Raw genomic sequence first — 57,671 nt, forward strand, 5'->3', positions numbered from 1 at the left:
ACCACAATGATGCATTACCTAAAAACATAAAGAACATATTTCCAAATGCATATATTAATAATCCATTTGCATCCTTTACAAAGATAAAAATATATGCAATTCCAATCAGTTTGAAAACAAAATTTCTTCCGACAGTTTTTCCTACTTCCTCCATACCATAGAAAAACCAAGTAATATCAACCATTCCAGCTAAAAGTCCAAAAATCAGCATAAAGAATACCGCACTATTCTTTTGATTAGCTGCAAATACGATATACACTGCTATAACAATTGTAGAAGTAAGAAACTCTAATAGTTTTGTTTCCCAAAATATCTTTGTTCTTTTATCTATGTCATCCCTGTAATATGAAAGCTCTCTCTGTCCAAATGTTCCCAAGCCTAATGATGCAAACATTTTAAAATAAGTCAATATTGACTCTGAGTAACTATAAATACCAATATTGTCTGCGCCTAAAACTCTGGATATATAAGGGGTAGTTATCAATGGAGCTATTATTATTAAAACTTGATAACAAAGGCTGTATACAAAATTTTTCTTTAAATTCTTCATTACTGTTTCTAATTACATATAAAAATGCTCGATCCAAGCATCTATATCATGTTTCTTCTTTAAATCTGTAGTATCTGTAAATGGAAGATTCATGAACTTATCAATGTCCTCCAACTTATCATCTAATATATAAATATTGTTTTCGTTGTAAAACTCTTCGTTTTTCACAGCGCCATTTGTTGTGAGTAACTTCTTTTGGAAGAATAAAGCTTCTAACGCTCTAAGTGTACAACCAATCTGCCCACTCTGATTTATCTCCAAAATGGCTTTACTTTTACTAATTCTCTTTCTTATTTCACCATATGGTATGTTTGGCTTGTTCTCACCTATAACATCAAATCGGTAAGTGATATTATTAGCTTCAAGTACTTTCGCCAGTTTATCAAGCTGTTCCTTTCTGCCTTTATCATGGCCTACAAAGTATACATCATATTCCACATTTGATTCAGCTAACTCTTTTGAGTCATAGTAATACTGGATATTTTGATTCATGCCATATTTCTTACAATCATCTGAATCAAAAGACCAAATTTCTGTTTTTTTATCATCAATAAGTTGTGGCAAGCTTTTCTCATTAACCGGATTCCAATACCAGTATATTATTCTAATATCTTGCTTTTGAGCACGAATCCATTTAGGAATTGTTCTAGTAAGTTCACTGGCATGAACAATTACAGTATCATAATTTACTACAGTGTTTTTCCAGGCTCCATACCACATGCTTGCTCCTGGCAAAATACCATTCAACCAAAGCCTTCTGGCAGCTCTGCCAAACTTGCTTGTAACTGGAGCAAATAAAATATCTGCATGTAAACCAGAATCAATCCATGCATTAAACATTGGATCTGCTTCTTTTACTGTCTCTGTAAGCACTATTATTTTATTTTTATCTATTAGTTTATCTTGCATTAGCTTATCCTTGATTTATTTGCCTTTTTTCTTCTTTGCTGTAATGCTATATATCCTGCTGCACCAACTGGCGCCATCAGAATCATCATTAATCTACTTGGAACATTTTTAAACATTGTTCCATCTTTTATTAATATACAGCAGGAAATATACCCTATATAACCTCTTATTAGTGGCTGTAAAAACTTGCCGTGAATAATGTGCTGTCTATAGTCTTCCCTGAACCCCCTAGGGTTATTAAACATACAGTTGTAAACATCAGCTGTGTATCCGTCTGTCTGGTATTCCTTTATCATTAAAGGCTCTGCTAACATTATTAATGGCTTGTCTGGCAACTGAATGGTCTTGTAATCTTCACCAACAAGCTTTTCCCCTGGGTAAACTGGTGCATCTAACGTTGCCTTCATGTATCTATTATTAAATACATTTACCAGATCGCCACCAATTTTATATTTGTATTTAAACTCTTGGTATGTAGCTGTATGAATATCAGCAGGAAATTCCGATGAAATTAAAGTACCATCTTCATACATACTTTTGGCGAAAATACCAACACAATCTTCGTTTCCATATTCTCCCCAGCAGCGTAATATCTTTTCAACTGCATCATCTACTAGCCAATCATCTGAATCCACACCAAAAATAAGTTCTGTATCGCATATGCGATATGCTGTATCTCTAGCTGTGTGGATACCACCATTATTCTTGTAATAATATCTTACCTCAAATGGTGATTGGTTCATCCATCCCTGCACTAACTCTTTAGTGCCGTCAGTAGAACCATCATCTATTACCTGCCAAACGAAGTCATGATTGGTCTGCTTTAATAAAGACTCATATACTCTTGGCAATAGCTTTTCTCTGTTGTATGTAGGTGTATAAACTGTTAATAAAGGCATTTTATTTTCCTGTGCTAATTATTTTTTCCTTTTATTAAATCTCTGAACGATGCAAAATTTTCTGAGCCGAATGTGTTTCGCATAGAACCAACCAAATATCTGCGTATTCTTCCTTTGAGTGAGCTATTATTGGTTGAGCTTGCGCGCCAGCTGCAATCAAAATGATGAATCACATAGCTCTTTTTAGACGGCTTATTCCATAGTCTTGAAAAATTGTTTGGGCAAAAATATATCTGTGGGTATATCTTTAAATCCCCTACCAATTGTTCCTTGCCATTTGAAATCATTCCCATTTCCTTTAGCTTATTAGAAATGAGCGTAACATTTGTGGTCATATTTAGGCTGCCATCATCATTAATAAATGGCATATGGTTGTATGTTTCTATCAGCTCGCCTAGCAGTGGATGATTCTTTTCAAAGCCGAGCACTGCTGTAACAATGCAATCCTTTACTTCAAATCCTGTAAAGGCTTTGTTGGCAAGAAATTCATCGATGGGTTTTAGAGCTTCAATATCTGTATCAAAGTAAACGCCACCCATCTGCTGTAAAGCATAAAGCCTTGCATAATCAGAAACAAAAGCCCACTTTCCGGCTTCATATGCTTCTTTTGTGTACTGGCATATGTTTACATCGAAATTATCCTCGTTCCACTCTATTATTTCATAGTCAGGCAAGTACTTCTTCCAACTTTCAATACAAGCCTTAACTAATCCACTTTTTTCATTTCTACCAAACCAACAATAATGTATTATTTTAGGAATCATAATCTTTCTTTACTTTCTGGTGTAACATTCCTGCAAGAAATAATGAAAAAATCCATATTTGTGAACTATCACTTATACTTTGAATTGGCTCAAACCAAAAGAACACATTCAAAGAAATAAATGCACCAATAATTAAATATTTCACACTTCCTATTTTCTTACTAAAGCATATTACAATGTCTTTTAAAACTAGTAGATTATGGAATACTAATATAATAAATACTCCTAATCCAAATTCTCTACCGTATTCAAGCCACATATTATGTGTTGTTGTTATATCTGGATCTATAGTAGTTATAAACCCACCATTTGGATTAGCAATTAGTAATTGCAAGCCTTGTAATGCGACCTGGAATCGAATGTTGTGAAGTATTCCACCATCTCTATTTAAAAATAAATCTTCATTAGAAGAGAGTATTATTTTGCATATGATAAGCAATAAAACTGCTACACATACAACTCCTGCTCCTATTAATATGCGTTTTTTTGTAATAGCTTTTATATAATCGTTTCTATTCTCAACAATATAAATTATAGTCAGCAGTATAAATGTAAGGATAAAGTCTAGAATAACCATTCTTCCTCTAACTAATAAAGAATTTATTATTGAAAGAGCTACCATGACGGATACAATAATGAACTTACGCAAATTACACTTATCCTTTTGCTCCCTATTTTTTACTAAAAAATAAAAGAATACTCCCAAAAACATAAGATAATTGGACATATATGCTGTTCTTGCCATGAAGATGTTAAAGATACCTGTCCAACCAGAAGCCAATTCACCATTAGCAAGCTCTCGATATGCAAACAACATATCTATTGCAGCCTGTAAATACATGCCACAACTTAACATCATCACTCCAGTGACTATTTTTTTATCTGTTAAATCATCTTTCCCTAACCAAAATGAACCTAACATATATGCTACTATTGGTGCCAAGAATTTGTATACTTCACCTTCTAGCTGATACTGTGCATCATGTGCTGCTATAAGAATCATTGCCATAACTAATAACATGACCTGATTATCAATTACAACTCTTTTTTGTTTAATTATATTGAAAATGACAAATACTCCGCCAAACAGACAAAACATCCACAACTTCAACACCGGATATGAAAATGCATATACAAACAGCAATATCGCACTAATTATAAACATCCAGTCAATCTTACGATTTATAGCATTCATGCTCTCTTTTATCTCCAATATACTATGTATCATTATTTCACTTTCTATCTAACTGCGTTATTCTTAAGCTTCAATTCTTGGTATGTTATCTCGTGATAATAACTAGTTTTCTAATATTCTCTCTCCAAACATATCATAATGATCTGGATATAAATTATCATAATAATCTTTCAACTTTAATAAATCTTCTTCAGAGAATTCACTGTTCTTTCTATAGATTATTACATTCACTCCATCTTCGATTTCTCGACTGTAAATCTTTTCAAAATGTTGACCTAAATATGATTCTTGATTCATAACGTTGTCATTCAGATATGATACAACCTCTTGTCCATCCGGAAGATGTAACTGCACTGGATCCGTAGCAACTATATATTTAGCTGTAAGAAATCCTGAAGGAAAACCATCTCTTAAATCTACATCGCAAGTTCCTTGCATCATTGGTATTGCATTTCCTGAGTTTGGCATGTCTATTTTTCTTAATATATCACTATTCAATATTGAGCCCGACGCTGTCACATAAATGCTATCTTCTGTTCCAATCGTTAATTCATTTAATACACTTTTTATTACTTGTAAATCATATAGATCATTTCTAGTAAGCGGTATATATCTTATTGCAAAAGTCTTTCCACACAAGTTATCTGGCAACACAGGTATATATGCAAAACAAAAGTTTAGCACGAATAATAAAGCTCCAATACTGCCTAATAGTTTAAAGCATTTATCTTTTATGGCCTCATTTTTCCATATATAAATTACATTATATATTATGATTACTGTCCCAACGAAAAACATTGGATTTAACATCATCCTATGATGTGTATCCATTATCTGTGTTTGCCAAAATATTATTGTCTCAGATAATCCTAAAATAATAATACTAATAATATTAACTCTATATTGGCGATTTATGAAACAAAGTAGAATAGCTATGAGCAAAGTAAAGAAAGCTGCTCCGCCAAAAGAAGTTATTAATGCATCTATCTTACTCTTTAATTCCCAGTTGTATGCACTATACATATCTCCATAATCGGTTAGAAGAGCATTAAGAATAAAGTCTTTAAATAATATCAACAATAACCCTATGCTTATTCCTCCAATCATTACAAAATCCAATATGATACTTTTAAGATAAAAAAATCCATTCTTTACTAATATACATATGGCTTTTGTAAGTAAGGCGACAACATAGCCTATAATAAAGTATACTATGTATCTTCTGCATATCCAACTAACCACCATCATTAAGGCGATTGCTATATTTCTGGTTATTTGTATCCGCTTAAAATCATAATCCCAAAACAACCATATCAATGAAAGAATTGGAATATAACAAGCAATATCAATATATCCCCTCAGCATTGTGTAATAATTTGTAGGCATAAGAGCTGCTACAAGAATTCCTATCAAGAATGCATAGAAAGGTGAAACTTTATTTATTGATTCAAAAATCTTTACGCTCACCAATCCCGATAAAATAATTACCGGAACCAGAAAAAATATTGCACATACAACTACATACTTTCTAAATGTATATCCAACTATTTGTAATGGTAGTGATATTATTGTTGGCAAAAAGATATTATAGTCATCTTCATTAATGGATAACATTAAGCTTTGAAAGGTCTCTTTAAATGAATAGTTGAACATTTCATTCATTCTATTAATTGATTTAGACCAATATCCGCCTAAATCCCAATAATAAACGTAACTATCCTGTTTAATCCATATAGCTACAAAGAGTACTGAACACACTATAATGACTAGAACTAGTAATACCCTTTTTATATTAAAATTTCCAAGTAAATTACTAATCTTTTTAATTCCACCATCTACGCATAGAGCCCAAGCACACACTCCATAAAAGAAAAACATGTACAATAAACAGAATAATATATGCATTACAATACTCCAATCAAATCATTATCTTTCAAATAGTTTTCTCCAACCTTTACAAATAACGAAGCTTTTATTTCTGTACTATTAGCCCATGTATCCACAGGAATTCCTACAACAAACTCATCATCCTGTACTCTTACTTCATATGTATATGTTTTCGTTCCATCAGTTAACTGTAGAAAACACATATCCCCCGGTGTTAATAAATCTATCTTTCCAGAAACCATATAGTATGAAAGACTATTTTCAGTTATTACAACGTCACCAATTTCCCAATCAGCTATATCTTTTTCTTCCCAGTTATCCGGATTAGTTGCTACCGAATACGCATCACTATTTCCATCAGAATACACCCATGAAATATCTATATCTTCATCATAGTGTTTTCTAATGAAATCTCTTTTTTCAAATAGATAGCGCTCGTCAATTATATAGACATGGTCATTTTTAACCAATGCCTCATATGGACTCTTATCGCTTCCAAATTCAGCCGATTTTTCATAAACATCAGGAAACAATGACATACATCCTGTATCCAAGACACAATTATCAAGAACGCCAAACTCTGGGCACTGGAAAATGCCATATGCATCAAGTATAGGTGTTGTGTAATTTATAAGAAAAAGGTCTGCATTATCGCTCGGATCGATAGTGTCCAAAAAGGTCGTAAATGCAGTAGAATCACTAAGATTCACATCAATCTTTTCTGACGATAGCAAATGCCTATCTGATAATGACAATACAAATGCACCAGCTATAAAACCAATTGTCATGGCCTTTTTTCTTTTATATTGGTTCTCGTTATAACCACATGCAAAATAGTATAGTCCTATCGATAATGCTACTACCCATGGTATTATTCCCACTCTATCTGGATATCTATTATTAAATACCAAATAATATGTTTCCATTAGCATTAGTAATGTAGTAAACGCTATTTCCCATCTTTTACTGATGTTTATAACAAACGCCAGTAACAATACTAATACAGCAGTCCAAAACAAAACATGGGTCATGCAATATTTGACTGAATTTTTTGCAGCTTCTTTTAGATTGTGTAATGAAACTTCAGGTTTTTGTTCGTATTTTGTCATTCGCTCTAGTGCATCCACACTAAACACGTTCTTATCCGAAAAATGCCACCCTAAGGCAAATACCATATCATCAGAATCAAATCCTATGTCATCCCAATCAACTGAATCCCATATCTCTTCTGGCAGTGTGCCATAGTCGACCGCTCCATTTAATAATTTGAATCGATAGTTTGCTTCACTCCATCCTTCCGAACTATAAGCTACTTGATTGACACCCCAAGGAATCATGACTGCTAAGGCTATTATCAAAAGATATTTAATCTTTTTTATTTCTATTTTTCTATTAAGTATATCCTCTACAAAAATTACAACTACAAAAGCCAATACCATTGCAGCCACCTTGAAGCGCAACAGGCCGCCCCATGTAATAAGAATAGTAGCTATAATTAGTTCTGCTTTGTTAGGATTATCCAAATCATGAATTGCATCTATAAATGTAACAACACCTGCTGCAAGTGCTATCATTGCAATCTTTGAAAAATTAATCTGTTCATAAAGATACGAGTATATACATAAGAGAAAAATAGCATTAAGTAAGAAAGCAAAGGACTTGTTCGATATTTTATAAATAGTAATTTTTGCTATTGATGCCAATGAAATAAATGATATTAGAATATAAGCTACTACCATCCAATTACATATAGGCAGGAATTTGAAGAGTAAACACATGATTGCCCCATATATAACATTGCTAAACATTACAAAGGGACTATACTCTCCAAATACACCGCTGAAATACGTAAGCTGATAAAAATCATCTATAGTTTCGTATTGAAAAAGATTCATTGAATACAGCCACAGCAGAAAAAGCATATGCATCACTACATATGCTCCAAACCATATCTTGCTGTTATCTCTTATCTTTTCTATTATCATTCTTTTATATCCTATTTGCTGTTAGAACTGGAAGTAAATAAATTCCTGTCCAGTAATATCCATTGAAAATATAATCATTATCATGCAGCTCCAGTAAAGCGCATATCTGATAATAAAGTTTTTGCTTGAAATCCACTCTACTAAAAGTGTTTTGTTTTGCTTGTCTCCTCTAGCTCGCATTACACTTGATATAAATAATATCAGTGTTCCAAGCATAAGCATTGCCATATTTCTAATATCTAGCCCTAGTGCCCACAAATCCACTTTTATATTTACAAGGTTTGCAAGGTAGAAAGAATTCTTAAATACAGTAAATGCATCGCTAATACTATTAGCTCTAAAGAATACCCATGCTATATCTACAAATATAAAAGTCACTATAATCTTGCAAACATAAAGTACTTTGTTTTTAGGATTTATGCTCAGCACTTCAAGAAGCTTGTCTGTATGTGACTTTAACAAATCCTCGATGATTTGATAAATACCATGAAGCACTCCCCAGAAAATATATGTAAATGCAGCACCATGCCACAATCCACTTACAAAAAAAGTAACCATGATGTTGAAATACTTTCTAAGCTGCCCCTTGCGATTTCCACCAAGTGGAATATAAAGGTAATCCCTGAGCCAAGTGCTAAGTGATATATGCCATCTACGCCAGAAATCCTTTATAGATGTGGCAAAATATGGAAGATGGAAATTCTCCATCAAATCATATCCAAGCACACGTGCAGCGCCAATTGCTATTGTAGAGTAGCTCATGAAATCACAATATATCTGCAAAGCAAATAAAACGCTAGCTAATACAAGCTGATAACCAAAATAGCCAGATACATTATTATACACTGTATCTACTAGAATTGCACATCTGTCAGCTATTACAAGCTTTAGGAAATAACCCCAAAGCATTGTCAGAAGTCCGCTTCGTACATTGTCGTAGTTGAACTCACCCGGTGTAGCAAGCTGCTTTAGCAAGTTCTTTGATCGCTCAATTGGTCCTGCCACAAGTTGTGGAAAGAATGATACGAACAATGCATATCTGAATGGGTTCTTTTCTGCATATATCTCATCACGATACACATCCATGGTGTAGCTAAGGGCCTGGAAAATATAGAATGATATACCAACCGGAAGAACTACATCCACGGCGGGTACATTCATTGTAATACCGAGCTTTGCAAAGATTCTTTCCCATGTATCAATAGCAAAGTTTATATACTTGAAATAGAAAAGCATTCCTATGTTTAATATAAAGCTTGCTGCCACTATCCAGTTTTTCTGGCGTAGAATTACTGCATCTGACTTGCCAGAATTTTTTACATGCTCCATAAGGATACCGCTAAGATAAGTAACCAAAGTAGAAGCCATAAGAAGCAATATGTACTTTGGATTCCAGCACATGTAATAAAAATAGCTACAAATCAGCAGCCAATAATTTCTAACCTTTTTAGGAAAAAGAAAATATAATAATACTGCTATAGGAAAAAACAATATAAATTGTGTTGAATTAAAAAGCATTATAATCCCCTTTTTTAATATACATACTCGGAAAAACCATTATTTTTGTCATATGTCACATTTTTTATGCATACAACTTTTTGGTTCGTATTATCAATTACCATAATACTGATTCCATACTCATCTGAAACACTCCAGCTCGAATCACTTTGCCCTGGCATTGATACTAAAAGACGCTCATCATCGTCTTTAATTTCTATCTCATCTACTTCAGTTCCAGCTGTATTACAGTAGTATACTTTTCCCGCATTATCGGTAAGTCCTAAATCATTTGCTTGAGTTATTTTAAACGGTGTACCATCAATAAATGATTTTTCAAATTCACTAATGCAGTTCATATTGTCATAAAGAAGAATTGTATAATCTCTATCGCCGGCGAACTTGAAAATATCTGCAGTCATGTTTTCCATCTGAATACTATCATCAATAGCAAACATCTGGCGTGGTGTATATGTGTCTGCATCTTCGAATACATCATGGTAGTTTGTTTTTATATATTCACTAAACTTTAACGCACCGTCATTGTTTAAGTGTATTTCGTCTGCAAAATCTTCAGCAGTAAATATATGCTGTCCCCAGTCAAATGTCACATTATCGTATTTTTCAACGTATCTGTTATAAAAGACCTTTACTGCTTCAATGTATTCATCTGACATTGCACTATTATCTGGAAGTGGTGGCTTTACAATGTGTACTGCAATACCATTTTCCTGACAAAGTGCTATGGTCTTATCGAAATATGATTCATAAAGTTCATCTGCTGCAAATTGAGTGTATGGTCTTGCCTGAGATGTAACAAAAACTTCATTTCCTAGTGTAGTGTATCTGCCTCTATGTAGCTCGATTTTATCCATAGCCGCGACATTTGTTTCATAGCCTCTAACATTTTGTATATCATCGCTCTCTTTATCTTGAGTTAAAAAATTATTAAGGCTAACTATATACTTGCTAGGAAAATATACTTCAGTAGCTATTAAATCCGCATAAGCTCCATTGTGATAAAACATTCCAGTCTCATCATTTATAGCATTTGTTAACAGTTCCATATTATCTATAAAACTAAATCTATGAGCCGGAACTATTTTATCCCAATAGGCTTCTGTGTATCTGAAATGAGAATCATGATAGCTGAGAAAAACGTCTGTAGGAGCATCATTATGAGCCAAATAGTCTTTCAACACATAATAGCCCTCTACTGTGGAAGATCCTCCCACAGAAAGATTTATCATGGAATCTGATATTACCTCTGGCATGTAAGCGCTGTTACATGAACTATCACCTATAACCACAACTTTATAATATTTATCCTGCTTTGTTTCAGTAAACTGTTTATTCCAAAAAGTGTATGCAAAATCCTCATTGGAATAATACATCTTTCCATAACACAAAAATAATGACAATCCCCATATTGGTGCAGACACAAGTCCGCATTTTATTATTAATTCTAATACCTTGTTTTTCACTTTTATGCCTCTTATAAAATCTTGCTAAATCCATTTTCTGTGAAAAGGCTTTGTCTTTCACATACTATTTTATTATTCTCATTGTCTATAACCACAAATGATATTCCCTTTTCCTCTAGAGGATAAACCACTGTCATTTCCTCTCCTACTGCGATTTGTAGTCCTCCGTCAGGATTAGGCAGTATCGAGATTTCATTTAAGTAATCGTTGTTGTCGGCTGATAATGTATACACTGCATATTTAGTATCTCCCACATTATTGTATTTTACGTCTTTATTATCATAACCCGCATACAAGTAGTAATACTCACCAAGATTATCTGTTGTATCTAAATATACGATTGTATAAGACTTGTTATTGATCCACTTGGATAGTTCCGCCAAATAGTTTTCTCCTGAAACATCCCTATCAAGTGCAAGCATCCTATCTGAAGAAGGGCTACCATTCTCCCGAAACAGGTCTGGATATAATTCTTTTAATTCACGGCTGAATCTGAACGCACCATGGTTATTCATATGATATTCATCCTTAAAAAATTCATTCTCATATGTGGTGTGAAACCAATAGAAATCAGCATTATCATAATCTGACAGCAATGTATCATAGTATCCATAAAGATCTTGTTCGTAATCATCTACAAATCCAGCATCTGTTGAAAGTGGGAGCTTTACCATATGCACTTTTATATCATTTTTATCACATAGATCCACAATCATCTTGTAATACTGCTCTTGCAATGGACTAACATAAAAAGTTGAATAACCCATTATTCCATCAGGATGATATTCTTCATTTGTTATCATGCAATATCTGCCATACCTAGCATCCACATCTTCATAAGCGGATAAATTAGCTTCGCGTCTATCGCCATCTATGGCATGCAACATTGAATAACTATAAATAGTAGGCGACCAAAATGTATAATTTAGTACATCCATCCAGTAATTGGCTGATGCAATTTCAGATATATCGTACTCTGCTACATATTCTATCATTCTATATATTTCAAGGTTCTCACCAAGAGTGTACTTATGAACATAGTTACTAACATCCCAGGTAAAATAATCCTCAGCAAGATGGTAATCCATATAGCTGATAAAAACATCTGTGGGGGCATCATTATGTTCCAAATAATCTTTTAAGGTGTAGTAACCATCTATTGTCCCAGAGCCCGCTAGAGCAAGATTCAAAGTACTTTCTGACAGAACCTCTGGAATATAAGCAGCATTGGCAGTAGAATCCCCTAGAATTAACACATCATAGTACTTATCTTGAGTAGTATTAGTTACATCTTTATTCCAAATTGCTCCTACGTAATCACTACCTGCTATATGCAACAAATGGGTGCTGCAATAAAATGCAGCACCCCATAATGGCGCAGTAACACATATGCTTTTAACTAAGAGTTTAATATAACTTTTCAATCAATATCTCCCATACTAATTGTTATACTCAAAGATAGTGTATGTACCATCATCATATACCAATTCACCTTTGTCGCCACTATACTCTTCAAATTCATCTAAATATGATACTTCATCATCTACATACAAAACAAAGTATCTTCCTGTAGGTACAGTATTATGCGACGACTTCTGTAACCATCTTGCCATACCATCATGCTCATCTGTAACAGTCCACATTTCAATATCTCCATTTGTAAGCTCGGTGATTATTGGACCATGCCAAAATGTAGCGCATCCCTGTGTATAGCCTTCTTCCTCGAGGAAGCTAATTACCTCTTCAATTCCAGGATTAGCGCGCATTGGTGTTTCTATGTTCGCTTTTACAATACCTACAGAAGAAAGCACTGCCATGATTAATAGTACCGTTGGAGCAGCTTTACGCTCAAAATCCTTTAATTTATCATCAGTTTTGATTTCCAGGAATATTGCCGCTACACCAAATTGGACTGTTGTAAGCCAATATTGTTCTTCTCCATATATATAAGTGAATACCAGCCCAATTGTCACAAGCATCGAAAAGAAGATTCCTGCATAGAGCTGATCCATCTCTGACATATTTTTAAAATTCATAGCAAGGCGTATAACACTTATTACAAGGACAAAACATATAAGAAGACCTACGCCTGTACAAATTCCGTTTATAGAAAATAGCTCTTTTGTGGCATTGTCTGTATATCCAAAACTATCGATAAACCATTTAAATGTTTTTGTAACAGAATTAGTGCCACTCCCCCAAGTCATAGAATTATAACTGCTGTATTGATATTTGTTTTCAAAAAAAACATGGTTACCAACATATCCAACAAAGTTGAAGGCAGTAGCTATAATCGAGCCCCTTGCAAAAACTAGCTTGACCTTTTTATCTGTTAATGCATTCTTTAGGCCGTTATCACGAAGATAAAAATATAATACAGCAAAAGCATATACAGTTAATGGAGCGTAAAAAATTAATGTATTTCTAATACCATTTAATCCAGTAATAATGGCGATAGCCAATAGCAGCATGCACAATAGCGCATTTTTAATATTATAAATACTATTACCATCAGCACTTTTCTTAGCCAATACTATAAGTATTACCAAAGAAACTATCATGAAAATAGAATGAGGTACGTAATATGCGCCCCATGTTATATCCATAAAGTACCAAAAACCAAATGGCCAGAGAAGCATGGCGCAAATCCAAACGCCAATCTTCTCCCAGCCTAAAACTTTGCACAATAGCAACCACGCTGCTATATATAAGGCTAGCATTATTGCTGTACCAATTGCTCTAGCTACAATCCAATTGTCAGGTGAAAGTAACAGTCCTATCCTGAAGAACCATTGTGTTTCAGCAACACGTATTTCTGTAGAATAAATCCAGCTATGGGTAATAATTGAATGTTCTTTATTCAATAGGTCGGATAAAATCATTTCCGATGCCATATCGGAATCTAACATATATCTTCCACTAGTAAGAATGAAGACTACATCATGTATGTAACCTGCGATAAGCCACACCCAAGGTAAATATTTCTTTAAAATACTTCCTTTATTCATTTTTATAACTCCTTCATCAATAAAGATTTACTATTATTGAATCGACCCCATAATACTTAGACGCGCACTGATTACAGTTGCCATATTTAGCATCCTCTGTAAGTGTTTCTCTAGGTATCTCATCCAAGCTGACGTAGTATGAATACTGACACCAGTCTACATTCTCCTTATTAATTACTATTTCAGCGCCATCTTCGGCGCTCTCCACCTCCTGTAAAATCTCATCCCAAAATACCCAGCTTTCCTTTATAAGGTCTGCATGAGCCAATATATCTACCTGAATAACTCCTGCGTATCTACCACCCGCCATAATGTATGCGGTAGATAACAATACTACAATAACTGATACTCCAGCAGCTACCATAGTATTTATTTGAACACCAATAATTTGCTTTATCCAAGAACCAAAGGCGTAAATAGCAATTGCCATACCAATGAATACCATGTAATCCTCTACATAGTACACACGTGGTGTGAATTCTGCATCTATGGTTTTGTTTGAGCCATAGACATATAGTAAAAGGCCACTAAAAGCAGCGACTATGGTGCATGCTGCACCAAATATAATCACAAGTAAGTTGTGCTTTCTGTTACTTCCTATGAATAATCCCAGCAATAAAACTAGTAGCATTATAGCTACAACCCATGGTTTTGTTTGAATGGTCGTTTTAAGCCTTGTAAGAATTCTATATCCAGTAACAATAACTGCATTAAATAGACTGGCGTCTGAGCTTTCTTCATTACTCATTCTAGTGTAATTACCAGGTGCAATAACCATAAGCACACCTGAAAGAATATACATACCTAGTGGTAAAAGCTTTTTGCCGATTCTATCACCGTTGTGCAAATATACTATGAATGTATACACCACATAGAAAGCGCCTACCGCCACGCAATACATCATACTGGTACACGCTATCATTCCAAGAACTATCATAGCTATATAGCGCTTCTTTGTTCTATCTGAATTATATCTAAGCATTGCAGCACAGCTAATAAGGCACATCATCATCATTCCAGAATAACCAGGTGTACCTGACCACCAGTTATATACATCACTGTAGTAATAGCTAGTAGTAACTAATAGCGCAACCAAAAATGTAATGATATCTAACGCAACTTGGCTATTTATCTGAAATATATACTTAAACAATGTTCTAACAGCCCATAGTATTCCAGTCATGATTATTGTATTTACGATAATCATACAAATTCCGAAGCTATGTCCCACATTATCAAATAAGTACAGTGGATTAAATAGAACCTGTATCGCTATGGCAAATATACCTGAGTTTCCAAAGGAATTCATATAATTCCACCCGATACGATGAAACATTTCAACCACTCTATTGCTTGACCACCATTCTACCGCCCATGCAAAATCATCATTTGCAGGCATAGAATAAAAAATAGAATATATGAAACTTGCAAAAATAAGTATATAGCCTACGGTTAGAGGTATACGATACCAATATTTTTTAATTAATGTACTCACTAGGCTTTATCCTCATTGTAATTAATCACATTCTTTATAACGTACTGTGGTGAATTGTTTATGCTGATAAATATACGTCCAACATATTCTCCAATCAAACCAAGTGTTATCAGAATAAGTCCACCTAGTATTAAATTAACTGATATAAGTGAGCTCCAACCTAACATTCTATCCGGATTCATAAACTTACTAATAATTGCATATATAGCATATATAAAACCTAAGATAGCTATAATTGAGCCACCATATGTTGCTAATCGAAGTGGCAAAATAGAAAACGAAGTAAATCCATTCATCCACAAGCCTAAAAGCTTTTTAAATGTATATCCTGAATGGCCTTCTTTTCTTTCACGATGATTAACCTTTACATTGCATATATTTCTAGTGCATCTTAAAACTAGGCCTATAAGATAAGGATATGCCCCCTTATAATTTAGCATCTCATTCACTACATATCTTTTAGCTGCAAAATAGCTCGATATGTATAGCTCTTTAGGTTTATTAAGCATTATCTCGGTCATCTTTTTGTTAAGATGACTGCCCCAGTTTCTAAAACCAGAGTGTTGCTTATGTTCATACTGAGCATATACAACATCGTAACCTTCATCTATTTTTTCTAATAGCTTGTCTACTTCATCAGCTGGTGTCTGTCCATCATCATCAAGACAAACAACAATATCTCCTGAAATAAAATGAAATCCTGCCATCAATGCTGCGTGTTGTCCAAAATTCTTCGAATGATTAATGCCAATAATATTTTGATTTTTAGCACACAAATCTCTAATCACATCAAACGTATTGTCTGGACTACAATCGTTCACTAAAACTATCTCATAAGTGTATTTAGAAAGTGTGTCCATTTTTGATTGTACTTCTGCTACCACTTTCTCGATTGTCTTTGCAGAATTGTAACATGGTATTACAAAAGAAACCTTCATAACCCTATTAGTCCTTTTCTATTTATTATCATTATGCTTTACATAAACATAATGCATTTTATCAATTTTATATCCTAATTCCAGATGTACCTTTAAAGAATTAGGATTGTTTGAAGAAACTCTGGCTGTCATAGTCTTCTTTCCAGATTCTTTTGCCACCAATAAAGGATAGTAGATTGTAGAAATTCCAAATCCTCTACCATCCTCGTTGTCAAATAGACCAGCCAGAAACGAGTCAGCTTTCTTCTCGTTTACATCCTTTACTCCAAAAAATCCAATTGGCTTATCTTCGAGATTTACCAAATAGCACTTTGATTTACCACTCTCTACTTCTGTGGTAAACCAATTTGCGAATCTTTGTCCCGAAAGTTCTGTTGACATGAGAGGGTCTAGTGCTACTTTATCAGTGTTGAAAATACCCTTTCGTATTTCAGAATCCACAAGCTGAACCTCCTCTGAGGAAGCTTCGGAATATGAAGTATAGTCAATATATCTGGTATAAGTATCTGGGCACTTAAGATTCTTTAGCTTTAAGCTAAGATCAAATGCAGTTTCTGCAAATACAAACCCATTTTCCTGTAGTATGTATGCCACATCCATTCTTTCTATTGGAGCTTTAATTACCTGATATTCATAATCAGAAATAGCTTCTATGTTTTCCTTTATAAGATTCAAATCATCACTTGAATCTATTACCATAGATACGCTACGCTTGCCTAAGTTTTTTATTTCCCATGGCATATCTATTATTTGCATCACTTATACCCCTATCTATTCTCTATTTATAAAAATCAATAACCGTCTTAATTACTTTTGCTTGATCCTCGTCTGTAAGACCATAGTAGAGAGGAAGACGTACCAAGCGCTCGCTCTCCTTTGTTGTGTAAACATCCTCACCTGCAAAGCGACCGTACTTCTTTCCAGCTGGTGCTGAGTGAAGTGGGATGTAATGGAATACCATAAGGATGTCGTTTTCCTTAGCATAGCTAATAAGAGCTGTACGCTCCTCCAAATCCTTACACTTAATGTAGAACATGTGGGCATTATGCTCGCATCCTTCTGGAACTGTAGGAAGCTCTACCTTGCCTGCATCTGCAAGCTCCTTGAAAGCATCATAGTACTTGTTCCAAGAATTCATTCTATCATCAAAGATTTCCTGAGCCTTTTCAAGCTGTCCATAGAGGTATGCAGCGTTAAGCTCTGATGGGAGGTATGAAGAACCAGCCTCTACCCATGTGTATTTATCAATCTGTCCACGGAAGAATTTTGCACGGTTTGTACCCTTTTCACGAATGATTTCAGCCATTTCTGTATCGGCTTCGTCGTTAATAAGAAGGGCACCGCCCTCTCCCATAGAATAGTTCTTTGTTTCATGGAATGAGTATGCACCAAAGTCACCGATTGTACCAAGTGCCTTGCCATGGTATGTACTCATAACGCCCTGAGCAGCATCCTCAACAACCTTGAGGTTGTGACGCTTTGCAATATCCATAATTGTATCCATCTCGCAAGCTACACCTGCGTAATGAACTGGAACGATTGCAACTGTCTTATCTGTGATAGCAGCTTCAATCTTTGTTTCGTCGATGTTCATTGTATCTGGGCGAATATCTACAAATACAACTGTTGCTCCACGAAGAACGAAAGCATCTGCTGTAGAAACGAATGTGAATGAAGGCATGATAACTTCATCACCTGGCTTAATATCGCACAAAAGTGCTGCCATTTCTGTAGCATGTGTACAAGAAGTTGTAAGAAGGACCTTTGCAGCTCCTGTCTTTTCTTCAAACCAAGCATTGCACTTTTTAGTGTATTCGCCATCACCACAAATCTTGTGCTTTGCGATGGCGTCCTTTATATATTTTTCCTCTGTTCCCACACAGGGTGGTACGTTAAATGGAATCATTTTCTAGTCCTCCTAATTGGTAAACTGATAAATAGTTATATCCCCAATCTGATCTACAACATTGCACTCTACGTTTGGATACTGAGACTGCATATATTGAACTAATACCTCTGATACATTACTACCGCAGAAATATACATCTCCCGATACAAATTCCTGAGCATAAAGTTTTTCAAACCCACTAGCTTTAATCTGTTTCCAATACATTGGTGTATTGTACACCCATCCACCCCAAAATACTAGGTTTTTAGGGACACTATCTTTGTATACTGTAAATGGACCAGCAGGAAGCGCTAAATCCAAGTCGTATATAAACATCTCGTCTGGATGTTCAATCGCATACTGTTCCAATACATCACTTTTTTCAATATCGGCTGTACGATAAATATCATGTGCTACTGTATATGTATACTTGATAATGTTGGTATCTGGCTTTATTACCGCTCCTATTATTGGAACTATAGCCATACAAGCAACTACTGATAGCAATAGCTTCTTTGAATCATGTGTAGATAGCACCCTAAGTGACATAACAACTGATGGCACCATAAAAATAAACACCAACGCCTGATATGCGCGCATTGGAAATCTGCCTTCTATCAAGAAATATACAGACACTACTGCAAACATAGCAAATAAGCCATCTATCGTAAGTAACAGTCTCTTTTCAAGCCTTTTAATTAAAACTGAAACATTAACTATAAGAAGAACTATTACCCATATTGCTATCTGAATATTTACAACCATACTAGATAACATGAGATTGTGTGCTCTATCGTAATAACCTCTCAAAGATAAATCATTACCATCATACGCACTTACCAAAACTTCAAAGTTTTCAGTGGTAAGTCTTTCATCCATAAAGAACCAATTACTTACTGCATTATATAGTGGTTCATCCCAGCCTACAGATTCATATACTCCATTCACGTCATCTTCATAGGCTAAATGAGGGTAATCTATCCATGTACCTGCTTGAGCATAATACTCATTAAACTCTGCTATGCCGGTAACCTTTTCATAAATTGCATTAGATACAAAAGCAAGAATAAACGCAGCCAATACAATTAATGCTTTTTTTATAACTACGCTTCTACGGTTTGAAAAGAGTTCGAAAAACATGATACATAGTATTGCGCCTAATCCTACTATTCCAAACTGTTTACGTATACCATATGCAACAAGCAACATGATAACCGACACGATAAAGTGTACTTCTTTGATCTCATCATATTCTAAACTTGCGATAAAGCTACAAGCTGCCGCACCTGCAACCAATCCTGCGGTTGCTGTGTATTGAAGAGCTGTGGAAAAATGCAAAAATACAAATAAAAACATAAGTATAAATGCAACTACACCAATTACCTTACTTTTTTTAGCAGTTACATTGATTAAGGAATTGCACACTATCCATAAGCTAATCGCTATCATCGCAAGTTGAACAATAGTATACCAAGCAAATCCCGAATAAATCTTGTAAAGAAGCGCTATAATTCCATAATAATAGAAACTTCCGAAAATGGTTCCCGCTTCTGGCTCTCCAGTGAAGTATCCTGCAACCAAATACATTAAGGTCTTATCATCATTATTTTGAAAACAAACAGGACAAACAATCCACAACACAGCTAGACAAATAACTGTAATTAATAGTGAAGGAATCCAAAACTTTTTCTTTTCCATTTTATTCCTCTTCCTGAACTAAAAATATAGGTCGCTTCTTAGTCTCTAAATATGTCTTTGCTAAATACTGTCCTTGTATTCCAAGGCATAATAGCTGGATTCCAGATACTAACAAAATAATACAAACCATTGATGGCCATCCACTTGTTGGATCTCCAAATATCAAAGTACGAACTATAATAACTAGAATAAATAAAAAGGCTGTCAGGCACATAATAGTTCCAAAAATAGAAGCCATTGTCAGTGGTGCTGTACTAAAGGCAACTATTCCATCGATTGCATATACAAACAACTTCCAGAAGGACCATTTTGTTTCTCCTGCAACTCGCTCTACATTTTCAAATTCAAGCCATTTACGTTTGAAGCCTACCCATCCAAAAATGCCTTTACTAAAACGGTTATACTCGCCCATAGAAAGAATCGCATTCACAACGCGTCTTGTCATCATTTGATAATCTCTGGCACCATCCACAATATCAGCGCTGCTTATTTTATTCATAATCTTGTAGAATTTTCTTGCAAACCATGAACGAATAGGTGGCTCGCCTTTTCTATCAACACGGCGAGTTCCAACACATTCATACTCACCACTTTCTATATATGAAAGCATCTGTGGAAGCATTGCTGGTGGATCTTGAAGGTCGGCATCCATGATAACAACGTAATCGCCTTTTGCCTTTTCTAAGCCTGCATATATACCTGCTTCCTTTCCAAAATTACGTGAAAAAGAAACATAATGTACTCGCTCATCGTCCTTTCGGAGATTCTTAATAATTTCCAAAGTATTATCTCTTGAGCCATCATCTACAAATACAAATTCTAAATCTACAGATTCAATTTGATTTTCCATTTCATGAATTGTTTTGTAAAAAATAGGTGCTGATTCCTCTTCGTTATAACAAGGAACCACAATTGAAAGTAATTTTTTCAATGTTTTTTCCCCTTATCTTGGATAATTTACTGTGATTGAATTCTTCTTGTAATATACATTTGGTAGTATCTGTTGTGAATCGTATAATGAGTCCAATTCAACTGCATATACTTCTCCAGGTTCCATGCCAGAATACAAGAAATATTTATTCCATGAAACATTATAATCTCGATCTACTGTCACATCAGAGTCTGAACTATTCTCTATTTCTAGCAAAATACCATTCCATAGATCATAGCTAGCTGCTATATCTGCATGTTTTGCATAAACTTCATATGTAACTGTTGTAGCATATCTGCCTGTTACAACTAGAGCTGCTATGCCAAGAACAGCTACTGCACATGTAGCTATATATGCAACCTTAGATAAATCAACCTTAATAATATATGCTATCCACTGTCCCAACATTACACAGCCAATACATAATCCAATTTCAATGAAATAATCTAAAACGTACTGCATACGTACATCAAGATATGTTCGAGTCATTCCTCGTCCGTATACATAAGGAAGAATACAACCAATCCAAACACATACTGCAACAATTCCGTATAAGATAATGTTTCCTGGGCGTTTTCTTTGTTTGTTGTTAACAGCAAAACCAAGAAGAACAAGCATTACTGCAATAATTAGAGTTACAGGTCTTTCTTTTATGATGGCCATTCCAAAGAACTGAACATCTGCGACTGTCTGTCTTAATGCTGTTCCTACAGAAACCCCCTCAGTATACTGACTCTGTCTAGCATAATTGCCAGGAGCCATGATAGTGATAAGCCCCATTGCAATATAAAGTAAAAGAGGTAATACCTTTTTGAATAATGAACCTACAAATTTATCAAATCCCTTGTTGAATAAAACTATATACACAAAGAATGCTCCAAGAGGAATATCGAATGCAGATGTATTCGCTACAATTACACCAGTAACAATCATCCAAACATAGGCACTCTTTTCACCTGTTTCTGCGAATCGTAATGTAAGATATATATTTAAAAACAACAATGCCATTACACCAGCATAGGAAATCATACCGACATACCAGTTGTAAGTTTCTACATAATAGTAATTCTCTATTAACATGAAAATAATTAAGAATGTAATTATTTCTGAAGCGAAACGAGCATAGTCAGCATCCTTAAGTACATAAAAGACAAGCTTTTTTAACCCCATGTAAATCAAGAATATGCAAATAATAAATGCAATTATCATATAGATGCCATACCAATGGCCTAGATGAACATGCAAATTAAGTGGATTAATAAGATATTCAGCTACAAAGCTACAGATTGTTCCACCTCTTTTGGTCCAAAAGAAAACAACTGCTGCAATAAATTCACTAACTACATTTCCGTATGCATCTCTGCCAAGTGCCATTGCAAAATCATCGCTAGCAGGGACAGAGTAATATATTGAATAAAAAACAGGGATAAATAGAATGAAATATAAAACCCCAATTATTATCTTAGATTTGTTATTTTTAAGCACGTTCATCTGTGTGTTCTCCAACTTTATATCTTTTAAACTTTTTGAAATTAATATATAATCACATAAGTATTTAAAATTATATCACAAAGTTTTTTTCAATACAAAAATTAAGGAGATTACAATGATTTTCAAGTTTGAAGAACGAATGCTCAAATGGATGAACGAACATATTTTGGCACTAGCATTTGCAGCCGCTGTAATTCTCAGTATCGCTATTAGATATTTCTTACGTAACTTTTATACCACCGATGCTGATTTATGTTTAATACCTTGGTACAACGCTATTAAGGATAATGGTGGACTTCTAGGACTTGGAAAACCAGTCGAGGGTCTTAATTACAGCTTCACTTACCAGTTATTAATAGCATTAATGACTTATCTACCAATCGAACCACTATATGCATACAAAATACTAAGCTGCATTTTTGATTATTTATTGGCTGGAGCTGTTGCTTATTTAGTATATGATATCGTAGATAATAATAAACTCGAAAAGACTTTATTATCATTTATTATGGTAAGCTGCTCACCTGTAGTCCTTATGGACTCTGCTGCATGGGCGCAATGCGATTCCATTTATACATTTTGGGTTGTACTTTCTATAATTTTCCTTAGAAAAGAAAAATACATTCCTGCATTTATATATTATGGAGTAGGCTTTGCTTTCAAATTCCAGTCCGTATTTGCACTGCCATTTTTCCTTTTCTATTATTTTTATAAACGCAAATTTAGTGTTCTTCACTTTGGTTTGATTCCTGTAACAATGACAGTACTTGCACTTCCATCTTTGGTCCAGGGGCGTACAATTAGTGAAATGATACATATATATACCGACAATACAAGCCTACATACATCCATTTCTAATGGTTTCCCAACATTCTGGAGATTATTAAACGATGGTACCGGAGCTGAAGGTTACACTTTCCTTAAATATGCTGCAATGGCTCTTACAGTTGTAATCCTTGGTTCATTTATGTATATGTGGATACGAAATAATATAAACCTTAACAACGTTAATATTATCCTCATCGCCTTTATTCTCACATATTCAACCATCACATTCTTACCTGCAATGCATGAGCGATATGGTTTCATTTTTGAGATATTGGCTATCGTAATTGTATTTATAGAAATCAAAACAATTCCGTTGTTAATCGGTATTACTTGCTTGTCGTTAACAACTTATGGTGTATATCTTTTCAACAACACTGTGAACGAATGGTTCTTAGCTGTAATCAATTTTGTTTTCTATGTTTCATACATGATTATTCTTAACAAAACTCTTATCAAACATAGTTCATCCAATTAATAAGAAATGGCTGCCGATATAGAATCGACAGCCATTCTTTATTTATTCCTCTTTAATATATCCAATATCTTTTCGATTCCGATTCCTGCAATTGGCATCATCATCAAATAGTAAGGGAATACATATCTAGCCTTTGCTTCCCATAATATCGAAAACAGAAATCCACCAAATATCGCAATTACGATTACAAAATCTACTAAATTACTACTTTTTCTCCAACTACAAATCAAAAAAACGAGGATTGATAAATATATCAATAATTGATGTATATTCATCCAACCATCTAAAAAGCTCCAAGTTTTACCAGGTTCATAGAGACTCTTCACTATTGATGATTGCTCTCCCTCAATATTGTTGTTCATTACTATAGATTGGTACATCGGAGCACTCCATTGCTGAAGGATTTTACGCAAATAAAAGTTTACGCATGACACAGGAGATTGCTTTGCTGATGAAATAAAATCTCTAATTATCTCTTTTCCCTCAGCTGCTGCAAGTTCCGAATCACAATCATTTCTTTCAAATATTTCAAAATTGGATCCATCATACCAGCCAGCATATCTTCCAGCATCATTCATTCCCATTGAAATATATAGAATACTAGGAATAGCTTCCGCATCATCGGCGGTATGTGTGCTATATATTATTTTTGTTGTTGCTGTTTGAAATAATACTCCAAGTATTAATGCAATTAGAATAAAAATAGTCTTTTTATTTCGTTCAAGTAGCATTTTAACAAATGCCACACCTAGCATTGCTATTACTGCAATTATTGAGTTTTGTCTGATAAAAACTGCTAACCCTGTTAATAATGCAAATGCCACTAACCTTTTATAATTAAACTTTTTATATAGCTTCAAAAAGAAATAGAAACCCCACATTATAAGCATGGTTGATATTATTTCTCCATACACAAATGCTGAATAGAAATATAGCGGAAAACATGTCAGAGCTAATATTAAACTAATAATTTCTGCAATGTGATTATCTTTTGATAATATAACCGTAATCCTATATATACACAGTACCATCAGCCCAACTGACAATACTGAAGCGACTTGAAAAGCTTTATAATTACCATCTCCAAAAATGAAAAATAAAAAACGTATAAACGTAACAATACCTAACTGATGGGGACATTCAGCCAAATATCCTCCCTTTTCCAAAGATGAATAATCCCCTGCATTTAGCTGCGATGCAGCGTAACATATTTTATACTGATCCGCCTGAGGCGCTGCCCCACTTGCAAACACCCACCACAGAGCAATAATCGATGATAGCACCGAAAGTATAAGCGCTAATCTTTCCGTTTTAATCGCTAATAGCTTTTCCCTATTAAACCTATTTACTAGGTATATAACCGAAATTACCAATACTACAGCTATAGCATTTACCACTATAGAATCTGTAACACGTGTTAAATGTTCATCTTCTAATACCGTATTTACGTAGCTAAATAAAAACGAGAATCCGAACAAAAATAAATACATTCCAATGGATAGCACCAATAATATTCTAATTAATGTTTTTTCTATTTTATTTTCCATTATTCTTAGTTCTTTTCTCTTTCTGATAAATAACCACTAATACTACTATACTAATCGCACTAATTACTTCACTTACTCTCCACCATAAAGGCTCCACAAACCTTGTATAAAGCTTTGTGTAATCTCCATCGTAGGTTACCTGAATACAATTGTTATCCCCTACAGTCCACTGTATTTCATTATTCTGGCTGTCATATACATGCAAATTATCATATGCAAGAACAGGAAGTGTAACTGTTCCAGATTCATCATCCTTGATAATTTCTGTGTTGCTAAGGCTATCTCTATCTGTACCAACTGGCAGATAAAGCTTGTCTGCCCAAGTTTCATCTGCATCCTGATTTGCTACCGTAATGTTGCCCCATGAAAGAGTGTAATCGAATACTCCTGTGGACAGAACAGCAATAGCTCCTATGACGCAAAAGACGATTGCAAAATTTATCTTGCTTAAAAGCTGGCTTATTGCATAGACACCGCAAATGGTGAAGCATATCGTAAGTATCATCACATAACGCCAAGGATATTGCACACTAGATATAAGCTGATCTAGTGAATTGCTTCCAGCGAATGCGTCCCAAGGAAAATAAACTGTAGACATCCACGCTGCAAATATTCCAAACGCGAAAAGAATTATAAAATTCTTGTTTGCGTTTTTATTAATAATATCCCTAATTAATAGTACAAGTGCTGCCACAATGCAAAGAATTACTATGATTCCCACATTAAGGTATCCTTCTCCCTCTGTGGTCCAAGGATAACTGCTCCCCTTACCTGTAGTCAATATTCCAAACAATTGGCTTAAATACAAGCCATCTGACCTGATACTAGTTTGGCTTAACTCTGTGTTGATATACAAGTCCATGGATGTATATGCATCTATAAATGGAATCAAGAAGAATGCATTTATACCAAGGATAGCTGCCAGGGCTATTAGCAATTCTTTTATGCAAGCAATTGTTCTTTTTATGTTTACAAGGGCATAAATAAATACAAATACAGCGATTAGCTCTGTAGTTAGAATATGGCTTTCTATTAAGCCGGTTGTGCCGATAATAAGTGGCAATATCAATTTGATAGTGCTGTATTCCCCTTTGTTAACGTAAATACGATATATTCCGTAAATAACAAGTGGAACAAATATCATGGCCGTGTATTCGCCAAGAGCTGTGCGAACGTATAGATTTGATAATCTGTAGCCAGCAAGCATATAAATCCCTGTTGCTACAAGCCCCCATCTTTCGGACTTTAAAATTCCCTTAAAGCTGTAATAACCAATCAGTGCTGTAAATACATTTACAAGAATTACATACACATTGTAAGCTCTCCATACTGGTAATCCTGCCATATAAAGAAATGCCGGTATGTAAAGGAATATATTTCCATAGAATGTGGTACTAACATAGCCGTGGCCATACCATGCATTTGATTCATACCGCACAGGGAACTGACCGTTTTTTAATTCCTCAGCAATAGCCTGAATACGTCCTAAATGGAAGCTTAAATCATGTCCCTGATATATTCCGCTTCTAAAAGCAGGAAGGCTTGCAACAAATATAAGCCCCAGTAAAACCAGGGCTATAAATATATTGTTTTTGTTAATTGTTTTCTTCATTACTGTGCGTCACCTCGTCCCAGTAATACGAAATTACCATCTGTGGCAATTTCATTTGTATATGTTTCTAGGATGTACAATCCTGTCTCTCCCTCTCGGAAAGCTTCATACTTTGAGTTTGACTGATCAATCAAAACATAATCGGCCATATCTTCTGGATGCAATGTATAGAAATCCAAAAGCTTAGTGTTCTTTTGTGTTCTGGCGTATACAGAGTATGTACCTTGGTGTGCAACGCTGTTCAAGTAACCAGTGCTGTTGCTGCCAAATGCCACAAGTAGATAATCATCCTCGCCAACGTACTGGCTAACCAAGTTGTATACAGATTGATTTGCCTCGTAGTCCTCTGGCAAAAGTGCTATTCCCTTAAGCTCGCCTTCTGTTACAATCCAACGTTCCTTTGTAACGTCTGAATAACCACCATTTCCTTCGGCCACCCAGAAACAAAGGAAGAACGCTGCTGATAAAATTATAAGTCTTGTAAGACCTAACATCTCTAATTCAGAATCCTCATCAGAGATTATTATTATCAATGCAATCACACCGTATACCGCCATATGGCCTGGCACGGAGATATCCTGATTTGTGGATACAGACCATATTAATTGTGCTGCTATGGAGATTGCAAACATCATCCAAAGTACGCCCTTGTCATTTGAAAGGGTATTGTTATAGGCGCCAATTCGAGTGTATGTTTTATCTTCTCTATCTCTAAGGAAGTATGGAACCCAGAAAAATAAGATAATGCAAGCATAAACAAATCGTGAATTCGATACGCTATCCCATTTAATCAAGCAAATGCCTGCTAAAAATGCAAACCAGTAAATTGTAAGAAGAACCCCTTCGGCGTAATCTGAAAACTGACGAGCCTTTCTAACAAGGTTCACAACTACAATTGGAAAATATGCAACTACCGCAAGAGCTGCATAACTAAGCAAAATCTTTCCTAAACGAACAATAACACTTTCTTCGTAATCCTGATCACCAAGATACTGAAGCTCGGATATCATTTGAGGAAGTCCTGTAGTTATTTGTAGATAAATAATAAAAACTCCACCAATCACAAAGCATGTACCAACAAATGCTATTAGTGCTTTTGCATTTAACTGGCCATGATACATGCCAAACAAAATCATTGCACCTAGGAAAAATGCCAGGATAATCATGGTTGGATAACCAAGTATTGCCACGCAACAAGCCACACCTACCAATACGAAATATCGCACTTTCTCTGTTTCATAGTATCTAATCAAGAAACAGATAATCATCATAATAGCCATTTCACAGTATGACTTGTATGAAAAATTCTTCCAGGTGACAACGAACATAAAGTAGAACAATGCTGCATAATATGCACTATTTTCGAACTTTGTTTTTCGAATGGTGTAGTAAAGATATAGCGCAATCAATCCACGAACTATCATATACATAATTCGCATATACAATACCAAGCCTATATTGATACCAGCTGATACAAATAAAGGTGAAAGCACCTGATAGTATAAAGCTAACAAAGGCCATGCCAAGAATCCACCTGTTTGAAGTGACTCCCAGCTGTCTGTAAACATATGCTGTCCTTGATATATTCCTTTGTATATTGCAAGCAGACCATTTTCATCCACATAAAAACCTGTATTTAATGTGAAAGCCACCCATACAACAATCGCTACCGCAAATATAAATCTAACTATTCCATTTTTAATGTTTTCCGACTCCATAACATTACTCCTGTTAATTTTTTACTTCCCCTTCATGTCTCATGAGAGTTGCAAGTGTCACACCAGAAAGAGCCGCTATCTTCTTCACCATTGCGCCACCATCTACTGCACTTACTTCAATTACATATGTTGTAACTCCGTTTGAAATGGATCTGGAGTCGATTTTGTATTTCTTAGAATAAGACTTAATTATATTCTCAATCTCATCTTCGTCATCGTTTTCTCTCTTAATGATTAAGAGCTCTGGCGACTTCATTGTAGGAATCAAATTTAAAACAACAATTCCAATTGTAACGAATACTGCCATAACAACAGCTACTGAGAATAAGCCTGCTCCTACAACAATACCTGTTCCAATTGACCAGAAAAGGAACAATAAATCCATTGGTTCTTTAATGGCTGTTCTAAATCTTACAATTGAAAGGGCACCAACCATACCAAGAGAAATTACAATGTTTGACTGCATTGCAAGAATAATTCCTGCAGTAATTAACGATATGATTGACATTGATACTGCAAAGCTTTTGCTATAGAAAGTTGTTCTGGTCATGTATCTATATATAAGGAAAATATATAGGGCAATAATAAATGTTTCCAACAGTACTACCCCGACATATGATGGGGACATATCTGTGGATGCAAAACTTTCCAAAACTGATTTTTTAATTATGTCTGTATAGCTCATTCGTAATCTCCTATCTTCTATTTAGCTAACCTAGTTTTTCTCTCACCATTGCATATTTTGAAAATGATTGTCGCTGTAGATTATTCATATCTAACAGCTGCAAAATATGTCTTGGCAAAACTTCATCATATTTCACTTCCAATATATGCCATCCTGGCATAACGACAGGAATAGCATATTCTCCATCCAAATCCAGAAACTTTTCAGTTTCTTTACTGCCTCGTATATTCATGTCAAATGTTATTCTAACATTTCCTGTAGGTTCAACAAAAGCACATCTGTCGTACTCTACGATGCACTTTGGCTTCATGTCTGATTTATACTTTTTTGCAAACAACTCCATTGAAATGTTATCTGTGGTTGGGACAAAATCCCCTTCCAATATATCTTTAACTTGAGCCAGCGTAAGCTCTTCTGAAAGCTTTTTCGTCATGCCTCGAAGCTTGGATTTCTTTTCCAGTTTAACGCTATCGATTTTATCTCCATAAAAACGAATTCGATATTTGGCTCTATCATCTGTTCCAGCCAGGTTTTCGTTGTAGCAACTATCATATATATCATCGAAATACAAAGATCTGATTCGATAAGATTCTCCTTTTTGGTTAGAATCTTTTTCCATCACATTTTCTAACCTGTATCTGATTTTTTCTAGCGTTATTTCGGAAACTAAAAACTTTAATTCGTGTCGAAATTCCACCTTGTGTACCTCGTTTAATTCATTGTATCAATTTCTTTTATTGGTATAATAATACATATTTATTTCGAAAGGCAAATTTTTAACTATGAGTCGTAAAATCAAAAGTTCGATTGTCATTATAGCAACAGCCATTATTGCGCTTATTACTATTGTACTTTCAAACAACACTACATCGATTTATACAAACTTCAACAGTCTTTATCTTTCTGACAAGAAGTATGAAGCTTTGATAGCCTCCCTGAATAAGTCCGAGACTCCGTTGTCTACGGACATTTATATGAATGACCAAAAACTAATATATGATTCTGACACAAACACCTTTTACTATTCACTTATTCAGGACGATTCAAGCAGCTATACCCCATATATTGAGATAAAAAATGACGCAGATGAAGATACTTCATTAAATATCGGTTTATATGGAGAACCTATATCCGATGAACTAATCGCTTCAAACCAATCCATCACTTTGATTTTATATGACAACAATTCTGTTAGTGTTTCTTACCTAAAATGTACTACTTTGCCTATTATGAATATTTCCATCGACGATGCCACAGTCCAAGAACTGGGCTTGGACAACACCTACGATTTGGTTTCATATACAGGTACTACCATTTATCTTTACGATAACCAGGCAGACTTTGATGGTGCCAGTCGAACCATCATTACTGACGCAAAAGTCCGCAGACACGGCCAATCTACCGTCGGTTATCCTCTAAAAGGATACCGCATAAGCCTTCTTGCTGACAAGAATAATTTGGACGGTGATAATAATAAAGAAGATTTGTTAGGACTGCGTGAAGATGATGATTGGATTTTATCCGCTTCATATAGAGATTATGAAAAAGTACGAAATGTTTTTTCAATGAATCTTTGGTACGAATCCTTCACTAAGGAAAACGAATGGAATGTAAATAATTCCACTCAATATAAATTCGTAGAACTTTTCTTTAATGGACATTACCATGGGTTATATAGCCTTTGCTATCGCATTGATTCAAAGGAGCTATCTACCACAGAAGGTGAAAGCATCTTTAAGAAAAAAGACTGGACACTTAGCGAATACGACACTGAACTGACTTATCAGGAATATGCCGATGGCTCTGGTGGTGTTTACACATTGCCAGGATATTCACTGAAATATGGGGATGTGGAAGACTACAACAATCTGTTGCAGCTTTATGTAAATATGAACTATTCTACAGACTGCAATGTCGTTCGTATGACTTCTGATGTTACAAACTCCATTGATTTGTGGCTATTTTATAAGCTAACTCAAGCCGTGGATAACGTGTACATTGGAAATGCAAAGAACATGTACGTTACCGTCAAATCATCTGACACAGGCATTGCCGGTCAAAAGCTTTTGTTCACACCATGGGATATGGATCAGACCTGGCGATATACTTCTGAAGCAACAGTCGGTCAGTACAGCAATCCTTTTTATGATTTGCCTATAGAATGGGGCACCACATACCGATTACTGAGCATGGGCGATGAAACAATTAAGGATGAAATCAAAGCCCGCTACGCTACACTTAGAAGTGATGCTTGGTCTGAAGATGCAATACTCACACTTTTAGAAGAGTATCAAAATGAAATATACAACTCTGGTGCATTTGCCAGAACCCAAGAAGCTTTTCCGGAAGGAAGCTACAATGATGCTTCTGTGGGGCTAACTGAATTTACTGATTATGTGCTTAAGCGCCTTGCCGCAATGGACGAATACATAAACGCTTTATAAAGGAAATATAATGAATATTAATAAACTAAGTTTTAAAACTAAATCATCGTTAATTATTATTGTTTTAAGCTTACTGATATTAGTAGGCATATATCACTTCGATAACAGAGTTAATGGACGCTTTTTATGGTCAAAAGTTCAGATTGATGAAAGCACTTACAATAGCATTCAAACTGACTATGAACTTTCCGAAACAGCCCTGCTATCTGATATCTATTTTAACGATGAGCAGCTGATATATGATTCTACAACCAATACTTTTTATTATTCCAAAACAGATGATGCCGAAGGAACATCTCCTACCATCACCCTAGAAAACGGCGATAATGGTCTTCGCAACGTGTTGCTTGGGCAAGAAATGAAGGTGGCCATATATTTAGATGATTCTTTGCATTTGGTTCTCTTTCAGGGCACTAAAGCTAGTATTTCTGATTTGGTTATTACAACGTTACCTATACTGAATATCACTATCTCAAATGAAACAATTGCAGAACTTGGACTGGATGAAACCTATTCCATCACTGACTACGCTGGCTGTTCCCTTTATTTATATGACAACAGTGATGATTTTGACCAATCTAGCCGCACCACTGTATCATCTGCCAAAATTCATATGCGTGGGGGCACTACAATCGGCTTTCCTCAAAAGAGCTACAGAATATCACTTACCTCTAAGGAAGATAATTTAGATTCCAAATCCAAGGCAAGCTTGCTTGGCTTACGTGAAGATGACGATTGGATTCTTTACTCACCATATTCTGACTATGAAAAAATAAGAAATGTCTTTGCCATGAACATGTGGCAGGAAATGGCCTCCGGCAATAACGAATGGAATGCTGCCGTTTCCAACGAATCCAAATACGTAGAGGTATTTTTCAATAATCGTTATCACGGTTTATATGCCCTAACATATCCTGTTGATAGCAAACAATTCAGCCTGACAGATGATGAAACTCTTTTCAAAAAGAAAGACTGGTCCGGCACAGAATTCTCGTTAGACTTGGAATACACTGAATATGATGATGGCAGTATTTTATATTATTTGCCAGGTTATTCAGTTGAGGATGGAGCCGGTGATTACAGCACCTTACATGAGCTTTACTATACTCTAGCTTACTCCGATGATATATCGCAAATACGTAGCGCTTGTGACATAGATAATTCCATCGACCTCTGGTTGTTTTACAAGCTTTCTCAAGCCGTAGACAATGTGTACAGCACCAATGTTAAAAACCTGTACGTAGCCACTAAGGAATCCGACGACGGCTTAGATGGGTACAAGCTTTTATTCTCCCCATGGGATATGGACCAAACTTTTGGAAACAGATATGTTGATGGTCAAGGAAGTCATGGCATTACATCCTATTACAACACTCCAGATTACGATTTACCAATGGAATGGAGCCCGGTGTACTTTCTAATGGCTAATGGCGACAGTGAAATTGTAAAGCAGGTTCAAGAGCGATATACAGAGCTTAGAAGCACCATTTGGTCTGATGAGTACATTCGAAGTGCTATAGCTGGTTATGAAGCTGATATTTATGATTCTGGAGCATTTGGAAGGACCTTAGAAAGATGGCCCGATGGAAATTATTATGATCAATCCATAAAGCTGGATGACTTTGAAACTTATGTGCTAGAACGATTCTCATATATGGACGATTATATTGCAAATCTATCCAATTAAAAAAATCCCTAGGAATTAACTTCCTAGGGATTTCTCTTTGTTCTAAATTAATTATTTGATACCAAGTACTGGTGCATAATTAACTGTCTGAACTGGAAGTGCTCCAGCCTTAACAGCTGATGTTGAACCAAGTACCATGTCGTATACAGAGTATACTGTTACACCGTTTGCGTATGCATCACCAAGTGTTGGTGTTACACGCCATGTAACTTCCTCTGGATGTGTTGCATAGTGAACATAGTATGCAACGATGTCATCGCCATAAGCTGCACGAAGATCAATATTTCTAGTAGCATATACATCAACATTGAACTTTGCATTTGGCTGACGCTCTTCCCAAAGACCACATGATACAAAATGAGTAAACAATGTAAGGTCGCAATCAGATGTGTAGTAATCGAATCCGTAGTAATCCATTACATCTGCATTTGCTTTTGCATAGAACTCTGCATCAAACACTGAATAAATGTACTGTACTTCTTCAGCTGTAAGCTCTCTTCTGTACTGGTCTGCACGGCTTGCTGCTGAAGCGTTTGTAGTAAATACTGATACTGCAAATACTGCTGCAAGTGCAAGAGAGAGAACCTTTGTAATCTTGAATCTCTTCATAATAGACACCTTCCTTTTATATTTAACCCCATTTCCCTATTTTATGGAATTATTCTAATTCGAGTCTACTCCATAAGCATGTTGAAATCAAGAATAATTTCTGAACAATTGATGAATAAAAAACTCCACTGCTATTATGGTTTGGGCAGTGGAGTATGTTTTTACTTATACTCGCTCTCAGTAATGAAAGTCTTTTTCACATCCGCAAATACGTTATCTAAGATTCGCTTTGTGTTCTGGCTACGCTCAGGGTTGTCCTGGTGGCCATCAAGTGAATTGTCCACGAAGTTGAGTTTGCCATTCTTGCGGCCATCGAAGCCTGCGAAGCTAAGCTCCTTGACGCCAAGCTTTACAAGAAGGTTGATGAGCATCAATGTGGAATCGTCATTGTATTCGTCGTTGAAATATACAAGCTCGTTGTAGGCGATTGCTGCATCGTAGCTTTCAATATCACGCATAAGGTTTGAAGTGATAACAAGCTTGCTATCGCCCTTTTTATCCTTGATGCTGTCGTAGCGCTTTGTGTTTGTAAGGAAGATGATATCGGCACCTGTCTCTGGTACAAAGTTTACTGCGATAGTGCATGTGTCTGCTGTCTTTGCTGCTGCAATCTTATCCGCAGATGTCTTGAGGCTCTCGCCTGGAGCCATAACAAGGATGTTTTTGTAGCCTGCAAGGATATCTGAAAGGTTCTTCAAATCTGCCTTGTCATCGTATTTAACATCCATGTACTCCATATAGAGCTTGTCGATGTATTCCTCGTTGAAGGTCTCTGCCTCGGAAGGATCCACCTGTGAAAGGATACGCTGGATGTCCTTTGTCTTGAGACGCTTTTTGTTGATCAAATGCTCTGCGTATGTACGGTGCAAGTAGTACTTTGCAGAAAGGGCGTATGGGATTGCATAGCCCCATGGCTCGCGGGCCTTGATTGGTGCGATGTAGTCGTCGATTGCATCGTAGATTGGCTCGAGGGCGTAGCTTGTGCCGTACTGCTCGTTCATGTAGTCTGCAATCTGCTCGATGCAAAGGTTGCCAGGCACACGGCCCATTCCAAGAAGTGAACCATCGATAACGATGTTTCGTGTTGGATTTGCAATCTGTGCTACATGCTGAGCAAGGTTGTATGCCAAGCCAAGATTCTCGTGCAAGTGAACGCCGATTGTGATATCTGGAAGAAGGTTGTTCTCTACCAAATAATATCTGTGTGAAAGGTCGTTAACACGCATTACACCGAATGTATCAACGATTGAGAAACCGTATGGGTGAAGCTCGTTAACCTTTTCAAGAACCTCGATATATTCCTTATCTGAATAAACGTTGTTGTTTACTGGGTTGATGAAGACCTTGTATCCCTTGTCCATAAGGATGCGGGCTGTCTTGAGACCCCAGTCGAGACGCCATCTCTTGAATGAAAGACGGATGTATTCGATAGTTCCGTCGCATGGCTCCAAGTGCTCCAAATCGATGAAATCTGCCATAAGTGAGAAGTGAGAATGACCTCTATCCTCTGGCAAAATTCTTTTAACGTCCTCGATTGTGTAGAAACGGGCTGTGTCCTTATCATTGACGCTGTCCCAAAGGAAACCAACCTCGATGATATCTACGCCTGCCTCTACCAATCCTTTGATTGTGTTTTTGATAACTGACTCTCCGAATTTACCCTGGACGATGTGACCACCGTCACGGAGAGTACAGTCTAAAAGTCTAATGTGCTGTTCCATAAAAAAACCTTACTTTCTTACTTTAACTTTCCCTTTGACTTGAGGAATGTGTATACTGCATCTGCCAACTCGAAATCGTCAGCATTATCAATATCTACGCACTCTGCTGCATCGCACTCAACGATGTATGGGTTGAGACCGCATCTTGCGTGAGTCTCTGCGAAGCACTCCTTTGTGAATACGTATGGAGATGGGTTCTCTGTGTAGAATGCTTCCATATCCTGTGTACGTGGTGGATTGCTCAAGTCGAAATTGAATGGTTTGCCATCCTTCCAGAAGAATGTCTGATGCTTCTGGCCTGCAAATGCAGATGATGCTTTGCCTGCCTGCACTGCCTCGATGCACTCTTTAATGTGCTCTGTAGTAGTGAAAGGTGCTGTGGCATGGCAGAGAATGTAAACATCAGCCTCTACCGTCTTTACGAATTCCTCGTAGATTGCACGGCCCTTGCAGAACTTGTCATCAAGGAATGTAGGGCGCTCGAGGAACTCTACTCCCTCTGGCAAATACTCTTTGATGGCTGGGTTACTGCAATAGCAGTAAACTTCATCGATGCAGTCACCCTTGAGGGCTGCAAGCTTTTCAGTTATGACACGCACAAGGGGTGTCCCGTCTGAAAAGCACTTAGTATTCTTGCCTGGTAATCTTTCGTTATTCATCTTAATAGGTACAAACGCTACTGTTTTCATTTTATATACCTCTCTATGTAGTTACTTATATTCGCAAATGCGTTAGGTTCAAACATACCATCTGGATCCACTTTACCGGCGCGGCCTGTTTTGATAAGGTCCACAACCTGCTCTGCTGTATCCACCAACGGCACGTTCTTTTCTTTTATAAAATACTCCATATTTACGGCGGTGTCACCATAGTTTAAGAGGATGGTGTCGCAGCCGAAGCCGATGCCCTCCCACACTGAAGCTGTGCGGGTGCTGACAACCACGCTTGATGCGGCAAGGTATTTGAAGATGTGATTTTCGTTGTTGTCGATCACATCCAGTTTGTCGTTTACAAGCCAAGGATAACGCTTTTTGTAGTAGCCAAACTCCAGTGGATGGAGCTTGTAGATGATGTGGTATTCATCCCCAATCATATCTGCTACTGCTGCTGCCACCTTGCTGATTTGCTCGCCCTCGGCAAGGGTGGAAATGAAGCAGATGGTTTTGTCATCCTTTGGATTTTCTGCCTGGTAGTGGGCTCTCTGCTTTTCGAAGAATGGGAAGCCGACTGTAATCATATTTACATTATCAGGCAGGTGCACTATTGGAAGCTGTGTCTCGCTATAGATGAGCTCGTCGTCCGGAAGCTCTGTGAGATGGTCTTCTGGATTGTACTGCATTGGTGTGTGAGTAGGGAATGCGAAGCCGTGGCTGTATTCCGCGGTGTGGATGCCCCTCTCGTGGCCAAGCATGCTCATAGCGTAGCTTTCCATTGCGTAGTAGCAGATTTCGATGATGAGCTTTGGATTAGCCTTGTCCAAAATCTTACCACAATATTTCTTTGTGATATCGATGTAGTACATTCTATCAACGATATCAGGAATAAGCTTTTCTCTTAAATCCGGGCCAAATTCTGTTTTGATTGCATCAAGGATTGGACCGATTTTTTCTGTAACGGCAGCTGTGCGCTGCTGGCGCTTCTTAGTATTGAATTTCTTTGAAAGCTTTACTGCAAGGTTGGTCTGAAATGCCACCCTATCAGTAAAATAGACATTGTCCATTCCGTTAGGTGTGCAATGTCCGTGGTTTTCTGGATGTTCAAGAATTACGCTGTTGTACTTCTTTGCTATCTCATCGCAATAGATGTCCTCGTAGATGCCAGTGTCGGCATTCTTGGTACGACGTCCATTTCCGATGAAAAGCACATCCACATTTTTATAAGTGAAAGGCTTTAGGGCATTGATGGCCATCCTGATGAGCTCAGACTTGGTGAACCCCTGGGCATCGCCCTCGGTACGGCCCACCGTCTCGGCCTTGATGGCATTGTGGATTTCGTATCGATACAAAGCCCACACATGCATGCCCTCAATCTCTATTTGGTTACATTTGTACTCTCGCTCGAAGGCGAGGAAGTTCTCAATCGTTGGTTCTTTCATCGTAAGTTCTCTCTGAAATGATATAACGTGGGCGAGCCTTTGTCTCCATGTAGGTCTTTCCAACGTACTCACCGATTACGCCAAGTGAGATGAGCTGGATGCCGCCAAGGAAGCAGACTGCCACCATGATACTAGACCATCCGGCGTTTGTATTGCCAAGGAAGTGCTGTACCACTGAATATATAAGCAAGATAAGGCTGATGAAAGCCACGAAAATACCGAAGCCTGTAATCATGCGAATAGGCTTAACACTAAGGGATGTGATGCCATCGAATGCAAGGGAAAGCATCTTTGAAAGTGGGTAGTGGCTCTCTCCGGCGATACGCTCGTTTCTTGCATAGTAAACGCTAGTGCTCTTGAAACCTACAAGTGGGAACATTCCGCGAAGGAAAAGGTTGACCTCCTTGAAGTTTGCAAATTCGTTAAGCACGCGGCTTGAAACTAATCTGTAATCAGCGTGGTTGAAAACAACCTCTGCACCCATGCTATTTAAAAGCTTATAGAAGCTCTCAGCTGTGAAGCGCTTAAAGAATGTATCTGTAGCACGGCTGTTGCGAACGCCATAGACGATTTCGCATCCGTCCAAATATGCATCTACCATTTCGTTCATAGCATTGATATCGTCCTGACCATCGCAGTCGATAGAGATAGTGATGTCACAAAGCTCCTTTGCCTCCATAAGGCCTGCAAGAACTGCGTTCTGGTGACCACGGTTGCGGCTCTGTGTGATGCCAACGAAGTGCTCGTCCTGCTTTGCAAGGTCCTTGATAATCTCCCATGTAGTATCCTTTGAACCATCGTTTACGAACATTACACGTGACTTATCATCGATTTTGTCTGCTGATACAAGTTCTTTGATTTTGTCGAGGAACATAGGTGCAGTAATTGGCAATACCTTTTCTTCGTTGTAGCATGGAATTACTATGTAAAGTACTGGTTTCATTCTAATCTCCTAGTCCGCTAGTTACATACACAAGCCTTAGTATTTCTCCGCTCAACTACATGTTTCGCTTGAGAAATCTAAGAGCTTGTTTATTACTAGCTCATCTAAAGTTTATAATTAATACATACTCATAATCTTGTCGATACGGCTTGAATCACCCCACACTGCCTTGGAGTCGTATGGGCGATCTGGGAATGTGCCGTAAGCTAAGCTGATAGAGAATCCATTGTCTTCGATGAATTTCTCTACGCGGTCTGCAAGCTTCATTGGCTTGCCTGTGCAGCACTCGATGATTCCCAGCACTTCATCCTGCATAGCAGCCTTTGCAACCTGCTCACAGAATAAATCGTAATCTGTGAAATCGTACTGATTCTGACCTGTTGTGAATGGAAATGTGGTGTCGCCTGCCTCTGCTGCAGCTGTGAGCTTAGAGAAAATGCTGCAGCCCTTGTGAGCGTTACCAACTATATAGTAACCCCTGAGCCACTGTAGCTTCACGCCTGTCTCCTTGCAGAGGAGCATGGTAGCCTGGCGAAGGGCATTCTTTGAAATACCGTAAAGTGACTGTGGTGCGCATGGTGTATCTGCCTTGATGCAGCCTTCCATGAAGCCGATTTCGTGCATGGTGCCCATGACACACATCTTTCTGATGCCGGCACGGCACATCTTTGAAATGAAATCATAGTGATGTGGCAAATCGTTCATATGATTTTCTGAAGCGTGGCGGAATCCGTCGCGCCAAGCCAAGTGAATCACAACATCTGGCTTCTCGAAATATCCATATGGGTCCTCAAGAGTGAAAAGATCCGCATCTATACGCTTCGCGCGTGGGTCCACATCATCTGTGTGAAAATCCGTTGCAACGACCTCAGCACCCAAGTCCAGCATAGTCTTCACAACTCCCTGACCTATATATCCATTTGCACCTGTTATTAAATATTTCATTTTTTATACCTCAAACAAATTATCAATCCATGAATGTATTGAATAGCGGCGACGTACCTGCTCATTTTCAACATATGGGCTATCAAGCCATTGCTCATCTGGCAATACGAAGGCTGAGTAATCACCTGATGCCTCGGCTTCGTCGCATTTTGCAGATAGGTTTTCGAGAACCACCGCATTATTTTCATTATAGAACTCATAGTCCCGTAAATAAATGTTGTTTGTTACCAACTTTCGCTTGATTCCAAGGGTTTCCATTGTACGCATTGTCAATCCCTGCTGCTTTTCATGGGCGAGGTCGATGACTGCCTTGGAATGCTTCACCATATCGCGGATGGTATCTGGGCTGAATGGTTCGAAGCTTACGATATCCATATCAAGGTTCTTTACAAGCTTAGGGTCCTTCAACTTTTTGCCGCGATATACGCTTGGATTCAAGTAGAGCTTAAGGCAAAGATTTTTGTCCTTGTTTGCTTCCTTGAATGCCTTGAAATATCTGTATCTGAATGGGAAGAAGGCTGAAACACTGACGTAATCGTACTTGTATTCCTGCACCTCATCCATGTTGTTTGCATCGAATTCATCTGAATAGAAAAGTGGAAGAAGCTTGTAATCCATATCGGAATTAGCTGCGTCCACGGAATCGAATGTGCCTCTCCAGTCGAAAAGACGGCCAAGCTCGCCTTTGTGGCGCATGTTTTCAAAGGAATCCCATGAATAATAGATGGATTTTCCGTTGGCCTTGAGGGCGTGGAGCTTTAGCTCGTGGATAGTCAATTCGTTTAAAACATTGCCGCGAATGACCAAGAGATAGTCATATCCGCCTGCCGGCATCTCTGCCAAAATCTGATTGGTAAGCTTTTTGTTGAACCTATCAAAAATGTTTGGCTTGTGGAAGATGCTCTCGATATTTTTCATAATCAAGAACTTTGTCTTTTCTGGCTCCTCATCGTAGAAATGAGGGTTGGCGCCGCGTGCCACCAAGTCCTTCTTTATCTCGTTCTGATAAGCGTAGAACTTTGGCATGATAATAAGAATGTTCTTGGATTTTAAATCTACTTTGTAATCAAACTCTGTGTTCATCATAATCTTGCAATAGTTTCCTCTGCTTCCTTACGGATGATTTCTGGATTGAAGACCTTGCGGAAACGATAGTATTCCACTGGTCTGCCGCCGTACTCGCGGAAGCTGTGATTTATCTGCTTTACAACGCTGCCTTCGAAGTCGAACTTGAGGCCAAGGTCGTGGGCCTTTTCGATTGACTTGTGGACAAGTGCGTCGTATGTCTGAAGTCTTGAGTGCTCAGGGATTGGGCCGCCTGCATCAAGATAGAGGCTTTCCTCGTCCCAAACTAAAAAGCTAAGTGAAAGAACTTCGTCGTTCTCACCGAGAGCTGCAAAAACTTCGCCTGCATTGTGGGCGTAGGCTGCTTCGTATATACGATGCCACTGCTCTCTTGAAAATGGAACTGGCAAATCCTGGCGAGCGAAAATCTTTTCATGCTCGGTGTAGAATGTATCAGCGTCAATCGTGCCGAAGTGGTGAACGTTTTTCTCGCCCTTGCGGATCATGTTTTTATACTTGCTGCTGATGTTTTTATCAACCTGCTCCATATCGGATGTATCCTCGATAACGTATGTGTAGCGAGGGATTACGCTATATCTGTGCCAGAAAAATGGAAGGAAGTTCTGGTACTTGTACTGGAACTGCTGCTCATAAATATCCAGGCCCATGCTTTCGATGAACTCGATGGCAGCGTCGCAGATTTCTTCCTCATAGCTAGCGCGCTTTGCAAGGGACTGTGGGTCCTTTGGATAGCTGACAATCAAGCCATTTGTCTGTGTGAGAGGTGGCTTGGTGATACGCTTTATTCCGTTTTTCTGTTCAAGATAATATGGCATAGCAGCCCAAATGCGGCCGCCCTTTTCATAGAGCCATACATCCCAATTTTCAGGACCAACTACTGCATCGAGCCACCATGGCTTTGAATAGATGCACACGTAATTGTCCTGGCAAAATTTTTCAAACTGTTCTTTATTACTCATTTTATCCTCTTTAGCTTTTAAGCTGTGTAGATTCTTCTTGCGATTACTTCGTAATCAAACTGAAGCTTTGCGAATGCAAATGACTTTGCCTTTGTCTGCTCCAAAAGCATTGGTGTTTCTGTGATGCTCTTGAATACGTTTACCATATCATCAACTGTCTCCACGAAGAAGTAGTTTTCGCCGTTGCAATCGCTGTATGTTGCATCCTTGTAGGTTTCGTGTGGATATGTCATGTTGGCGCAGCCGCAGCACATGGCAGTCTCGAATGTGGATGACTGGCCGCCTGGCTGGCAGTACAAATCAACGCCTGCAAGGAATTCCTCGATTTCTTTATTGACCTTCCAGCCCATGAAGCGGATGCGATTATCTGACTCCAAAAGTGGGCGAAGGGTGGATTCCATATCCTCTGGAATGGAACCGAACACAAACAGTGCAAGGCGTGGGTCGCTGACCTGTGTGAATGCCTGCAAAAGCTCGGCAGTGCGCTTGCCTGCTGAAAGCTTTCCTGAGTGAGCCATGATGATGGCGTCCTGTGGAAGGCTGTATTTATTGATGATGTTCTGGCGAGCTTCGCGCTGCTGCTCGGTAGAATAAATAATTCCGCCGATGGCCATGAACTCCATCTTGTTATCTGGAATACCGTAGATATCCTTGAGCCAGTCTCTCATCTGCACGCCCAAGTAGAGAATCTTATCAACCTGTGGCAACGCCTTATGAACGAAGTGGCCGTGGATGAATTTGTAAAATGCCTTGCTAAGTGGTGTCATAGCTGAGTTTGTGTAGTCCTCGTGGCTATCCATGAAGAAAAGGCACTCTGGATGGTGCTTGCAGTAATCTGCCACATCCATCATTTCGAATCCGCACACACCATGATAAAGGATGGTGTCTGGCTGGATTTCCTTGAGATATTTCTTGAGCTTGCGGCACTTTTGGATTTTTTCTGTCCAAAGGTCGCTATTGAAAACTCGGTCGTATTCTAATCTGATAAGACGGGCGCCGTTATCGAGGATTCTGTCCTCCTCTGGGCCCTTCACAAGCTTGCTGCCCTCGTAGTGATAGACGTCTGTGATGATTGTAACATCGTGGCCATCCTTACGATTCATAGCAATTAGCATGTTCTCCTGGTAAAGCATCCCTTCTGTAAAGTGGGATGGCATTCCTATGTGTAATACTTTCATATAAACTCCTATTAATGTGGCATTACCACGGCGCGTGGGCGTGGGGCTGATACCACGGAATAATCTGGAACACTTTTGGCGATGACTACATTTCCGCCGATGCAGCAATTGCGCCCGATTTTTACTCCTGGAAGGATGAGCACATTGTTGCCGATAAGTGTGTTTTCTCCGATTTCGATTGGCTTGGTAGATATTGGCTGATCCTGGATTGGAGCGTCCAAATCTGCGTAGCCATGAGCGCAGTCATTAATCATGACATTGCCACCGATTCCAACATTGTCGCCGATTGTGATTCCGCTTGCGCAGAAAATGTGAGCGTTCTGGCCGATGGTTACGCCGTTGCCGATTTTGATGAGTGGATTGAACTGCACTCCGTCCTTGTATTCCAAAGTCTCCATGCGAAGGCCTGGGAGGATGTAAACTTTCTCGCCAAGCTCTACGTTTTGCAAGTTGGTAAGTCTTAGCGGCTTGGACATGACGCAGCGCTTGCCTACTTTTTTAAACTTGTGAAAATATCTGATGTAATTAACTGCATCTCTTACATCTCGTAATCTATTCTTGAGAAATTCCATACCTAAACTATCTCCCGCTATTGTTACAGTCTCAAGCCTAAGATATTGCTTTCGTCGACTAACATGTCTCCTTAAGCAACACTTAGAGCTTGATACTTACAATAGCTACTTATAATTTTTATATATTTCAATGTAATTATTGTACATCACCGCATTGTCATAGTTAGCGACCGCGTATGCGCGGATTTCGTCAGCAGTGAGGCCACGGCTGAGCTGTGAGTCGATGGCTTTTTGCAATGCCTCCAATGTAGCGGCATATTTCACATCTGCGTCGCCAGCAATATCCACGTGGACGAAGGTGCCGTAAGGCTCTGGCGCGGTTTCTTTGGTGCCGCACTCATCCAATCCTACAACAGGTGTGCCGCAGCACAATGCCTCGATGCAGGTGGTTGGGAAGTTTTCAGCCTTCGAGCATATTATAAACAAATCTGCCTCAGAATACCAACGAGCCAGTTCGTCCTGATCCTTGGTGCGGGCGATAAGCTGCACATTTGCTGAGTGGCGCTTTGTTTCATCAGCCCCTACAAGCACGAAATGTGTGTCTGGCATGGTCTCTGCCAAATCAACTACCATCTGGCCGCCCTTGCGGACATCCATGATGTTTGGCGCTACTGCCAGGATGAGCCTAGCATCGGCTGGGATGCCGAACTGGTTGCGGATGGCGTCGTCCTTTGGACGTGGGTAGAAAATGCCATCGGTGTCGATTCCGTTATGTATAACCTGAATGTTGTTACCATACAGGTATGTTTCCTTTGTTTTGTCAGCCAGCCACTTGGAAGGTGTGACGATTGCCTTAAGATTCAGGCCCTCCATGGCTGCCTTTTTTTCTGCAAGAAGCTGAGCTGTTTTGTCGATTGCCAACGAGCTAACGTACTGGCGGAGATATGGGCAGTTGCCACATCCGCTTTTATAGCCCTGGCACTCGTATGCGAAACCGCATTTGCCTGTGTACATGTATTCGCAGTGGAATGTCCACACAACTGGAATCTGCTGCTCCTTGAGGAACTCCAGCAACTCTGCGATGTTTACAAAGTATGCGTGGAGCTCGTGTATGTGAATCAAATCCGGCTTAAAATCCTTGATGTACTGGATAAGATTTGCTGTGGACTTTGGTGAGTAGCAACCGTTTTTGCCAGTGATTCTAGCAAGCAGGGCATGCTTCTTTGTCTCCCAGTCCAGGCCGAATTTGTAAATGCCTGGTTCATCTATGACATCTCCACGGCCGTAGGCAATGCGAGCCTCGTGACCATCGGCGTTGAGGCGACGATAAAGGTCGTACACTATTTTGCCTGTGGAGCTGTATTTGCAGTTAACATCTAATAAAAGAATCTTCATGGTTTCGTCCTTGATTTACTCAGAGTAGATTCCTGCATCAGTCAATTCTTCCTCGGTAGGAGCTGTGATGAGGACTGCCTTGAGGCGGCCGTAGTATACGAACATGCTTCCGCCTGCTGCTGCGTGGGCATGGCCGTTTTCGATAACATCCTTCAGATCAGAGATGCCGCCGGCGCCGCCGCAAGCTGTAACAGGGATATCTACGGCGTTAACCACCTGATTTACAAGGTCGATATCGTAGCCTTCCATCATTCCATCGCGATCGATTGAGTTAAGGAAGATTTCTCCAACTCCAAGCTCCTCGGCATGCTTTGCAAGCTCTACCGGGCTCATATCGATGACCTTTGTGCCATCGCAGATGACGCACTTGTACTGGCCATTTACCACTTTTGCGTCGATGGAAGCAACCACCGACTGGGAACCTGCAAGTGCAACTGCATCCTTTACAAGCTGCTCATCCTCTACAAGGCTTGTGTTCAAAACAACCTTTTCATAGCCGATTGCAAGAAGCTTGCGAACCTGGTCCAAAGTCTTGATGCCGCCGCCATATGAAAGTGGCATGAATGCTTCAGATGCCATATCTGTGAGAAGCTCGAAGTCTGGCTCCAAGCCCTTTTTGCTGGCAGAAATATCAAGCACTGCCATCTCGTCGATGCCCTTACGGTTGAAGATTTTCAACGCGTTGACTGGGTCACCAAGGTATGTTGGCTTTTTGAAATTTATTGTCTTTATCAAATCCCTATCATCAATAAGAAGAACTGGGATGATTCTTGGTCTATTAAACATAATTTTTCCTTTAGGCTATTGCTAACACTTTTTAACAAAATTTTCTAATAGTCTCATGCCGAAGTCGTGGCTCTTTTCCGGATGGAACTGGACGCCGTACACATTGCCTTTGTTTACTGCGCAGGCGAATTCGTATCCGTAGTCGCATGTCATCATCACATCCTCAGCATTCTTGCAAACAGCGTGATATGTGTGAACGAAGTAATATCTCTGGCGACCTTCGATTCCATCTAAAAGTGGCACGTCCTTTTTGAACTCCACGATGTCCCATCCCATGTGAGGAACCTTGAGGTTCATTTCTGCTGGGATGTCGAAGCGCTTGCAGCTGAAATCGATGAGGCCAAGGCCAGGGAGCTGACCTTCCTCGGAACCATTTCCAAGGAGCTGCATACCAAGGCAGATACCAAGGATTGGCTTGCCGTTTCGTGCTTCTTCTTTAATTAAATCTACAAGGCCTGTTTCATTGAGCTTGCCCATGCCGGCATCGAATGCACCAACGCCTGGCAAGATGATTTTGTCTGCTGCCTTGATTTTCTCTGGGTCCGCAGTGATGACGCTTTTCTCGCCAATTACTTTGAGCATGTTGGCTATACTGCCTAAGTTGCCCAGGCCGTAGTTTATAATTGCTACCATAATATTTAAAACCTCATGTTTCTCTTCTCTATTCCCAACAATTGGCAGATACGTACGCCGAGACGAATCATCCACATAGAGTTTTTGTAGTCGTCTGGGGTGTGGGCTGGAGAGTTGATGATTTCATCGAATTCCTCAGTCGAAATGCCAAGCTTCTTTGCGATGTACTCCTTATCCTGCTCCATCTGGTCTGTGTCGTAAGGGTTAGTCTTAAGCTTTTCAAGAGCTTCCTCACGAGTCATTGTGCCAGCTAAAATCTGGGTTGAGAATACATTCTTTCTGGTGTCGAATCCAAATTTGTATGGAAGGTAATATCCCTCGAAGAATCTGGTAAATACGTTTTCATAGTGCTTGTTTTCGTATTTAGTCCAGCCGTATTTCTCGTGCAAGAATTCCTCTGCCTTTGCCTTGTCGTAAACTACGTAGTCAAGTGGATAGAAACGCTTCATTCCGTAGACATATTTGTAGAGCAAACGATACTTGAGAATACCACAGGTTGGGTATGTCTTCAGTGGACGCTTGCCGAATTTCTTGTGAATATCTTTGTACATGCGAAGGTCGTTCATGTAAATCCACTCTACTGGTGGACGAACGAACTCAGTACTGTTATTTGAGCCAGTGAGCACCCATTTGATGCCATGCTTTACAGCATAGTTGTAAAGGGATGCAAAGATTGCGTGATCCTGAGGTGCATCACAGCTACTGATTCCTGACTTAAACATAGAAAGCTGGAAGTCGCTCATCTCCTTCCAGTTAATAACATCTGTGTACATATCAAGGTCCATGCCCTTGACGATTTTTTCAATATTTTCAACGGCTACGTTCAGGTTCCAACCTGTATCTACAACGTAGATAAGTGGGCGAAGGTGCATAACTTCCTTTGCGATATATGCAAGGTATGAGCTATCTGCACCGCCGGACATACCAAGGATACAATCGTAATCCTTGCCCTCTCCGTCTTTACGAATCTGTGCTGCTACCTTTTCAAGCTCCTCCCTGTTCTCCTTATTTGGATTCCAGTATGGCTTGATGTTTTTCTCGAAGTTGCGACAGTGGTCGCAGACACCCTGCTCATCAAATTCAATCATTGAATCTGTGGTGTCCATCACACACTGAGTGCAGCGCTGATATTCTCTTTTAATCTTAGGAATATATATTGCCATAAATACCTCTAGTCCGCTGATTCTCTACTCTATGTACATCAGTTACGGTCTCAAGCCTGACATCTTACTCCGCTCAACAACACGTTTCGCTTGAGCAAGAGTCAGAGCTTTATACCTACTGATGTTCCTAATATACTGAATCAGCTCTTCTATAATATTTCACCATTTAATTACGGTTTATTTCATCCAATATTTCATCCGCGCTAACCACTTTGTCGAAGCCTTCTGTGCTTTCCTTCTTGAAGACAATGCGGATAGTCATGAGGATGAGTTTTAAATCAAGTAAAAAGCTATAGTTTTCAATGTACATCAAATCGAGCTTGATTTTGTCGTAAGCTGATGTGTTGTACTTGCCATAAATCTGAGCGTAACCTGTGAGGCCACCCTTTACCTTGTTTCTGAATTCAAATTCAGGGATGGCTGCTGTGTATTTCTCCACATGCTCGGTGCGCTCTGGGCGTGGGCCAACGATTGACATATCGCCCTTAATAATATTGAAAATCTGTGGAAGCTCGTCGATACGAGTTGCACGGATTACATGTCCTACCTTTGTGATGCGGTCGTCGTCATCAGTGGCTGGGCGCTGCTCTGCATCCTCAACCATACTTCTGAACTTCAAAATATCGAATACCTTGCCATCCTTTGTAACGCGGGCCTGCTTGTAGAAAACAGGGCCATGGTCCTCAAGCTTGATTGCAAGTGCAACAATAAGCATAAGTGGTGAAAGAACCACTGCGGCAATGACGCAAAGAATCACATCAAAGATTCTCTTAACGATTTCCTGCTCAGGTGTGAGGCCTGTTGTGTTGATCATCACAAGTGGAGTGTCAAACTGGTGAATGCCCTCACCACCAGAGATGATAACATCGGAAATCTTTGGAGTGATGTATGTCTCGATTTCGTGCATGTAGCAGTACTTCAACAAATCATTTCGCTGCTCAGCACTAACATCCGAAATTACGATACCATCATAATCAGCAAGCATCTGGCAAATCTTATCAATGCCCTCATCGATGCTGACGATGTTTTTGATGTTGTAGCTATCTGCTCTAGTGTCCATCTTGAGCTTCAGCCCAACAGACTCTTTATTTCCGTACACCATCAAAAGCTTGCTGGCCTTTGAGTGGCGCTCATATATTGCGAAGAAGATATATACGCTGATTCCAGAAAGAATGAAATCTCCAACGGTTAAAAGAAGCATTGGCTTCACTGGAATCATGATGTTTGCCATCAAGCAGAGCTGCAAGTATGTAACCGCATTTACGATAAAAATTGCAATCCACTGTGAGAACAGTACATCGGCAATTTTTAAAATGCCATACTTGAATCCCTCACACAGGTGAATGATCACCAGCATCAGTATGAAGTATATTCCCATGAGCACATACTTACCACGGCCCAGGAATGGGAAGAAATACTCCCTATCAAATATCATGTATTTCCAAACGAAATAGTATGCAACTGCCATGATGGCAAGCTCTATAACGCTCTCTATTTTTCTTATAGTATTCTTATTTTTCAAACCTTATTTCTCCTAGAAACAACATTCAGTAGTCTATATAAATTTATTACAAAATGCAATCCTTAACATTATACCATTATCTGGACTAAAATGCTCATTTTATTGTAATAGCATTAGCACACCTCTAGACAGTAAATATGCCTGTAATTTTGTTTCAACCTGCTAGACACATCATATCTGCCAAGTTATGTCAGTCAAGGGCAAGCCTCCGGAGCTTCGCTCCCTTGACTTCATAACTTTTGGCAGATACATGTTAGTCAAGCAGGTTTGAAACTGGGACTGTGGCAAAGCCACCAGTACCAGAGGAAGGGCCAGAGACACGCGGATTGGAGCTTTCTTTAATTCGGCGTGTCTGTTTTGTAGGCCTCAGACACGCGCTTTTGCTATAAATTCAATTCCGCGTGTCAATTTTAGGCTGCTTGAACACGCCGTTTTACAATTTCTCTCTTTTGGCGTGTTTTTTCTTCCTCTTCCAGCCACGCGGATTCAGCAATCTTCCTTTTCCGCGTGCTTTTCGCCTTTCCTTGAGACACGCAGATTTACACTTTTTCCATTTCCGCGTGTCGCTAGCCCCTTGCTCCGACACGCAGATTCTTCAATTCTTCAATTCTGCGTGTCGCCATTATCTCTCCCTGACACGAAGATTACGCTATACTCCGTTTCTTCGTGTCTCTAATTCGCCTTTTCGACACGTAAATTCTACGATTCACTAATTCTTCGTGTCGATAATCTCCTCTTCCGACACGAAGATTCCGGCATTTACTCAATCTTCGTGTCTTTTTTCTCTTTCATAGACACGAAGATTCCAGCTTCCTCAGAGTCTTCGTGTCTCTCACTTAAAAAATTGACACGAAAATCGCTGACTTCTCCGCATCTACGTGTCTAGCAGCTCCTTTTCAGACACGTAAATTCCTGTTTTCCCTGAATCTACGTGTCTATCGCCTCTATTTCAGACACGTAAATTCCAACATTTACACAATTTTCGTGTCTTTATGCTTTTTTGTAGACACGAAAACTCAGCCTACCGCCACTTCTTCGTGTCTGCGCCTCCCGCCTGGTACTGGTGGCTTTGCCACAGTCCCAGTTTCAAACCTGCTTGACCACCCCATATCGGCTGGAGGGCTAGGGTCAAGAGGCGCAGCGCCGCAGGCCTTGCTCTTGACGCTGGACCGAAGGCTGATATGCTGTGGCTAGCAGGTTGAAACAAACCTTTTAGGCTAGCCAGAAAACTAGAGAAAGCCTCAGCCCCTTCAATAAGTTATAACAGCAACACAGCGACTCCACTACAACAAAAAAGCGCCCCGAAGGGCGCCAGAATTCTATTCCTGTTCTTCCTTTTGATACTTTTCGCGGATGACGAACTGTGGTGAGTGGTTGCCGTTGATGAAAATACGGCCAACGTATTCGCCGACGATTCCAACCATAAGCATCTGAAGACCACCGAGGACAAGTGTGGCAGCCATCATTGTTGGCCAGCCAGGGACGTCGCCGTGGTGGATTGTCTTTATGATGATTACACCAGTGAGCAGGAAGCCCATGATGCAGGATACAAATCCAAGGCATGATGTAAGTCGAAGTGGCTTAACAGAGAAGGAAATGAACCCATCGAACCAAAGGTTTAAAAGCTTACTGAGTGTGTAAGTGCTTTTGCCCTCCTCGCGAGCCTTGTGCTCAACGTATACATTAGCTGTGTTGTCAGTGCAGCGAAGGATTAATCCCCAGATGTATGGGTATGCTCCTTTGTATTTAAGCATTTCGTCGCGGACGAATCTGTTGATTACAAAGTAGCTGTTGAGCTGTAGTGACTTTGGCTTTCCGATAAATGATGTAGCCATCATATCGTTGATGTCATGACCAAACTTCTTGAAGAGAGTATCCTTTTTAGTGCGATACTTTCCGAAGACAGCATCATAACCCTTTTCAATCTGCTCCAAAAGCTTGTGAGCTTCGTATGGAGGGTTCTGTCCATCATCATCAAGGACTATTATATATTCGCCAGTTGCCTGTGAGAGGCCGCACATTGTAGCGCCATCCTGGCCGAAGTTTTTGGATAGGTTGATGGCAACTACTTCTGAATTTTTATCAGCTAGCTCACGAAGCTTGGCATATGTGCCATCTCTTGAACCATCGTTTACTAATACTATTTCTTTGTCGTACTCATCGGAAGGAAACTCCTTGCAGATGTCGTCTACCACCGCTTCAATTGTATTCTCGCTATGGTAGCACGGAATTACGAAGGATATTTTCTTTTCAAATTTTTCCATATACACTCCAGTCTTATTTTAGCATTATTTGATATGTCTAAGTAAAACCCCTGCTATATAATCCATGTCCCCTGTGTCATATGTCTGAGTAATTGGTAGTGGTACCAAATACTTAGAAAGCTTCTTCTCAAAGCTGTTTGTATCTTTGGATTCTTCAATCCATCTCCACCAACGTGGAACGTATATCTTGTTTTCAACAAGCATCTCCCTAAGGCCTTCCTTCTCAAACAAGAATGGATAAACCATAGGTGCTCCATTCTCCAGAACTGGCTTTAGTTCGTTGAGCTCTCCCAATAACTCATGAAGCCTGTTGAAATTTGCAATTCGCTTTTCATTGACTGATGCCAAATCGATGCCACTCATCATTGCCTCTGTAAGCTTTGACATGTAGGCCATGCCTTCAACGTTGATGTGCTCTTCGTTGTCCTTTGACATGGCGTAGGCTGCATTTGGGCCAGCCTCGATTGCCTTTAATAAAAAGCCTGCTACATCAGCACTTTCTCCTGTTGGAATATCCAAGCGAGTGAGCTTGTCCCCCACCAGGTATGCTCCGTCTGCCACACCGAAGAACTTACGACAGCTGTATGCTGAGTAGGTGCCTCGCATTGGCTTGGTGAAAAAGCCCTGGGTATTATCGAAAAGCACGTGGCTGTGCTCTGCGATAATATCCTGCTGCATTACGTGAGTCATGATGCCAAAGTAATTCGTATATACGAAGAGAGCTCTGTCATCAAAACCACCCTCTGGCTCGATTGGCATCAGCTGTTCGTCGATGTTGTAGTATTTCACTTCCACGCCAACTTCCTGCAATCCTGCCTCCACTGTCTTGCAAGTGTAGTAAGGAATGTAGCAGGATTTGAAGCCGCCAGCTAATGCAGCGTAGGCAATAGCATTTCTTCCAGAGTTTAAAGCTACGTAGTCGAAACCTGGGAAGAAGTCTGTATTCAGTTTCTTTAATTCAAGTGGAAGACATCCTCCGAATTCTCGCAACTTTTTATCCTCCAATTATTTGTCGAATCTTCCTACGAAGTCCATTGTGCTACCATCCTTCATTGGGAATTCAACTGACTCTCCTGTTGCAGCTGATTTATAAATAGCAAGAACCATTTCAAGGGCACGGCGACCTGCCTCACCATTTACATATGGCTCTCTGTCGTTTTCGATAGCGTCGATAACATCGCGGTAGAGCTTTGTGTGACCAAATCCGTATACGTTTGGAGGAAGCTCTGAGCATTCCTTCTTAACCTGCTCTGGCTCATCGATGTAATCTGAGAAGTTCCACTCCTCAAGAAGGTTTACAGCATCGCCACCGGCCTTAACTGTACCCTTGTCACCGAAGATGTAAAGTGTCTCCTCAAGGTTCTTAGGGAATACGTCAGTTGTTCCTTCGATGATACCGTAGCTGCCGTTTGCAAACTGAACGAGGGCGATACCAAGATCCTCTGCCTGGATGTAGTCGTGCTTTAATCTGTCTGTCATGCCGACAACACGAACAACGTCGTCACCCATCATCCAACGGAGAAGGTCGATATCGTGGATACACTGGTTCATAAGTGCACCACCATCCTGCTCCCATGTGCCTCTCCATGAAGCACGGTCATAGTATTCGTGGTCACGAGCCCAACGGATGTGAGCTGTACCGTATAAAAGACGACCAAATCTGCCCTTTTCAAGAGCTTCTCTAATCATCTGGATTGACTTGTTGAATCTGTTCTGGTGACAAGCGCAAACCTTAACGCCCTTCTTGTGACCTGCCTCGATGATTCTATCTGCATCTGCAAGTGAAAGTGCGATTGGCTTTTCGATGATTACATTGCAACCAGCTTCGATGCAATCGAGGGCAATCTGTGCATGCTTGCCTGACTCTGTAGCGATGGCTACAAGCTCTGGCTTCATCTCCTCAAGCATCTTTTTGTAATCTGTGTATTGCTTAACATAATCAGCATCAAGATCAAATTTCTTGATTTTGTCCTCTGTGTTTTTAAGGTCAAGATCGCAAAGTGCAACTAAATCAAGGCCTGTCTTCTGTGATGCTACTACGTGGTTTGGTGAAATACGTCCGCATCCAATAATTGCATATCTCATTATTTATCCTCCTGTTTCAACAAACAATACGCCACTAAATAAGTGTAGTACGGTGTCATGTATTTATAGAACATGTCGATGCCCAAATCCATGAACACAAATGAAATCATAAATGAAAATATAATCAACTTTGCCATTTTGTTTTTGGTAAAGAAAGATTTGATGATTAAGTAAACCGGGAACCAGTAGTACATTACAAAACCGAAGATTCCGAATGAGAACAAAAGCTCCAAGTAATTCATGTGAGTGTGAATGTTGCGGTAGGCAATTTCCACACCGTCGTTTGGTCTGTACTCTTCAAGCTGTGAGTATGCCATCTGCTTGAATGCGTAGAAGCCGTGCCCGAAAATTGGATGCTCCCAGAAGTGTTCCTTCACCGCTGCGATAACGGCCATTCGCTGGCCTGTGCTAGTGTGCAAATCGTAGTCTGTAGAGCCTACGCCTGAAATCATCTCCACGATTCGCTCGCCGATGATGCTGTACAGAGCTGGGATAACCATAACTGCTACTGAGCCGCAAACGGCGATAATCACAAGGATGATGATGTTTCTTCGGATTGTCTTTTTGTCCTTGGCTGCTCCAAGCAACATCACTGCAAATACCAGGATGATTGGAAGCACAGATGATTTGGAACCGGATGCAAAAATCTGTCCGATTGCAAGAATGGCTGCCCAAAGGTAAGCCTTGAACTTGCGGTTTATGATGAGCTGATACATCAGTGGTATCAGCAGGATAAGCAAAAGATTTCCTGTATCAACACAGGTGCCTGCTGGTGTTGCGCCAACTCGGTAAGCGTTGCCCATGAAAAGCTGCTTCCAAACTGGATCGAAAAGCAAGCTTGTAACAAGTGTAAGCGGAATGACAATGCAGGCTGCGTTTGAAATCACATCCAGCATATCTTCCTGGTGATGAAAAAGAATCACCATAATAAGGATAGCTGGAACCACTGTGAGGATGTGGTACTGACGGCTGTACATGTCAGTGTAAACTCCCAATTTAAAATGTCCGTAAATGAACACTAAAATTGAAAATGCCAGTGCCCATGCCATGGCCGGATTGAGCAGCGCCTTTTTGGTGGTGGCTTTGTCCTTTACAAAAAGAGCAAGGCACCATGCCACTCCAAGGGCATTAGCCAAAACATTGGCAAGCACGTACTGCATTCCAAGGGCGATGCCAAGGTCGCATCTGGCGTACACGATGGCCGCCACAATTATTATGGATATAAGTCGTTTATGTTTGTAAATCTTATCCATCTAAATCTCCAATAGTTAATCAAAAACAAATGTGTTTGGTGCAGATTTGAACCAAACCAATCGCACGCCGGCTTCGCTTAAGTAAGCTGCCAAGGCGCCTGCTGTATAGTTAGGGCTGGTCATGATTGCATCGGTTGTATCGAAGATAGCAACCTCTGGGTCGACCAACTCATAAAAGCCTGTTTCGGTAGGCATGCTGTTGTTGCCGTGATGTCCGCACTGAAGGATATCTGCCTTCAATTCATCGCCGTAAGTCTCCACCAAATATTTGGCCATGTACTCACTGTGGCAATCTCCACAGATAAGTATACTGCGGTTTGGTGTAGCCATTTTAAACACTAATGAATCGTTATTTGGAATATCCTCGGCACAATCTACAACAACATCATCGAAAGCGTTGTAAAAAGTGATAGTCAAATCGTCGCTGAAGGTCAAAACATCGTCTCTTTGCACATAGTTGATGTTGTCCGCCTCGGCTGTGATTTCCTGGAACTTGTTGAAGGAATCAACATCGTCCCATTCCTGAGCCACGCTGTAGAACAAATCAGCATTGAGAGGTGTGATGTAAACCTGGTCGATGGTGATGCCCTGTGGGTCCTCATAAATTGCGTTGAAGGCATCGATGTGGTCCATGTGATAATGAGTAATTATCCAGGCATCAACCTCTCCGCCCAAAGCTTTGATGTTCTGGCGAAGTGTGTCGTCATTTTCACCATGACCTCCGTCGATGACGATTAGTGTGCCATCGTTTTTGTTGTACATGGTGTAGCACATGCACTGCAAATCTGAGCCATCATCATATTCTGTCAAAACCCAATCGCCGTAGTTTGGAGTGAGTACTGCGTAGTAAGTGGTGCGGCCGTAGAGCTTGAAGCCGTAATTGAGATATGTGCTTAAAATATCATCAACTGCGGAAACAACCACATAATCAACATTGTTATCAGCACAATAATCTGCAACGATTTCTGGATCAGGTGTTGGGTTTGTAAGCTCGTAAGCCTCATCCGGAATATCGCGGCCGTATGGCATTGAAAATCTGCTGTCGATTTGGCGCAGGTAAATTGCAACATCCTGAGGTGCCATGATGCGGATGGTGTCACCTTCGTAGTCTGCGAAAATATCGCTGATGGTGATTACATCCTGTGGAACCTTGTTGCGGTTTTCAGCCTTTGTGAACCAATCCTGGGTGTAAAGGCAACTACCGCAAATGCAAACAACTGCAAGGCTTGCAAGAAGTGCAAAAAACTTTTTCTTGCCCTCAAATCTCATAACGAAAAGCGTGAGGCCGTAAGCCACAATAATCAGCACCGGAAGGGCGCTGTAAAGTCGCAGATAATACTGCTCAAATGTGCCGTCGTTTAGAATCCATTTACCGATGATAAGGGTAAGTGGATTGTATATGAAAACTAGCACCAGACCTGTGTACCACAGGAAGGTGTACCGTTTTATTTTTTCTTTTTCAAAGTGCATTATCAGCCCCAGAGCAACCACAAAAAGCAGCGCATATGCAAGCTTGCCCCAGAAGGTGGCTGAAATGCCGGTTATGATATTAATCCATTCCATATATTTATAAAGAATTTAGGCTCCCATTGTCTCTTGAGTAATAGTGCAACGCAGATGTAGACAATCGACTGAACGAATGGTCCGAAAAGACCTGCCAGCAGATATCGCACTCCGTATATTTTACGATGATAAATCGACATGGAAATGAAGATTCCAAGGACTGTCATCACCATTACAAATACTGTGGAAACTGTAAGTGAGCATGCGCCAAGGGATGTAAATGCGATGGCGAAAGCTACTTTATTGTCTAGCTCGCTAGCAAAAACTCGCGAGAGGAAACAAATCAAAAATGGGACAACCAGGGCAGTAAGGACTGCCTTGCCCTGCCACAATGTACATAGCAGGCGGAAGGTTGGGGAATAGTGTGAAAACATTCCCATGATGTATGCCGTTGCCAGGATAACCATGAAAATCATTCTATCTTCTAGCTTGGCAAACAAAAACTTGGCCATGTAAAAATAGATGCCGTATGCCACCAAAAGCAGGATGACTGGTAAAATTGTATGGCAAACTGTTGTGACATCAAATGACGAAACAACAGATAGGTACGAAATGTATGTGGTCCATGACTGAGCTGCTCGCTTTGGTGATGTGTAAGGTGCCTCGCCAGTGATGAAGTTTACATTTGTGATCATATCGCTATCGATATCATCAACGGATGTAACCACGTAATCGTAATCATCGTAAGACCATTCGTTGACTTCGTATCGGTATGCTGCATAAAGCTGAAGCACCACAAGGATTGTAAAGATTATCGCATATACGGTAGTCAGCTTGTGGTATTTCACTTCGTGAAGCATAGTGTTGATGCGAATTCTGTAGGCATGGATATCTTTTTTGAATGTCTTGAAATCCAGGACAAACCACAAGATTACCAAGGCTGCCATAATCACTGAGTAAGTGATAGTCAATCTGTGGAAACCGCCTACAACCAGCTGGGTGGTCATGGTTTTGTTTTGGTACCAGAGGAAGCCAAAATTCAGCAAAAAGAAAATGGCCTGGGCTCCGAAGAAACCAGTGACATATCGAACTGTAGGTGATTTTAAAATATGGTTTTGCGATCTGTATGTAATTAGTCTGCCCACTGCTACAGGCACGAGCGTGAAATGTAGCAGGAAGGCTAAAGCTCTAATTAAAATCATTATTTATTCTCATCTAATCTTTTTTGTAAAAGGCATTTTGCAAATTCAAAGTCGATTGGATAATCGATGTCGATTGAATCCTCGCGCTTCATGATGTATGCAACTGTGTTGTCGCAGTAGTATGTGCGCTTTTCCTTAAGGAGCTTGTAATCCAAAATGTAGATGGCTCCGTTTGGCACGATGTATGTCTCGTTGTTCTGGC

Annotated in this window: 48 protein-coding genes (2 of these 48 running past the window's edge); 3 read left to right on the plus strand and 45 right to left on the minus strand. The window is 39.2% G+C overall.

Going from position 1 to position 57,671, the window contains the following annotated elements; all coding sequences use genetic code 11:
• The 18 genes from E7274_RS02620 to E7274_RS02705 all read right to left on the minus strand — a co-directional run.
• Positions 1-550: the 5' end (the start) of a flippase gene (locus E7274_RS02620; protein ID WP_304173489.1), read on the minus strand. The gene continues 902 nt to the left of window position 1, outside the view; only the first 550 of its 1,452 coding nucleotides appear in the window; its start codon is at positions 548-550; its stop codon lies off the left edge, out of view.
• Between the two features lie 12 nt (positions 551-562).
• Positions 563-1,459 (minus strand): hypothetical protein, encoded by an 897-nt coding sequence (locus E7274_RS02625; RefSeq protein ID WP_304173491.1) that lies wholly within the window; start codon positions 1,457-1,459, stop codon positions 563-565.
• The gene (locus tag E7274_RS02630) at positions 1,459-2,358 is read right to left on the minus strand and encodes a glycosyltransferase family A protein (RefSeq protein WP_304173493.1); all 900 of its coding nucleotides are present in this window, start codon (positions 2,356-2,358) and stop codon (positions 1,459-1,461) included. The genes E7274_RS02625 and E7274_RS02630 overlap by 1 nt, the downstream gene beginning before the upstream one ends.
• Positions 2,359-2,372: 14 nt before the next feature.
• The gene (locus E7274_RS02635; protein ID WP_304173495.1) at positions 2,373-3,122 is read right to left on the minus strand and encodes a glycosyltransferase family 32 protein; all 750 of its coding nucleotides are present in this window, start codon (positions 3,120-3,122) and stop codon (positions 2,373-2,375) included.
• Entirely contained in the window at positions 3,112-4,317 is a 1,206-nt protein-coding gene (locus E7274_RS02640) for a hypothetical protein (RefSeq protein WP_304173497.1), read from the minus strand. Before E7274_RS02640 ends, E7274_RS02635 begins: the two co-directional genes overlap by 11 nt.
• A gap of 102 nt (positions 4,318-4,419) precedes the next feature.
• Positions 4,420-6,222, minus strand: coding sequence for a hypothetical protein (locus E7274_RS02645; RefSeq protein ID WP_304173498.1), 1,803 nt, complete (start codon positions 6,220-6,222; stop codon positions 4,420-4,422).
• Entirely contained in the window at positions 6,222-8,189 is a 1,968-nt protein-coding gene (locus E7274_RS02650; RefSeq protein ID WP_304173500.1) for a hypothetical protein, read from the minus strand. The genes E7274_RS02645 and E7274_RS02650 overlap by 1 nt, the downstream gene beginning before the upstream one ends.
• Positions 8,190-8,210: 21 nt before the next feature.
• Positions 8,211-9,707, minus strand: coding sequence for an MBOAT family O-acyltransferase (locus tag E7274_RS02655; protein WP_304173502.1), 1,497 nt, complete (start codon positions 9,705-9,707; stop codon positions 8,211-8,213).
• Positions 9,708-9,721: 14 nt separating this feature from the next.
• Positions 9,722-11,170 (minus strand): hypothetical protein, encoded by a 1,449-nt coding sequence (locus E7274_RS02660; protein ID WP_304173504.1) that lies wholly within the window; start codon positions 11,168-11,170, stop codon positions 9,722-9,724.
• A gap of 11 nt (positions 11,171-11,181) precedes the next feature.
• Positions 11,182-12,594 (minus strand): hypothetical protein, encoded by a 1,413-nt coding sequence (locus tag E7274_RS02665; RefSeq protein ID WP_304173506.1) that lies wholly within the window; start codon positions 12,592-12,594, stop codon positions 11,182-11,184.
• Between the two features lie 15 nt (positions 12,595-12,609).
• Entirely contained in the window at positions 12,610-14,178 is a 1,569-nt protein-coding gene (locus E7274_RS02670; protein WP_304173508.1) for a hypothetical protein, read from the minus strand.
• A gap of 16 nt (positions 14,179-14,194) precedes the next feature.
• Positions 14,195-15,673: a hypothetical protein gene (locus tag E7274_RS02675; RefSeq protein ID WP_304173510.1), complete on the minus strand. Its 1,479-nt coding sequence runs from the start codon at positions 15,671-15,673 to the stop codon at positions 14,195-14,197.
• Positions 15,673-16,611, minus strand: a complete 939-nt coding sequence (locus E7274_RS02680; protein ID WP_090480804.1) for a glycosyltransferase family 2 protein — start codon at positions 16,609-16,611, stop codon at positions 15,673-15,675. Before E7274_RS02680 ends, E7274_RS02675 begins: the two co-directional genes overlap by 1 nt.
• 18 nt (positions 16,612-16,629) lie before the next feature.
• Positions 16,630-17,367 carry a GNAT family N-acetyltransferase gene (locus E7274_RS02685; RefSeq protein WP_304173511.1) on the minus strand — a complete coding sequence of 246 codons (738 nt, stop codon included), beginning with the start codon at positions 17,365-17,367 and terminating at the stop codon, positions 16,630-16,632.
• A 22-nt stretch (positions 17,368-17,389) separates the two neighbouring features.
• On the minus strand, positions 17,390-18,517 hold the full coding sequence (rffA, locus tag E7274_RS02690; protein ID WP_304173513.1) for a dTDP-4-amino-4,6-dideoxygalactose transaminase: 1,128 nt from the start codon (positions 18,515-18,517) through the stop codon (positions 17,390-17,392).
• 12 nt (positions 18,518-18,529) lie between these two features.
• Complete coding sequence (locus E7274_RS02695) at positions 18,530-20,197, minus strand: hypothetical protein (protein WP_304173515.1); 1,668 nt, start codon at positions 20,195-20,197, stop codon at positions 18,530-18,532.
• A 1-nt stretch (position 20,198) separates the two neighbouring features.
• On the minus strand, positions 20,199-21,128 hold the full coding sequence (locus E7274_RS02700; protein WP_304173517.1) for a glycosyltransferase family 2 protein: 930 nt from the start codon (positions 21,126-21,128) through the stop codon (positions 20,199-20,201).
• A 12-nt stretch (positions 21,129-21,140) separates the two neighbouring features.
• Positions 21,141-22,619 carry a hypothetical protein gene (locus E7274_RS02705; protein ID WP_304173519.1) on the minus strand — a complete coding sequence of 493 codons (1,479 nt, stop codon included), beginning with the start codon at positions 22,617-22,619 and terminating at the stop codon, positions 21,141-21,143.
• A 115-nt stretch (positions 22,620-22,734) separates the two neighbouring features.
• On the opposite strand from E7274_RS02705, the gene E7274_RS02710 reads away from it, so the two are divergent.
• On the plus strand, positions 22,735-23,922 hold the full coding sequence (locus E7274_RS02710) for a hypothetical protein (protein WP_304173521.1): 1,188 nt from the start codon (positions 22,735-22,737) through the stop codon (positions 23,920-23,922).
• 38 nt (positions 23,923-23,960) lie between these two features.
• On the opposite strand, the gene E7274_RS02715 is transcribed toward E7274_RS02710, so the two are convergent.
• From E7274_RS02715 to E7274_RS02735, 5 genes are read right to left on the minus strand one after another with little or no spacing between them, the layout of a single operon-like run.
• Positions 23,961-25,469: a glycosyltransferase family 39 protein gene (locus tag E7274_RS02715; protein ID WP_304173523.1), complete on the minus strand. Its 1,509-nt coding sequence runs from the start codon at positions 25,467-25,469 to the stop codon at positions 23,961-23,963.
• Positions 25,459-27,081 (minus strand): hypothetical protein, encoded by a 1,623-nt coding sequence (locus E7274_RS02720; RefSeq protein WP_304173525.1) that lies wholly within the window; start codon positions 27,079-27,081, stop codon positions 25,459-25,461. Before E7274_RS02720 ends, E7274_RS02715 begins: the two co-directional genes overlap by 11 nt.
• Entirely contained in the window at positions 27,081-28,799 is a 1,719-nt protein-coding gene (locus E7274_RS02725) for a glycosyltransferase family 39 protein (RefSeq protein ID WP_304173527.1), read from the minus strand. The genes E7274_RS02720 and E7274_RS02725 overlap by 1 nt, the downstream gene beginning before the upstream one ends.
• A gap of 13 nt (positions 28,800-28,812) precedes the next feature.
• On the minus strand, positions 28,813-29,484 hold the full coding sequence (locus tag E7274_RS02730) for a DUF4956 domain-containing protein (RefSeq protein ID WP_304173529.1): 672 nt from the start codon (positions 29,482-29,484) through the stop codon (positions 28,813-28,815).
• 25 nt (positions 29,485-29,509) lie between these two features.
• A complete protein-coding gene (locus E7274_RS02735) occupies positions 29,510-30,181 on the minus strand; it encodes a polyphosphate polymerase domain-containing protein (protein WP_304173531.1) in 672 nt (223 codons plus the stop codon).
• Positions 30,182-30,266: 85 nt separating this feature from the next.
• Between E7274_RS02735 and E7274_RS02740 the strand changes: the two genes are divergently transcribed.
• A complete protein-coding gene (locus E7274_RS02740; protein WP_304173533.1) occupies positions 30,267-31,928 on the plus strand; it encodes a CotH kinase family protein in 1,662 nt (553 codons plus the stop codon).
• Between the two features lie 10 nt (positions 31,929-31,938).
• Complete coding sequence (locus E7274_RS02745) at positions 31,939-33,615, plus strand: CotH kinase family protein (RefSeq protein ID WP_304173535.1); 1,677 nt, start codon at positions 31,939-31,941, stop codon at positions 33,613-33,615.
• A gap of 51 nt (positions 33,616-33,666) precedes the next feature.
• Here the strand turns inward: E7274_RS02745 and E7274_RS02750 are convergent, their stop codons facing one another.
• From E7274_RS02750 to E7274_RS02855, 22 genes are all read right to left on the minus strand, one after another.
• Positions 33,667-34,224, minus strand: coding sequence for a hypothetical protein (locus E7274_RS02750; RefSeq protein WP_304173537.1), 558 nt, complete (start codon positions 34,222-34,224; stop codon positions 33,667-33,669).
• Between the two features lie 161 nt (positions 34,225-34,385).
• On the minus strand, positions 34,386-35,945 hold the full coding sequence (locus E7274_RS02755; protein ID WP_304173539.1) for an aldolase catalytic domain-containing protein: 1,560 nt from the start codon (positions 35,943-35,945) through the stop codon (positions 34,386-34,388).
• Positions 35,946-35,962: 17 nt separating this feature from the next.
• Complete coding sequence (locus E7274_RS02760; protein ID WP_033152072.1) at positions 35,963-36,634, minus strand: acylneuraminate cytidylyltransferase family protein; 672 nt, start codon at positions 36,632-36,634, stop codon at positions 35,963-35,965.
• Entirely contained in the window at positions 36,631-38,040 is a 1,410-nt protein-coding gene (locus tag E7274_RS02765; protein WP_304173541.1) for a hypothetical protein, read from the minus strand. Before E7274_RS02765 ends, E7274_RS02760 begins: the two co-directional genes overlap by 4 nt.
• Positions 38,021-38,983 (minus strand): glycosyltransferase family 2 protein, encoded by a 963-nt coding sequence (locus E7274_RS02770; protein WP_304173543.1) that lies wholly within the window; start codon positions 38,981-38,983, stop codon positions 38,021-38,023. Before E7274_RS02770 ends, E7274_RS02765 begins: the two co-directional genes overlap by 20 nt.
• Positions 38,984-39,100: 117 nt before the next feature.
• Positions 39,101-39,928, minus strand: coding sequence for an NAD-dependent epimerase/dehydratase family protein (locus E7274_RS02775; RefSeq protein ID WP_304173544.1), 828 nt, complete (start codon positions 39,926-39,928; stop codon positions 39,101-39,103).
• Positions 39,929-39,931: 3 nt separating this feature from the next.
• Positions 39,932-41,014, minus strand: a complete 1,083-nt coding sequence (locus E7274_RS02780; RefSeq protein WP_304173546.1) for a hypothetical protein — start codon at positions 41,012-41,014, stop codon at positions 39,932-39,934.
• Positions 41,011-41,973, minus strand: a complete 963-nt coding sequence (locus E7274_RS02785) for a GNAT family N-acetyltransferase (protein WP_033152086.1) — start codon at positions 41,971-41,973, stop codon at positions 41,011-41,013. Before E7274_RS02785 ends, E7274_RS02780 begins: the two co-directional genes overlap by 4 nt.
• 17 nt (positions 41,974-41,990) lie before the next feature.
• Entirely contained in the window at positions 41,991-43,151 is a 1,161-nt protein-coding gene (locus tag E7274_RS02790; RefSeq protein WP_304173548.1) for a glycosyltransferase, read from the minus strand.
• 11 nt (positions 43,152-43,162) lie between these two features.
• The gene (locus E7274_RS02795; protein WP_304173550.1) at positions 43,163-43,723 is read right to left on the minus strand and encodes an acyltransferase; all 561 of its coding nucleotides are present in this window, start codon (positions 43,721-43,723) and stop codon (positions 43,163-43,165) included.
• A gap of 105 nt (positions 43,724-43,828) precedes the next feature.
• Positions 43,829-45,058 (minus strand): glycosyltransferase, encoded by a 1,230-nt coding sequence (locus E7274_RS02800; protein WP_304173551.1) that lies wholly within the window; start codon positions 45,056-45,058, stop codon positions 43,829-43,831.
• Positions 45,059-45,073: 15 nt separating this feature from the next.
• Positions 45,074-45,844, minus strand: a complete 771-nt coding sequence (locus tag E7274_RS02805) for an AglZ/HisF2 family acetamidino modification protein (RefSeq protein WP_044935133.1) — start codon at positions 45,842-45,844, stop codon at positions 45,074-45,076.
• Between the two features lie 21 nt (positions 45,845-45,865).
• Entirely contained in the window at positions 45,866-46,477 is a 612-nt protein-coding gene (gene hisH, locus E7274_RS02810; RefSeq protein ID WP_304173553.1) for an imidazole glycerol phosphate synthase subunit HisH, read from the minus strand.
• A 5-nt stretch (positions 46,478-46,482) separates the two neighbouring features.
• Positions 46,483-47,640, minus strand: coding sequence for an N-acetyl sugar amidotransferase (locus E7274_RS02815; RefSeq protein WP_033152122.1), 1,158 nt, complete (start codon positions 47,638-47,640; stop codon positions 46,483-46,485).
• Between the two features lie 166 nt (positions 47,641-47,806).
• Positions 47,807-49,162, minus strand: a complete 1,356-nt coding sequence (locus E7274_RS02820; RefSeq protein WP_304173555.1) for a sugar transferase — start codon at positions 49,160-49,162, stop codon at positions 47,807-47,809.
• A gap of 1,319 nt (positions 49,163-50,481) precedes the next feature.
• Positions 50,482-51,426 carry a glycosyltransferase family 2 protein gene (locus E7274_RS02825; RefSeq protein WP_304173557.1) on the minus strand — a complete coding sequence of 315 codons (945 nt, stop codon included), beginning with the start codon at positions 51,424-51,426 and terminating at the stop codon, positions 50,482-50,484.
• Positions 51,427-51,450: 24 nt separating this feature from the next.
• Complete coding sequence (locus E7274_RS02830; protein ID WP_304173559.1) at positions 51,451-52,416, minus strand: hypothetical protein; 966 nt, start codon at positions 52,414-52,416, stop codon at positions 51,451-51,453.
• A 15-nt stretch (positions 52,417-52,431) separates the two neighbouring features.
• A complete protein-coding gene (locus E7274_RS02835) occupies positions 52,432-53,511 on the minus strand; it encodes a Gfo/Idh/MocA family protein (protein ID WP_304173561.1) in 1,080 nt (359 codons plus the stop codon).
• Positions 53,511-54,764 carry an O-antigen ligase family protein gene (locus tag E7274_RS02840; RefSeq protein ID WP_304173563.1) on the minus strand — a complete coding sequence of 418 codons (1,254 nt, stop codon included), beginning with the start codon at positions 54,762-54,764 and terminating at the stop codon, positions 53,511-53,513. Before E7274_RS02840 ends, E7274_RS02835 begins: the two co-directional genes overlap by 1 nt.
• A 15-nt stretch (positions 54,765-54,779) precedes the next feature.
• Positions 54,780-56,327: a ComEC/Rec2 family competence protein gene (locus tag E7274_RS02845; RefSeq protein ID WP_304173565.1), complete on the minus strand. Its 1,548-nt coding sequence runs from the start codon at positions 56,325-56,327 to the stop codon at positions 54,780-54,782.
• The gene (locus E7274_RS02850; protein WP_304173567.1) at positions 56,306-57,469 is read right to left on the minus strand and encodes a DUF6077 domain-containing protein; all 1,164 of its coding nucleotides are present in this window, start codon (positions 57,467-57,469) and stop codon (positions 56,306-56,308) included. The genes E7274_RS02845 and E7274_RS02850 overlap by 22 nt, the downstream gene beginning before the upstream one ends.
• Positions 57,469-57,671: the 3' portion of an acylneuraminate cytidylyltransferase family protein gene (locus E7274_RS02855; RefSeq protein ID WP_304173568.1), read on the minus strand. The gene runs 559 nt beyond the window's last position; only the last 203 of its 762 coding nucleotides appear in the window; its start codon lies off the right edge, out of view — the gene reads right to left on this strand; its stop codon occupies positions 57,469-57,471. The genes E7274_RS02850 and E7274_RS02855 overlap by 1 nt, the downstream gene beginning before the upstream one ends.

This window comes from Pseudobutyrivibrio ruminis, assembly GCF_015057245.1.
Classification (GTDB): domain Bacteria; phylum Bacillota; class Clostridia; order Lachnospirales; family Lachnospiraceae; genus Pseudobutyrivibrio; species Pseudobutyrivibrio ruminis_E.

What these genes read in the sequence shown, in the direction of transcription:
- E7274_RS02625 (WP_304173491.1), bottom strand. Translation starts at nt 1,459, where the DNA reads ATGCAAGATAAACTAATAGATAAAAATAAAATAATAGTGCTTACAGAG.
- E7274_RS02630 (WP_304173493.1), bottom strand. Translation starts at nt 2,358, where the DNA reads ATGCCTTTATTAACAGTTTATACACCTACATACAACAGAGAAAAGCTA.
- E7274_RS02635 (WP_304173495.1), bottom strand. Translation starts at nt 3,122, where the DNA reads ATGATTCCTAAAATAATACATTATTGTTGGTTTGGTAGAAATGAAAAA.
- E7274_RS02640 (WP_304173497.1), bottom strand. Translation starts at nt 4,317, where the DNA reads ATGAATGCTATAAATCGTAAGATTGACTGGATGTTTATAATTAGTGCG.
- E7274_RS02645 (WP_304173498.1), bottom strand. Translation starts at nt 6,222, where the DNA reads ATGCATATATTATTCTGTTTATTGTACATGTTTTTCTTTTATGGAGTG.
- E7274_RS02650 (WP_304173500.1), bottom strand. Translation starts at nt 8,189, where the DNA reads ATGATAATAGAAAAGATAAGAGATAACAGCAAGATATGGTTTGGAGCA.
- E7274_RS02655 (WP_304173502.1), bottom strand. Translation starts at nt 9,707, where the DNA reads ATGCTTTTTAATTCAACACAATTTATATTGTTTTTTCCTATAGCAGTA.
- E7274_RS02670 (WP_304173508.1), bottom strand. Translation starts at nt 14,178, where the DNA reads ATGAATAAAGGAAGTATTTTAAAGAAATATTTACCTTGGGTGTGGCTT.
- E7274_RS02680 (WP_090480804.1), bottom strand. Translation starts at nt 16,611, where the DNA reads ATGAAGGTTTCTTTTGTAATACCATGTTACAATTCTGCAAAGACAATC.
- E7274_RS02685 (WP_304173511.1), bottom strand. Translation starts at nt 17,367, where the DNA reads ATGCAAATAATAGATATGCCATGGGAAATAAAAAACTTAGGCAAGCGT.
- rffA (WP_304173513.1), bottom strand. Translation starts at nt 18,517, where the DNA reads ATGATTCCATTTAACGTACCACCCTGTGTGGGAACAGAGGAAAAATAT.
- E7274_RS02695 (WP_304173515.1), bottom strand. Translation starts at nt 20,197, where the DNA reads ATGGAAAAGAAAAAGTTTTGGATTCCTTCACTATTAATTACAGTTATT.
- E7274_RS02705 (WP_304173519.1), bottom strand. Translation starts at nt 22,619, where the DNA reads ATGAACGTGCTTAAAAATAACAAATCTAAGATAATAATTGGGGTTTTA.
- E7274_RS02710 (WP_304173521.1), top strand. Translation starts at nt 22,735, where the DNA reads ATGATTTTCAAGTTTGAAGAACGAATGCTCAAATGGATGAACGAACAT.
- E7274_RS02715 (WP_304173523.1), bottom strand. Translation starts at nt 25,469, where the DNA reads ATGGAAAATAAAATAGAAAAAACATTAATTAGAATATTATTGGTGCTA.
- E7274_RS02720 (WP_304173525.1), bottom strand. Translation starts at nt 27,081, where the DNA reads ATGAAGAAAACAATTAACAAAAACAATATATTTATAGCCCTGGTTTTA.
- E7274_RS02725 (WP_304173527.1), bottom strand. Translation starts at nt 28,799, where the DNA reads ATGGAGTCGGAAAACATTAAAAATGGAATAGTTAGATTTATATTTGCG.
- E7274_RS02730 (WP_304173529.1), bottom strand. Translation starts at nt 29,484, where the DNA reads ATGAGCTATACAGACATAATTAAAAAATCAGTTTTGGAAAGTTTTGCA.
- E7274_RS02740 (WP_304173533.1), top strand. Translation starts at nt 30,267, where the DNA reads ATGAGTCGTAAAATCAAAAGTTCGATTGTCATTATAGCAACAGCCATT.
- E7274_RS02745 (WP_304173535.1), top strand. Translation starts at nt 31,939, where the DNA reads ATGAATATTAATAAACTAAGTTTTAAAACTAAATCATCGTTAATTATT.
- E7274_RS02750 (WP_304173537.1), bottom strand. Translation starts at nt 34,224, where the DNA reads ATGAAGAGATTCAAGATTACAAAGGTTCTCTCTCTTGCACTTGCAGCA.
- E7274_RS02755 (WP_304173539.1), bottom strand. Translation starts at nt 35,945, where the DNA reads ATGGAACAGCACATTAGACTTTTAGACTGTACTCTCCGTGACGGTGGT.
- E7274_RS02760 (WP_033152072.1), bottom strand. Translation starts at nt 36,634, where the DNA reads ATGAAAACAGTAGCGTTTGTACCTATTAAGATGAATAACGAAAGATTA.
- E7274_RS02765 (WP_304173541.1), bottom strand. Translation starts at nt 38,040, where the DNA reads ATGAAAGAACCAACGATTGAGAACTTCCTCGCCTTCGAGCGAGAGTAC.
- E7274_RS02770 (WP_304173543.1), bottom strand. Translation starts at nt 38,983, where the DNA reads ATGAAACCAGTACTTTACATAGTAATTCCATGCTACAACGAAGAAAAG.
- E7274_RS02775 (WP_304173544.1), bottom strand. Translation starts at nt 39,928, where the DNA reads ATGAAATATTTAATAACAGGTGCAAATGGATATATAGGTCAGGGAGTT.
- E7274_RS02780 (WP_304173546.1), bottom strand. Translation starts at nt 41,014, where the DNA reads ATGATGAACACAGAGTTTGATTACAAAGTAGATTTAAAATCCAAGAAC.
- E7274_RS02785 (WP_033152086.1), bottom strand. Translation starts at nt 41,973, where the DNA reads ATGAGTAATAAAGAACAGTTTGAAAAATTTTGCCAGGACAATTACGTG.
- E7274_RS02790 (WP_304173548.1), bottom strand. Translation starts at nt 43,151, where the DNA reads ATGAAAGTATTACACATAGGAATGCCATCCCACTTTACAGAAGGGATG.
- E7274_RS02795 (WP_304173550.1), bottom strand. Translation starts at nt 43,723, where the DNA reads ATGGAATTTCTCAAGAATAGATTACGAGATGTAAGAGATGCAGTTAAT.
- E7274_RS02800 (WP_304173551.1), bottom strand. Translation starts at nt 45,058, where the DNA reads ATGAAGATTCTTTTATTAGATGTTAACTGCAAATACAGCTCCACAGGC.
- E7274_RS02805 (WP_044935133.1), bottom strand. Translation starts at nt 45,844, where the DNA reads ATGTTTAATAGACCAAGAATCATCCCAGTTCTTCTTATTGATGATAGG.
- hisH (WP_304173553.1), bottom strand. Translation starts at nt 46,477, where the DNA reads ATGGTAGCAATTATAAACTACGGCCTGGGCAACTTAGGCAGTATAGCC.
- E7274_RS02815 (WP_033152122.1), bottom strand. Translation starts at nt 47,640, where the DNA reads ATGGCAATATATATTCCTAAGATTAAAAGAGAATATCAGCGCTGCACT.
- E7274_RS02825 (WP_304173557.1), bottom strand. Translation starts at nt 51,426, where the DNA reads ATGGAAAAATTTGAAAAGAAAATATCCTTCGTAATTCCGTGCTACCAT.
- E7274_RS02835 (WP_304173561.1), bottom strand. Translation starts at nt 53,511, where the DNA reads ATGAGATATGCAATTATTGGATGCGGACGTATTTCACCAAACCACGTA.
- E7274_RS02840 (WP_304173563.1), bottom strand. Translation starts at nt 54,764, where the DNA reads ATGGATAAGATTTACAAACATAAACGACTTATATCCATAATAATTGTG.
- E7274_RS02845 (WP_304173565.1), bottom strand. Translation starts at nt 56,327, where the DNA reads ATGGAATGGATTAATATCATAACCGGCATTTCAGCCACCTTCTGGGGC.
- E7274_RS02850 (WP_304173567.1), bottom strand. Translation starts at nt 57,469, where the DNA reads ATGATTTTAATTAGAGCTTTAGCCTTCCTGCTACATTTCACGCTCGTG.